We start from the raw sequence: 56,395 nt of genomic DNA, 5'->3' as shown, positions 1-56,395 counted from the left end.
GCGCCGCCGTCGCCGATTTGGAGGGAGCGGAGCACTGCTGGCTGACCCCGTCGGGCCTGTCGGCTGTCACCGTGCCGATCCTCGCCCTGACCCGGCCGGGCGACGAGGTGATCGCCACCGACGCCATATACGGCCCCGTGCGGCGGTTCCTGACCCGGCACCTGGCCTCGCGAGGCGTGACGACCCGGTTCCACACGCCGGAGGCGTCGGTCGAGCAGATCATGGCGACGGCCGGTGAGCGGACGCGTCTGATCCTGATCGAGTCGCCCGCCTCCCTGACCTTCGAGATGATGGACGTGCCGGCGCTGGCCGCCGCCGCGCGCGACCGGGGCGTCCTGACCGTCATGGACAACACCTGGGCGGTCGGACTGGCGTTCAAGCCGCTCGCCCACGGCGTGGACGTCAGCGTCCAGGCCCTGACCAAATACGCCGCAGGCCATTCCGACGTGCTGCTGGGTTCCATCTGCGCCAGAGAACCGGCCGTGGTGAAGGCCGTCGCGAACACAGTCGAGGACCTCGGCCTGTGCGTTTCGCCCGACGACGCCTGGCTGGCGCTGCGGGGCCTGCGGACCCTGCCCGTCCGCTATGCCGAGCAGGCTCGATCGGCGTTGAGGGTCGCCGAGTGGTTGTCCGCCCGCCCGGAGGTCGCCCGCGTTCTCCACCCCGCCCTGCCCGGCGATCCGGGCCATTCGATCTGGCGCCGCGATTTCACTGGTGCGGCCTCGATCCTCGGTGTGGTTCTTAACAGCGGCGATGCGCGCGCCGCCGAGGCCTTCCTCGAAGTCCTGACCCTGTTCGGCCTCGGCTATTCCTGGGGCGGGTTCGAAAGCCTGGCGACCCATGAGACGCCCCAGCTCGCGTTTCGCGATGTCCCGCAGAAGCTGGAGGGGCCGCTGCTGCGCCTACACATCGGGCTCGAGGACCCCGCCGACCTGATCGCCGACCTTGAGCAGGCATTCGTCGCCTTGCGCGGCTAACCCTCAATTTCCGGCATCATGCCGGTGACGAAGCCGCGCATGCCGGACTGACGCCCCAGCATGCCACGCAAGAAGTGGACGGTGTTGGCCGCCGGACCCTCGAAGGCGAAGCGGCTGCGCGTGAAGCGACAGTTCGAGAAGCCGGGCTGCTGGACGCCCCTGAAGACAAGCATGGCGTCACGGAATTCGCAGGCGTAGCAGGTGTTTCCGTCGAGTTCCTGCCGACCCTCGAGAACCTGATTTCGGATTTCGACCATGATGTCGTCCTCGAAGGATTGGCGCGCCCTGCAGGATTCGAACCTGCGACCGTCCGCTTAGAAGGCGGGTGCTCTATCCAGCTGAGCTAAGGGCGCCGATGGGACCGTGGGGTTAGCCCCAAAACAGCACGCGGCTCAAGCCACGCGGCTCCGCGAGCCGAGCGTTAGCCGCAGAAACCTGCGGCTCAAGGAGCGAGCCGCCGCGCGGCGAGCGTTAGCCGCACCAATTAGTGCGTCCAGGGCTGCTTTCTGCCCGTGGCGAAGTTGTCAGCGTAGGCCTTGAGAATCACCGGCGGTTCCTGCGGCTCGTGCAGGCGGAAGGGGATGCCGTGGCGCTCGGCGTAGGCGATAGCCTCCTCCTTCGTCTCGAACGACAGACGGACCTGGCCGTTCATGTCGGTAGAGCTGGTCCAGCCCATCAGGGGATCGATCGTGCGCGCCGAGGCCGGCTCGAATTCCAGGCGCCAGTCCTTGGTCTTGGCTTTTCCGGACTGCATGGCGGTCTTGGCCGGGCGATAGATGCGGGCGAGCATGGGCGGTCTCGGGTCGGCTGAACTGGGGCGGACTTACAGGGCTTTGGCCCCCGGCGTCGAGGGCTGCGGCGCCTACTGACGCATCATCTCCCGCGCCGTGATCACCCGCATGATCTCATTGGTGCCCTCGAGGATGCGGTGCACACGCAGGTCGCGCACGATCCGCTCCAGCGGATAGTCCTTCAGATAGCCGTAGCCGCCGTGCAGCTGCAGCGCCTCGTCGGCGATCTGGAAGCAGGCGTCGGTGGCCAGCCTTTTGGCCATGGCGCACCACTTGGTCTTTTCCGGGTGGCTCGTGTCGATGGCCCAGGCGCCGCGCAGCACCATCAGCCGCGCCGCCTCCAGCTGGGTCGCCATGTCGGCCAGCTTGAACTGGACGTTCTGAAACTCGTTCAGTGGCTTGCCGAACTGCTTTCGCGTGGCGACGTAGGCCTGCGCCGTCTCCAGCGCCAGCCGCGCGCCGCCCAGCGAACAGGCCGCGATGTTCAGCCGACCCCCGTCCAGCCCCATCATGGCGTAACGGAAGCCGTCGCTTTCTTTGCCCAGCAGGTTGCCGACCGGCACGCGGCAGTCGTCGAACGACACGACCGCCGTGGGCTGGCTGTTCCAGCCCATCTTCTTTTCCTGAGCTCCGAAGCTCAGGCCCGGCGTGTCCTTCTCCACCACGAAGGTCGAGATGCCCTTCGGCCCCGCCTCCCCCGTCCGGGCCATGACGACGTAGACGTCGCTGGTCCCCGCGCCCGAGATGAAGGCCTTGGAGCCATTCAGGACGAAGTGGTCGCCGTCCCGCGTCGCCGTGGTCCGCATGGCCGCTGCGTCCGACCCCGAGCCAGGCTCGGTCAGGCAGTAGCTCGCGATCAGCTCCATCGTGGCCAGGCGTGGCACATACCGCCCCCGCAGGTCGTCCGAGCCGAAGCTGTCGATCATCCAGGTCGCCATATTGTGGATCGAGATGAAGGCCGCCGTCGACACGTCGCCGCGCGACAGCTCCTCGAAGATCACCGCCGCCTCGACCCGACCCAACGCCATGCCGCCATGTTCCTCGCCCGCATAGATGGCGGCGAAGCCCATCTCGGCCGCCCGGCGCATGACATCGACCGGGAAGTGCTTGGTCTCGTCCCATTCGGCCGAATGGGGGGCCAGCTCGGCCTCGGCGAAGGCGCGCGCGGCGTCCTGAATGGCGCGCTGGTCGTCGGTGAGGGCGAAATCCATGGGGTCTCCCGAAAGGTTTGGGGCCTTCTATCCGCTTCCCCAGTCGCAGAGAAGAACGCTAAACCCGCGTCATGATCGCGCCCTTCGCCCCTGCCTCCTACCCCTTCGCCCGCCCGCGCCGCCTGAGATCCAGTCCCTGGGTCCGGCGCATGGTGGCCGAGACTACGCTGACGCCGTCCGACCTGATCTGGCCGCTGATCGTGCATGACGGAGCCGAGGACCGGGTGCCGGTGCCGTCGATGCCGGGCGTCTTCCGCCTGTCGCCCAGGGCCGCCGCCGAGGCCGCCAAGGAAGCGCAAAGCCTCGGCATTCCGATGGTCGGTCTGTTCCCCAATGTCGATCCGTCAATCAAGGACACCGTCGGCGCCGCAGCGACCGATCCCGACGGCCTGGTCCCCGCCTGCATCCGCGCGATCAAGGACGCCGCGCCCGACATCGGCGTCATGACCGACGTCGCGCTGGATTGCTACACCGACCACGGCCACGACGGCGTGCTGGAGGACGGCCGGATCGTCAACGATCCGACGCTGGAGCGGTTGGCAGAGCAGGCCTTCATCCATGCCCATGCCGGCGCCGACGTCGTGGCCCCCTCCGACATGATGGACGGCCGGGTCCAGGCGATCCGCGAGGCGCTGGAGGCCAATGGATTCCCCGAAACGCTGATCCTGTCCTATGCGGCCAAGTACGCCTCGGCCTTCTATGGCCCCTACCGCGACGCCGTAGGGTCGGCGAAGCAGCTGACGGGCGACAAGAAGACCTATCAGATGGACTACGCCAACACCGACGAGGCCCTGCGCGAAGTCGCCATGGATATCGCCGAGGGCGCCGACATGGTCATGGTCAAGCCCGGCATGCCGTATCTCGATATCGTGCGCCGCGTGTCGGAGACCTTCCGCGTTCCGACGTTCGCCTATCAGGTCAGCGGCGAGTACGCGATGATGAAGGCCTCCATCGCCAACGGCTGGCTGGACGAGGACCGGGCGATCCTGGAGACGCTGCACGGCTTCAAGCGCGCGGGCTGCGCGGGCGTGCTCACCTATTTCGCGCCCCAGGCCGCGCGCCTGCTCGGCAGCTGAGCATGACCGAACCGCTGGATTTCGGCCGGATCGATCCGATCTATCGCGGCTGGGCCGAGGACTATCTTCGGATGTCCGGATTCGACCCGGCCGCCTTCCTCGCCGCGCCCCAGCCGGCCGAAGACGAAATGTTCTTCAAGGCGCTGCTGCCAAACTTCAAGGGCGACCGCGGCATTGGCGCCTTCAAGTTCGTCGAGGCGACGGTTCGCCACTACCAGGCGCTGGATCAGATCGTGCAGCAGGCGTTCGGCGGCTTCGACGGAGTGTCCAGCCTGCTGGATTTCGCCTCGGGCTATGGCCGCCTGACCCGCGCCCTGCTCCAGCGCCTGCCCGCCGAGCGCATCTGGGTCTCGGACATCTATGCCGAGGCCATCGACTGGCAGGTCCGGACGTTCGGCGTCAACGGCTTCGCCTCCGTGCCCGATCCAGCCGCCCTGGCGCACGACCGCAAGCATGACGTGATCTTCGTAGGTTCGCTGTTTTCCCACCTGCCCGCCGATCTTTTCCGGGCCTGGCTGCGGCGTCTGCACGGCCTGCTGACCCCTGAGGGCGTCCTAGCCTTCAGCGTCCACGACGAAAGCATCCTCCCGTCCGACCAGAGCATGGACGGAAGCGGGATCCGCTTCTTCCCGTGGAGCGAAAGCGGCAGCCTGGACCCGGCGATCTACGGCATGACCTATGTCACCGAGGCTTTCGTCGCCGATGCGATCGCCCGCATCGCCCCGGACCGGCCGCTGTCCTGGCGCGTTTTCCACAAGGGCCTCTACGAGAACCAGGCCCTCTACGTCGTCGGCGGAGCCGACCGCGACCTGTCCGGCCTAACGGTCGCCAGTCCGCCGATGGGCGGCTTCGAGCGGGCCACGCTCCTGACCGACGGCTCGGTGGAGTTCTCGGGTTGGGCGATCGAGCGGACGCCGGGAGCGTCTCTGGACATGCTTGTCCATGTCGACGGCGAGCCGGTTCTCAGCGCGACCCCGACCGGCGACCGACCCGACATACAGGCTACCTTCCCCGCCTCTCCCGCGCCGCCGTTGGGCTGGAGCTTTCGCCTCTCCCGCGCGCAGGCCGCCGAGGACAAGCCCATCCGCCTGACGATGCGCAGCACGTCGGGCCTTGAGACCCACGCCTATGCTCGCATGCCGTCGGACCCGGCCCTCACCTATTCAGGCTGGTCGCGTCGGGCGCTGCGCAGGGGCTGAGGGTGGTAGGCGGCGACGGGTTCGAACCGCCGACCCTCTCGGTGTAAACGAGATGCTCTGACCAGCTGAGCTAGCCGCCCATCCACGCACGGTATCTGCCGCGCCCTTCGTTCCGGATCAAGAAAAAGCCTCCCCGGCGGACCGGGGAGGCTTTCGCATTTAGTGGCTGACCACCGTCGTGCCGTCGCCGGCCAGCGGCGGCGGGGTGGGGTTCAGCGGCTCGGCCGCCTCGTCCCACTCCACGGGCGTGAGCGCGCCCGTCAGGGCCCACTTTAGCGCCTCGTCGGCCGTTGAGATCGGGACGATCTCCAGCGCGCCCTTCACATTGTCGGGCACGTCGGCGAGGTCCTTCTCGTTCTCCTGCGGGATCAGGACGGTCTTTACGCCGGACCGCAATGCGGCCAGCAGCTTCTCCTTCAACCCGCCGATGGCCGTGACCCGGCCGCGCAGGGTGATCTCGCCGGTCATGGCGATGTCCTTGCGGATCGGGATGCCGGTCAGGACCGAGACCATGGCCACCGTCATGGCGACGCCGGCGGACGGGCCGTCCTTGGGCGTGGCGCCGTCCGGCACGTGAACGTGGATGTCGGTCTTCTCGAAGACCGGCGGCTTGACGCCAAAGGCCAGCGACCGGGCGCGGACGTAGGACGCCGCCGCCGAGATCGATTCCTTCATCACGTCCTTCAGGTTGCCCGTCACGGTCATGCGGCCGCGGCCCGGCATCTTGATCGCCTCGATGGTCAGGATGTCGCCGCCGAACTGGGTCCAGGCCAGGCCGGTGACGATGCCGACCTGGTCGTTCTCCTCGGTCTCGCCGTAGCGGAACTTCCGGACGCCGGCGTAGTCGGCCAGCTTGGCGCTATCGACCGTGATCGACAGCGTCTTCTCCTTGGCCATCTCGCGCACGGCCTTGCGCGCCAGTCCACCCAGGGCACGCTCCAGCGAACGCACCCCGGCCTCGCGGGTGTAATAGCGGATCAGCTCGCGGATCGACTCATCGGGCACCACGAACTCGGCGGGCTTCAGGCCATTGTCGGTCGTGACCTTGGGCAGGACGTGACGCTTGGCGATCTCGACCTTTTCGTCCTCGGTGTAGCCGGAGACGCGGATGATCTCCATGCGGTCCATCAGGGGCTGGGGCATGTCCAGGCTGTTGGCCGTGGTCACGAACATCACGTTCGACAGGTCGTAGTCGACCTCAAGATAGTGGTCGCCGAAGGTGTTGTTCTGGGCCGGGTCCAGCACCTCGAGCAGGGCCGAGGACGGGTCGCCGCGCCAGTCGGCGCCCAGCTTGTCGATCTCGTCCAGCAGGATGAAGGCGTTGGTCGTCTTCGCCTTCTTCATCGACTGGATGATCTTGCCCGGCATGGAGCCGATATAGGTCCGGCGGTGGCCGCGGATCTCGGCCTCGTCACGCACCCCGCCCAGCGACATGCGGACGTACTCACGCCCCGTCGCCTTGGCGATCGACTTGGCCAGCGACGTCTTGCCGACGCCCGGAGGGCCGACCAGGCACAGGATCGGGCCCTTCAGCGAGTTGGTGCGGGCCTGGACGGCCAGATACTCGATGATCCGCTCCTTGACCTTCTCCAAGCCGTAGTGGTCCTCCTCGAGGATGTCCTCGGCCTTGGCCAGGTCGATGGGCTTGGTCTTGGCCTTGCCCCACGGAATTGACAGCAGCCAGTCGAGATAGTTCCGCACGACGGTGGATTCCGCCGACATCGGGCTCATGTTGCGCAGCTTCTTGACCTCGGCGTCGGCCTTGGCGCGCGCTTCCTTGGACAGCTTGGTCTTCCGGATGCGCTTTTCCAGCTCCATGATCTCGTCACGCGCATCGTCGGTCTCGCCCAGCTCGCGCTGGATCGCCTTCATTTGCTCGTTCAGATAATATTCCCGCTGGGTCTTCTCCATCTGGCGCTTGACGCGCGAGCGGATCTTCTTCTCGACCTGAAGGACGCTGATTTCGCCCTCCATCAGGCCATAGACCTTCTCCAGCCGTTGGGGCACGGCGATGGTTTCCAGCAGGGCCTGCTTGTCGGCGATCTTGACCGAAAGATGGGCGGCGACGCTGTCGGCCAGCTTCGACGCGTCGGTGATCTGGGGGATGGAGCTGAGGGCCTCGGGCGGCACCTTCTTGTTCAGCTTCACATAGTTCTCGAACTGCTCGACGACAGCGCGCAGCATGGCTTCGGCCTGCGACGGCTCGCCCAGGTCGTCCTCGATCTCGACGGCCTCGGCCTCAAAATACTCCTCGCGGTCGGTGAAGCGGGTCAGGCGGGCGCGGCCCTTGCCTTCGACCAGCACCTTGACCGTCCCGTCGGGCAGTTTCAGCAGCTGAAGCACGGTGGCGATGACGCCGATGGGATAGATGGCGTCGGGCGTCGGGTCGTCATCGACGCTGTTCTTCTGCGTGGCCAGCAGGATCTGCTTTTCACCCTTCATGATCTCGTCGAGCGCCCGCACAGACTTCTCGCGCCCCACGAAGAGCGGCACGACCATGTGGGGAAACACGACGATGTCCCGCAGCGGCAGGACGGGGAGGACTCTACTCTCGGACATTGATGCGGCTCCTGGGCCTTTGACGATCTCCGGCCCGCCGGCCGGAACGCCCCGCGAAATGCGGCGCTGCCCTCGACCGGCCCGTCGATTCCGACGGCGTTCGAGGGAGTATGTGGCCTCTCGAATGACAGGTTCAAGCGTTGCCGACCGGCCTCCCGGCATCGTGCCCTGGGCGGGTCATCAGAGCCCCAGCCGGATGGCGTCCAGCGACACCGGACCGTCCGCCTGCGAAGTATTCACGGTGTAGCTCAGCCGCGTCTCCCGCGAGCCGCATTGGCAACGAAACCGTTCCGACCGTCCCGCCACCGGCCAGTTCCGCCGCTCCCCGAACAGCGGGTGGGGGTCCAGCAACACGGCGCGCTCGCAGTCGCGCGCCAGACAGGCGACGACCAACCGCGCGCCATGGCGAGGCTGGCGAATGTCGCGGGGCACATAAAAGTCGGTTCGAATGTCACGCATGCCGGTTCTCCGCCCGCAGGAAACGCGGCCGTGAGACGGATCGCAAGAGAAAGTTCTTGCTTTGTTCTTGTTTTTGGGGAGCGTTCCTCTGACCGAACCATCGAACTCTCCTCCATCAAAATTCGCGACCTGCGTGAGGCTGCGTCCAGATTCGACGCATGGGCGGTGTAAGGTGCGGTCGTAGCGGTCTTTGACAATCGAACCCGTCCACTGCGCGATGTGGAGCCAGCGGACTCAACGGACTCTATTTTTCGTCCGCCGCGGCTCAGCCCTTGTCGCGCATCAGCCGAGCCTTGTCCCTCTGCCAGTCGCGTTCGGCGGTTGCCTCGCGCTTGTCATGCAGCTTCTTGCCCTTGGCGAGCGCGATCTCCAGTTTCGCCTTGCCGTCGGCGTTCAGGTACAGCTTCACCGGGATGATGGTCTGGCCGTCCTTCTGGACCGCGCCGATCAGCCGGTCGATCTGCTTCCTGTGCAGCAGCAGCTTCCGCGGCCGGCGAGGCTCGTGGTTGAAACGGTTGGCCTGTTTGTAGGGCGGGATGTCGGCGTTGATCAGGACGATCTCGCGTCCCTCCACCGCCGCATAGCTCTCGGCGATGTTGGCCCGGCCGTCGCGCAGGGCCTTGATCTCGGTGCCCAGCAACTGGATCCCGGCCTCGAGGTTGTCCTCCAGGAAGTAGTCGAAGCGCGCGCGCCGGTTCTCGGCGATCACCTTGGCCGTGGTGATGGGGGCCTTTTCCTTCTGCGGCGCCATTACAGCCCCGCCGCCGCCATCGCCGCATCAATCAAGGGCTTGACCTCATCGCGGGTTGGAACGAGCGGCAGGCGGACCTCCTCCCCGCACAGGCCCAGCTTCGACAGAGCATACTTGGCCGGCGACGGCGACGAATCCGCGAACAGCCCGCGGTGCAGCCCGATCAAGCGATCCTGCCACGACCGGGCCAAGGCCAGGTCACCCGCCTGCATGGCGTTCCACAGGGCCACCATCGCCTCGGGGGCGACGTTGGACGTCACCGAGATCACGCCGACGCCACCGTGGGCGACATAGCCCAGGAAGCTCGCGTCATCGCCCGAGATCAGGTCGAACTGACCGCTGATGTTGGCCCGCATCCAGCTGACGCGGGCGAGGTCGCCCGTCGCGTCCTTGATGCCCACGACATTTGGATGGGCCGCCAGCTCGGCCACGGTTTGATCGGCCAGATCGACGCCCGTCCGCCCCGGCACGTTGTAGAGCAGGACGGGCAGCTGCACGGCCTCGGCGATCGCCTCGAAATGCGCCTTCAGCCCCGCCTGCGAAGGCCGGTTGTAGTAGGGCGTCACCACCAGCGCCCCATCGGCCCCGACGGTCTTGGCATGGCGCACCAGATCGATGGCCTTGTCGGTGGCCGAAGCGCCGCAGCCCGCGATGACCCGCACCCGACCTGCTGCGACACGGACGCACAGTTCGACCACGCGGCGATGCTCGTCGGGCGTCAGGGAAGCGCTCTCTCCGGTCGTCCCCATGGGCACGACGCCGTGAACCCCGGCCGCGATCTGGCGTTCCAGCAAGGCTTCGAACGCGGCCTCGTCCACGTTTCCGTCACGAAGAGGTGTGATCAGGGCGGTGATCACGCCCTTGAACAAGGGGGCGGTCATTGGAACAGTCAGGCCTTGCGTGGGGGATGGGCGGCAGTCGCCGCTTGAAGAGCGCGAGAGGGTAGGTTGCCGGGGTCGAACCCGCAACCGTCACGAATGGGGATCGGACACTTCATGCTAGCCACCAGCCTTGCGGCCCTGATTGCCGCGCTCTCGCCGTTTCCCCAAACGACGGCGGACCTGAACCGTCAGGGCATGCCGTATCAGCAGTCCGCGACGGTGGCCCCGACGGCCGGCTACCAGCCCCGCGTCCTGAATGACGCCGACACCGCCCTGTTCCGCGAAGGTCTGGCCGCCGCCCGCGCCCGCGACGTTGTCGGCACGAGGAACGCCGTCGCCTCCATCGGCGACCCGACGGCGCGCAAGCTCGTTGAATGGGCCCTGATCGATACATCGGCGGAGCAGCTCTCCTACGCCGAGCTGTCCGAGGATATCCGCACCATGTCCGGCTGGCCGCGCGAGGAGGCTCGCCTGTCCGCCGGTGAAAGAGCGCTGGACCGCGCTGCCGTAGGTCCGGACGCGGCCCTCGCCTTCTTCGGCGAACGCCGGCCCGCGACAGTCGAGGGCGCCATCGCGCTCGCAGACGCCTTCGAGCAGCGGGGCCGCTCCGCCGAGGCCCGCGCCCTGATCGGCGAGTGGTGGCGCACCCGCAGCTTCGACGCCGCCGCCCAGACCCGCATCCTCGGCCGCTGGGGCGCCTGGCTGACGCAGGCCGATCACGACGCCCGGCTGAACATGCTGCTACTGGGGCCCCACGGCCCCGCCACGCGCGCAATGCTCGCCTATGCCTCGCCCGAGCGACAGGCCATCGCTAACGCCGCGATGTCGTTGCGGACCGCGTACAGCACCGAAGGCGTGATCGCCAATCTCTCGCCGTCCCAGGCGGCCGACCCCGTCATCGCGTTTGAACGCGCCCGCATCCTGCGGGCCGCCGATCGCCAGTCAGAGGGCTTCGCCGTCCTGGCAAACCTTCCTGCCGCCCCCTCGCATCAGGAAGGCCAGGACAGCCTGTGGTCGGAGCGCCGCAACTACTTCCTCGACGCCCTGGAACGTCGCGAGTGGCGCGCCGCCTACGATGCCATGGCCGGCCACGGCTTCCCCGGCGGCGAACGCAAGGTCGACGCCGAGTTCTTCGCCGGCTGGGTTGCCCTGACCAAGCTGAACGACCCCGCCCGCGCCGCCCAGCACTTTGAGACGCTGCGCCAGTCCTCCCAGACCCCGATCACCCAGGGGCGCGCCCTCTACTGGCTCGGCCGCGCCGCCGAGGCACAGGGCGATCGTGCCTCGTCCCAGAGCTACTATTCGGCGGGCGGCCGCCACATACAGACCTTCTACGGCCAGCTCGCCGCGGAGAAGGCCGGGATCACCACCCTGACGCTCCCGGCCGACCCGGTGATCACCGACGCCGATCGGGTCCGCTTCGAGGCTAACGAGTTGGTCCGCGCGGCCCGTATCCTCGGCGAGACGGGTGAGATGAGCCTGTATCGCGTCTTCGCCTATCAGGCCGACGACGTCCTGCCGGGCGCAACCGATCTCGCGCTGCTGATGGACATGACGCGAGGGTATGGCGACGGCTTCGCGGCCATGATGGTCGGACGCGCCGCCAGCCAGCGCGGCTTCCTGATGCCCGAGCGTCAGTACCCGATCCGCATCCCGCCGGAGGTGCCGGGTGCGGCACCCCTGCCCTTCACCCTGGCCATCACCCGCCAGGAGTCCAGCTTCGATCCCCGCGCCCGATCGTCAGCCGACGCGCGCGGCATGATGCAGTTCCTGACATCGACGGCCTCGGGTGTGGCTCGTCGTCTGAGCATGCCCTATTCGGCCGAGCGACTGTGGGACCCGGACTACAACATGACTCTGGGCAGCTATCATCTGGGCGAACTGATGAATCAGTTCTCGGGCTCGATGCTCCTGACCACCGTTGGCTACAACGCAGGCCCGGCACGTCCGCCTCAATGGACGGCGCGGTGTGGCGACCCGCGCGGCGGTGTCGCCGGCGGCGGGGTCGATCCTGTCGACTTCATCGAGTGCGCGCCCTTCACCGAGACACGCAACTACATGATGCGGGTCATGGAAAACATGGCGGTCTACAAGGCCCGCCTGAACGGCGGCTCCGCGCCCCTGACGACCTCCCAGGACATCGCTCGCGGGTACAACGGCCCGCGGCCGTACGCTCCCTGAACGGTGCTCAGGGCCTGAGCAGGCCGGCGAACAGGGCATCGAACTGCGTGCGGACCAGGCGTTCGCGATCGACCCAATCGAAGTAGGGTTTGGTGATCATCAGCGACACCATGCCGTGAGCAGCCGCCCACAGGGCCTGTGAAACGGCGCGAACCTCTCCGTTGAGGCGTCCTTGGGCATCGACCGAAGCGACGATCGCTTCGAAGGAGCGGTAGAGCTCCGCTCCTAGGGACTGGGCCGCCGTCTCGGCCCCTTCACGGGCCTCCACCGGACGAGTGAGGTAGATCAGGCGGTAGGCGTTCGGATTGGCGAAGCCGAAGTCGACGTAGGCTTCCAGCAGACGCCTGAGCCTCACTTCCGGCGCGGCGTCAGCCGCGATCACTGCGGCGTTTGCGTCCTTGAGCTTCTGAAAGGCTCCGCGGCAGATCTCGTGGAGGATTTCGCTCTTCTCGGAGAAGTGCATGTAGAGGGCGGTCGAAGAGAGGCCCACCTCGTCGGCGATCTTGCGGATCGTCGCGCCCTCGTACCCGACCTCCACGAAGATGCGTTCTGCCGCGGCAAGGATTTCAGCCCGCCGGGCATGGCCCTCGCCCTTGGGCTTGCGCGCGGATCGCATCGACAGGTCACGAACGCTCGAAATCTCGGACAAGCCGTCGCCCTTGTAAGAATAAGCGCAGAAGCGCCTGGAAAGCGGTGCATAGCGCCCTTGAACCTCCGAAGCCACGCTCTTGCCGGGCGGACAAGAGGGCGTTAGCCAAGCGCGGTGGAGGGGCAAGATCAAGCGCAACCGAGCGCACCCGTGGTGTTTGGGGAATACGCCGCGCGGCAGACCCCGTCGTGGGCTCAGGCTCTTCTGATCTCGGTTCTCGCGCTCGCGCTGGGCAGCGCTGTCCTTGCGGATGGGGAACTCACGCTCATTCTGTTGATCGTGGCGGTCCAGGCCGGCTTTCTGGCCGCTGCGGGCTGGCGCGCCCTGCTGCTGGTCTCAAGCCTGCCACCCTCGCCACTTCACAAGCCGTCTGACGCGCTGCCGCGCTACACGATCCTGGTCGCCCTCTTCCAGGAAGCGGAAGTCGCGGGCCAACTGGTCGAGCGACTTTCGAGGATCGACTATCCTCGGGACCAACTCGAAGGCTTTCTGCTGCTTGAAGCCGATGACCATGAGACCCGCGCTCAGATCGACGCTCTCCAGCTCCCCCCTTGGCTCAGCGTGACCGTCGCGCCCGATGGGGTGCCTCGAACCAAGCCTCGAGCCCTGAACCTCGGACTAGCCGCAGCGACAGGCGAGCTCGTGACCGTTTATGACGCCGAAGACGATCCCGACCCACTGCAGCTCCGTGAGGCGGCGGCCGCCTTCGCGGCCGAAGGGTCGGCGGATCTCTGGGCGCTGCAGGCACCGCTGCGCATCCGAGCTCCACGGGTTACAGGTAGCGCTTTCCTCGATCGCCAGTTCGCCATCGAATACGCCTCGCTTTTCGAGGTGACACTGCCTGGCCTCGCTCGCCTCGGACTTCCATTTCCGCTTGGGGGCACCAGCAATCATTTTCGGGTCGCGGCGCTACGCGCCATCGGCGGGTGGGACAGCCACAATGTCACCGAGGACGCCGACATCGGCTTTCGCATCTGGCGCGGCGGTGGGCGCCTCGATGTTCTGAGCCGGCCGACATACGAGCCGCCGCCGGGCGATCTCGAGCATTGGCTGCCCCAGCGCACACGGTGGCTGAAAGGCTTCATGCAGACATGGGGCGTGCATACGCGTGACGTTCGGGGCCTGGGTTGGCGCGGCGGGATCGCATTGACCATGACGCTAGGAGCCGCCATCGCATCGGCAGCAGTCCATGCCCTGTCGCTGGCCTGGCTGCTGGCCACGGTGCTGATCGCCATGGCGGCGGATCTGCCACCCGAAACGCCGACATTTGCGATGGGCGTGCTCGCCATCGGCACCTTGGCAGCGTGGGTCAACGCTGCGATCGGGTGCCGACGGGCCGGTATGAGCTACACCCTGAGCGATATGATCTCCGCCCCGGCGTATTGGTCGTTGCTTAGCCTGGCCTTCGTCCACGCGGTCTGGCGGCTGATCAGCGAGCCCTTCGCCTGGGACAAGACCGCCCATTTCGCAGAGCCGGCGTCGCGGAATGAGGCGGCGGCTGGACGGGAGGCCGCCTGACGGCCTATGGGCTCGCCGATGCCGCCCATCCTGTCCAAAGTGCCCGAGACGCTGCTGACCCGAGCGTGGCCGGACTATGCGCTTCTGGACAGCGGTGGCGGGCGCAAGCTGGAACGCTACGGACGCCACACGGTCGTCCGCCCTGAGCCGCAGTGCTGGTGGGTGCCGCACGATGCGGAAGCCTTCGAGGCAGCCGACGCGGTCTTCGATCCGGACGACGAGGACGAGGCTGGACGCTGGAGGTTCGCTGGCCGCGCGCTGGAGACCTTCCCTCTGGCCTGGCGCGACGTACGGTTCACCGGGCGGTTCACGCCGTTCCGGCATCTGGCGTTCTTCCCGGAGCAGGCGGCCAACTGGGACTGGCTGGGCGGACGCATCCGGCGCCTGAGCCGGCCGAAGATTCTGAACCTGTTCGGCTACACCGGCGTGGCGTCGCTGGCCTGCGCCGCCGCCGGAGCCGAAGTGACCCATGTCGATGCGTCAAAGAAGTCGGTGGCCTGGGCGCGCGAGAACGCCGAACTGTCTGGCCTGTCCGACCACCCCATCCGCTGGATCGTCGAGGACGCGCGCAAGTACGTCGCGCGCGAGGTCCGGCGTGGGTCGAAGTATCAGGGGATCATCCTCGATCCGCCCAAATATGGCCGGGGTCCGACGGGCGAGGTCTGGCGACTGTTCGAGGACCTACCCGGTCTGCTCAAGGACTGCGCCGCGTTGCTCGCCGAGGATGCCGACTTCCTGCTACTGAACGCATACGCTGCCCGTATCTCTGGGCTTTCGCTGGCCCATCTGATGGCCGAGGCGACGCAGAACCGCGCCGGCCGCATCGACTGGGGCGAACTGGCCTTGTCGGAGGACGGCCCCGACGCCCGAGCCATCGGGCTCAGCTTCTTCGCGCGCTGGACGGCATGAGTGAGCCCCGGCTGATCACCTCCCTGACCAACGACACGGTCAAGGCCGTGCGCGCGCTACACATGCGCAAGGAGCGCGAGGCGACCGGCCAGTTTCTGGCCGAGGGGCTGAAGTTCATCGGCGAGGCGCTGGATCAGGGTCGGGCCCCAAAGATGCTGCTGGTCGGTCTGGAGGCGCGCGCTCACCCTCTGCTGGAGCGGGCGAAGGCGGAGACAGTCCGCGCGGGCGGTGAGGTCCTCACGGTCACCCACCCGATCCTGGAGAAGATCAGCCGCAAGGAGAACCCGCAGACGGTTCTGGGCGTGTTCGAGCAGACCTTTGCGCCGCTAGACAGCCTGAAGCCCGAGGCCGCTCCTTGCTGGATCGCCCTGGAGCAGGTGCGCGATCCCGGCAACCTTGGCACCATCATCCGTACGGCTGACAGCGCGGGCTGCGGCGGCGTGATCCTGATTGGCGACTGCGTCGATCCCTTCTCGGTCGAGGCCGTGCGGGCGACGATGGGGTCGGTTTTCGCCGTATCAGTCACGCGGACAACGCCGGACACATTCCTCGCCTGGCGCGAAGGCTGGCCCGGCTCGGTCGTGGGAACCCGCCTGGACGCGACGGTCGGCTATCGCGAGGCCGCCTATGCCAACCCCAGCCTCATCCTCATGGGCAATGAGCAGGCGGGTCTGACGGATCAGCTCGCTCAGGCTTGCGACGTCGCCGTGAAGATCCCCATGCGAGGTCGCGCCGACAGCCTGAACCTGGCGGTCGCCACAGGCATCATGGCCTATGCGGTGACGGACAGTCTCTAGGTTCCGCGCGGCTTGGCCCGACTGGTGGGCTCGGCTTCGGCGGGATTTTCCGGCCAGGGGTGGCGGGGATAGCGGCCGCGCATCTCGGAGCGGACGGCGGCCCACGAACCCTTCCAGAAGCCCGGGAGGTCTGCGGTGACCTGGATTGGCCGTCGCGCCGGCGATAGCAGCGCCAGCGTCAGGGGCGTGCGTCCACCGCCAACGGTCGGATGTTTGGTCACGCCGAACAGTTCCTGGACGCGGATTTCGACGCGAGGTCCGCCCTCGGCCGCATAGTCGATCGCCGCCGACCCGAGCGGGGTCGTCAGCCGGGCGGGGGCCAGGTCGTCGAGATCCCGCTGGCGATCCCAAGGGATGAGCGACTTCAGGCCGGTCTCCAGCGCCGTATCTGACACGGCGTCCAGCGACTGGACCGTATCGAGCAGCGGCCATAGCCAAGCCTCTGCGTTTGTTGCCAGCGCCGTATCGGACACATCGGGCCAGTCGGGATCCAGCCTGTGAAGAAAGCCGAGCCGGGCTCGCAAAGCTGCCGACCGATCGCCCCAGCGCAAGGCGGCAAGGCCGTCGCGTTCGATCTCCGCTCGCAGGGCGGCCGTGATTGCGGGGCGGTCGGGGGCACCCACGGTCCGCTCGTCGACCACTATGGCTCCCAGACGTCGAATGCGCCGGATCGCCATCCGCCCGGAAGGCTGCCGGACGAGTCGATCCTCGCACACCAACCGATCCTCCAGACTTGTCGGATCGAGAGGGGCCGCCAGACGGATGCGGTCCCTCGTCTCTCCGCCGCCAAGATCGGCGACCGCCAGCCAGGCCTCACCGGCCAAGAGCTCATGCGGGTCAAGAAAGGCGCCTCGCCCGGATGCCAGTTGCACCTCGCCCGGCTTACCTCTGGCCTTGGCCACCCGTTCCGGAAACGCAGCAGCGATCAGCGCACCCGGATCGACCTGGGCATCGAGGTCATGGCGACCACCGGCCGTGCGCGCCCAACGCTCGGCAAGCTTGCGCACGTCGTTCGCGCGAGGCGAGCGATCACAGTCGAACGCTCGCAGTCGATCGCGCAAATCGACATCGCGACCACCCAGCCCCGGCTCGCTTAGTATCGCGGCAATCCGCGCGCCCAGGCCGGGGTCGCCTGCATCAGCCGCTTTCGCCAGAAGATGAGCCAGCCGTGGCGCGAGCGGCAGACCGGAAAGGCGGCGACCGTGCGTCGTCAGCGTCCCCTCGCCGTCCAGCGCGCCCAGGCGGGTCAAGACTGCGCGCGCCTCGGCGAAAGCCCCGGCAGGTGGCGGGTCGAGCAAGGCCAGACCGTCGGCCGACCGCGCGCCCCAGCGGGCAAGGTCCAGCGCCAGTCCGGTAAGGTCGGCCTCCAGAATCTCCGGGCGCTGATGCGCCACCAGGCCTCGCGTGGTCTCCTCGTCCCACAGCCGATAGCAGACGCCCGGCTCCGTCCGGCCCGCGCGACCGCGTCGCTGCTCGGCCGACGACCGGCTGACGCGGACAGTGGCCAACCGGGTCAGGCCGCTGGACGGCTCAAACCGGGGCACGCGCGATAGTCCGGAATCGATCACTACCCGCACGCCCTCGATGGTCAGACTGGTTTCCGCGACCGAGGTCGCCAGCACAAGCTTGCGGCGTCCGGGCGACGAGGGCTGGATCGCGCGGTCCTGTTCCGCCTTGTCCAGCGCGCCATAAAGGGGGACCACGTCGACATCCGGCAGCCTCAGCCGATCGCGCACCAGACCCGCCACGCGGTGAATTTCGCCTTGGCCCGGCAGGAAGGCGAGGATCGAGCCCGACTGTTCGCCGAGCGCCATCAGGCAAGCGCGGGCCGTGGCGTCCTCAATGCGCTCGGATGGATCACGGCCGAGATAAAGCGTCTCGACCGGATGAACCCGGCCTTGCGCCTCTATCGCCGGGGCACCGCCCAAAAGGCGCGACACGTCCGCTATGTCGAGCGTCGCCGACATGACGACTAGCCTCAGGTCCTCCCTCAGCACCGCCTGACTGTCTCGCGCGAGCGCAAGTCCGAGGTCGGCATCCAGACTGCGCTCGTGAAACTCGTCGAACAGAACGGCAGCGACACCATCCAGCGCAGCATCGTCCAGGATCATTCGGGTGAAGACGCCCTCCGTGATGACCTCGACGCGCGTCCTCGGCCCGATGCAGCTCTGCAGCCGGGTCCGATAGCCCACCGTCTCGCCGGGAACCTGACCCAGCGTCGCCGCCATGCGCTCGGCCGCCGCGCGCGCCGCGAGCCGCCGAGGCTCAAGCACCACGATGCGGCCGTCGCCGCGCCAGTCGGCGTCCAGCAGTGCCAACGGGACGACTGTCGTCTTTCCGGCTCCGGGCGGCGCAGCCAGCACCACCGCCGGATGGTCGGCGACGGCGGCCTTAAGATCGTCCAGCACGGCGTGGATGGGCAGCATAGCTGCGCTCTAGCCGCAACGGACGCATTCACGAAAGCGTCGTGGGGTGTTCACGGATCGGAAACCGCGTTGCCAGTGGGAGCGTGTCTCGCTAGCGTCCGCGCCGGAAGGCCATCCGGGGAGGATGCGCCGTTTAGTAGGGGGCGAGACGCTTCATGTCCGCAGATGGCCTTAGGCCCAAGGGGAACAGACTGTTCCTCCGGAAATCCGTAGCCCAGATCCAGAAGGAAGCCGCCAAGAGCGAGCTGAAGCGGACGCTGGGCCCCATCAACCTGATGAGCCTGGGCATCGGCGCCATCATCGGCGCCGGCATCTTCGTTCTGACGGGTCAGGTGGCCTCGGCCAACGCCGGTCCGGCGATCATGCTGTCGTTCGTGGTGGCGAGTATCGCATGTGCGCTGGCTGGCCTCTGCTATGCCGAACTGGCCTCGACAATGCCGGTGTCGGGTTCGGCCTATACCTATGCTTACGGTACTCTGGGTGAAGTGTTCGCCTGGATCATGGGCTGGCTGCTAGTGCTGGAATACGGGGTCGCCGCCTCGACCGTCGCAGTCGGCTGGTCCGGCTACGTTGTCTCGATCCTGTCGGACTTCGGCATAAGTCAGCAGATATTCCCGGCCATACAGTACGCCGGTGGTGAGGGTCCGCAGTGGGCCACACCTCTGGTTCAACTTGTCCAGGAAGCCGGCGCGACCAGCTTCCCGATGACCGGCACCTTCAATCTGGTCGCCGCCATCGGCATCGCGGCGGTCTGCGGCCTTCTGGTCCTTGGCGTGTCGGAATCGGCGAACATCAACAACGCGATCGTGGTCATCAAGATCATCGTGCTGCTGACGTTCATCGCCGTCGGGGTGGCTTATGTGAACCCCGCCAACTGGCAGCCGTTCATTCCGGAGAACCAGGGCCCCGGCCAGTTCGGCGTGGAAGGCATCTTCCGCGGCGCGGCGATCATCTTCTTCGCCTACGTCGGCTTCGAGGCGGTCTCGACCGCCGCGGCCGAGGCGAAGAACCCGTCCAAGGATGTGCCGATTGGCATCCTGGGGGCCCTGTTCGTCTGTACCCTGATCTACATGGCAGTCGCCGCCGTGATGACCGGCGTGGTGCCCTACCTGGAATTGGCATCACCGGCCCCGATCGCCGTGGCCATCGACCGCATGGGTCTGGAATGGGCGGACCTGCCGATCACCCTGGCAGACGGCAGCCCGATGAACCTGATCAGCTTCCTGATCAAGATCGGCGCCATCACCGGCCTGTCCTCGGTCATGCTGGTCCTGTGCTATGGCCAGACGCGGGTGTTCTACACCATGGCGCGCGACGGCCTGCTGCCCAAGGCGTTCGCGGTGATCCATCCGAAGTACCGCACGCCCTGGATCGGCACGATCCTGCTCGGCATCCTGATCGCCATCGCGGCGGCCTTCCTGCCGATCTCGATCCTGGGCGATCTCGTTTCGCTGGGCACGGCCACGGCCTTCTCGATCGTCTGCCTCAGCGTGATCGTGCTGCGCATCCGTCATCCGGAAATGCCGCGTCCGTTCCGCGTTCCGGGCGGCATCCCTACGGCCGTCGCGGGTATCGCAGCGTGCCTGTTCCTCGCCTACAACAACTTGGTTCCGATGTTCCAGCACGCGGCCGAGGACAACCCGCTGCCTCTCATGCTGCTGGGCGGTTACGCCGCCATAGGTGCGGTTCTTTATGCCGCTTACGGCTTCTGGAACTCCAAGTTGGCCAAGGGCATCGACATCACTGAGGAGACCACGATCTCCTCGCCGGCCGAAGCCATGGGCCGGGGCGTCGACAATCAGAAGGATTGATCTTCGGATCACTCCCAAATCGGCAAGGCCCGGGAGCGATCCCGGGCCTTTTTATTTTGGTGCGGGCGAGAGGACTCGAACCTCCACACCTCTCGGCGCCAGAACCTAAATCTGGTGCGTCTACCAGTTTCGCCACGCCCGCATCGGCGGCGGGTTTAGGGGTTGGCGCGGCAGGTCGCAACTGGCCCGGCTGAAAGGTCGCCTTAACCCTGTTGACGCAAAGGTCAGGCGTCCGCGTCCGGGGTGCCGTCCATGTCGTCGCTGAGCGATCGTCCGATCCTCATCAAGAAGGTCAAGAAGGTGGTCGGCGGCGGCCATCACGGCGGCGCATGGAAGGTGGCCTACGCCGACTTCGTCACGGCCATGATGGCCTTCTTCCTGCTCATGTGGCTGATCAACACCACCGACCCGGAACAGAAGCGCGGCATCGCCGAATACTTCGCCCCCGCCAGCGTCAGCCAGACCACGTCGGGCTCGGGCGGCATCCTGGGCGGAACGTCCCTCGGCGAAGACGGATCCAAGAGCTCGGGTTCCATGTCCGTCCTTGAGCAGCAGGCCCCCGAGGCGCCACAAGACGCACCGGAAGAGGCTGGCACCAACGCCAACCTCGCGGCCGCATCCGAAGAAGAACTGCGCGAGGAGATCGCCGCGCGCGAAGCAGCCGAGTTCGCATCGGCAGCCGAGTCGTTGCGTCAGGCCATGCAGAGGATGCCCGAACTGGCCGAGCTGTCTCGCCAGCTGATTGTCGATCAGACGCCCGAGGGCCTGCGCATCCAGCTGGTCGACCAGGAAGGCCGCTCGATGTTCGAGCAGAACTCGGCTCGGCCCAATGCCCGCGCTCAGGTCCTGCTGCGCGCCATCTCGACCGTGATCAACCGGCTGCCCAACCGCATCTCGATCACCGGCCACACCTCGGCCGTGCCGGGATCGGGCCGGGCCTCCAGCCCTGGCGACTGGCCCCTGTCGGCCCAGCGCGCAGATGCCTCGCGCCAGATCCTGCAAGGGGCAGGTGTCGATCCTGACCGGGTCTACTCCGTCGCAGGCAAGGCGGGCTCTGACCCTCTCTATCCGGACGATCCGTCGTTGGCGGGCAATCGCCGGATCGCCATCGTCCTGCTGCGCGAGGCCCCGGTCCTGCCAACGGATACGAGCCTGTGAGGATGATGCGCGGCGACCACAGTCTTGCAGCGCAACGCGGATTGACGCCAAATCGGCGCATGGGAACCCGACGGCCATACTGGCGACGAGATCGGATGCGGACGTTCTGACGTGACGCAACATGTACCGACACGCCAGCTTCGCTTCTTCATGACGGCGGTCGCCCCCTGCCCCTATCTGTCCGGCATGACCGAGCGGAAGGTGTTCGCCAACCTGCCCTTTTCCAACGGGGCTCACGTCAACGACGAGCTGACTCACGCCGGTTTCCGCCGCAGCCAGAACATCGCCTATCGCCCGGCCTGCGAGGGCTGTGATGCCTGCGTTTCGGTACGGCTGCCGGTCGAGGACGTGCGGCTGTCCCGCACACAGAAGAAGATGCTGGCGAGAAACGCCGACCTGTCGCGCGACTTGGTCGAGGCCGAAGCCACGCAGGAGCAGTTCGCCCTGCTGAAACGCTATCTGTCCGCGCGACATCCGGGCGGCGGCATGACCGACATGACCTGGCTTGACTACATCGCCATGGTTGAGGACACGGCGGTCCGGACCCATCTGATTGAGTACCGCCTTCCGTCGCTGGACGGGGGCCCCGGCGACCTGGTGGCGGTGACCCTGACCGACCTTCTGTCGGATGGGCTGTCGATGGTCTATTCCTTCTTCGATCCGGACGTCGAGCGGCGCTCGCTGGGCGTCTTCGCCATTCTGGACCATGTGCGCCAGGCTCAGGCTGTGCGCCTGCCCTACGTCTACCTGGGCTATTGGGTCGAGGGCTCGCCGAAGATGGACTACAAGGCTCAGTTCAGGCCGATGGAAGTGCTCCGTCCCTTGGGTTGGACGCGCGTCGACTAGCCCGCGATCTGGAACAGCGACCTCGGCAGGTCCTCGTTAAGCGCATAGGCTGTCCAAAAAATCTCATTCTGCTTGACACCGTCGTAGTACAGCCGGACCCGTCCCGGCTGGGTGAAGCTAGCACCCGGATTGCGATAGAAGTCCGAATAGCGCCGCTCGTGCCAACCGCGCGGGGTCTCGAACCCGAGCCACAGGATGGCGTAGTCGTCCGTGGCGATGCCGAAGAGGGTCCTTCCGCCCCCAGGGTCGTTGACCCGCACCACATGCATGGGCCGCCCGTCGGCGGCGTCGTCAGGCAGTCGGTCTAGCGTGAAGCCATCGTCCAGTGCGAAACGGATGATGCCGAAGCCGAAGTTCTCCGACCATTCGCGCGAGGCCTGTGCGCCCGGGATCGGGCCGTTCTGGTTGTAGGAGGTCTCGCCGTCGTAGGCGGCCTGGAAGTAGGTCGAGCCGTCGGCCAGCTTCGCATCGATACGGACCCAGCCGTTCGCTGCGTGGGCCTCGGTGCTGACGGCCGGATAGACCCGCCACATGCAGTAGTCGGGAACGTCGATACGGCCCGCCTCGGTTCCCTGCGGCCAGAACGTCCCTCGGCCCGTCAGGGTCAGGCTTCGGGGCCGCATCCAGTCCGGGCCACCCGCCGCCGCATGAGCCCGACGCACGATCTCGGCGGCGGTCAAAGGTTCGTCCTGCGCCGCAGCGCCGGACGCTGCCACAAGCGGCGTCGCCGCGAGGCCAACGAGCACGCTGCGCCGTCCCATCATGAAACCCATGTCCCGCTCCTCGCCAATCGTTGGTCCAGGCCCTCGCGGACGCGGGGCCAATCCGCGTCGGTGATGGCGAACATCACCGTATTGCGGACGCGGCCCGTGTGCGTGGTCTTGTGCCGCCGCAGCACACCCTCCCGTACAGCGCCCAGCTTGGCGATAGCGGCCTGACTTCGGGCGTTGACGCCGTCGGTGATGACCTCCACACGAACGACGCCGGATGCGAAGGCATGCTCCAGCAACAGCCGCTTGCTGGCCGGGTTCACGACGCCGCCCCGTGCATCCGGGTGGATGAAGGTCGAGCCCAGTTCCACGCGCCGATGCTCCGGCACAAGGTCGTGCAGACTGCTGGTTCCGACGACGCGGCCGTCCGAACGACGCCGCACGGCGTAGCAGGGGCCGCCGCCGCTCTGCATGTGGGCCAGTCGTTTCGACCACCATTGGTCGAAGGCGGGGCCGTAGGCCGTGCTGACCATGATCGCCCAAGCGTCCGGATCGACATTCAGGGCGTCGCGGACCTCCTCGGGATTGACCGTGTCGCCGGGCTCGAGCCGCACCCAGTCATTCTCCAGCACGACCGCCTCGATCCTCACGCCGCGCCCTCCTCTTTCAGGAAGGCGAGAGCGTTTTCGGGCGTCTCCGTTTTCGATACGAAGGCCTGACCCACGCCGCGCGCGAGGATCAGCGTCAGGCCGCCGCCCTCGGCCTTCTTGTCTCCCGCCATCCGCGCGAGCATTGCCTCGGCCGAGAAAGCCCCGGCCTGTCCCAGCCGCGTCGGCAGCCCGGCGGCGCCGAAGACCGATTCCACGCGCCGTGAGTCTTCAATGGGGCACAGCCGCTGCCGCGCCGAGTAGCGGAAGGCCATGCAGCAACCGAGCGCCACCGCCTCACCGTGAGCCAGCGCCGCCTCTTCGAACCCCAGCTCCGCCTCGATGGCGTGGCCGAAGGTGTGGCCGAGGTTCAAGAGCGCCCGCCGCCCCGCCTCCTTCTCGTCCTCCCCGACGATGGCGGACTTGATCTGGACCGAGCGCACCACGGCCCGCTGGAGGGCGACGGGATCCCCGCCCGCACCGCTCGCGCCCTCCCCGGCCAACCAGTCGAAGAAGGCCTCATCGCAGATCAGCCCGTGCTTCAGCACCTCGGCCCAACCCGATCGCACCTGCCGCTCCGGCAAAGTCGCCAGAACGTCGATGTCGGCAAGCACGAGCCTCGGCTGGTGAAAAGCCCCGACCAGGTTCTTGCCGCGCGGCGTGTCGATCGCCGTCTTGCCGCCAACAGAGGAGTCTACCTGCGCCAGCAGCGTCGTCGGAACCTGCACGAAGTCGATGCCGCGCATGTAGAGCGCAGCCGCCAAACCGGCGAGATCGCCCACCACGCCGCCGCCCAAGGCGACGATGACGTCCTTGCGGTCGAGACCCAGCCCCAGCAGCCGGTCCATCAGCCGCTCCAGCTCGGTAAAGGACTTGGACGCCTCGCCGGGCGGCACGGCGATGATCTCGACGCGCACCCCCGTCGCCTCCAGCGACGCCCGCAGAGCGGCCCCGTGCAGCCCCGCCACGGTCTCGTCGGTGACAATGACCGTCCGGCTCCGGGCGAAGGGCGCGATCCGCCCGCCGGCCTCCGCCAGCAAGCCTCGACCGACCACGACGTCGTAGGGCGCAAACCTGCCGCCCAAGACCGGAATGACCGTCATGCCGAGCCCTCGCCTGACCAGTGCGCCAAAAGGGCCTTCAAGATGGCCTCGACCGCATGGGCGTGCGCGCCCGATCCCACGTCGACGGTGACATCAGCAGCATCGGCGTAAAGGGGGTAGCGAACCTCAGCCATGGCGCTGAGCGCCTCCAGCGGGTCCTTGCCGCGCAGCAGGGGACGGGTGTCGCGTCGCTGCACCCTCGCGGCGACGACCGGCAGTTCCGCCCTCAGCCACACGGTCGTCGCCCGCTCCTTCATCAGGGCGCGCGTGCCGGGGTTCAGCACCGCGCCGCCGCCGGTCGCCAGCACGATCGGCGGACCGTCCAGCAGGCGGCGCATGACCCGCGCTTCGCCGGCTCGGAACTCCGCCTCGCCCAGTTGGCCGAAGATATCCGACACGGTCATCCGCGCCGCGGTCTCGATCGCCTCGTCGCCGTCAATGAAGGGAAGATCGACACGCTGGGCCAGCCGCCGCCCTACCGTCGATTTCCCCACGCCCATCAGGCCCACGAGCGCTATGGTGCGGGGCGGCCGGGGAATCGCGGGCGCGGTCGACTGTGCGGCCTGGCCGCTCATCGGCGGCCTCGCGGAGAGGAAAGAACGGGCGACATGTCGGCTTCAGTCTCTACACCAAGCGTCGCTTCAGGCCAGCGCCGAGGACCATGCCCGGCATGACCACACCCCAGGTCGAAGCCTTTCTGGAGATGATGGCGGTCGAGCGCGACGCCTCGCCCCATACGCTGTCGGCCTATGCCCGCGATCTCGCCGACGCCGAGGCGGGATTGTCTCAAGGTCTGATGGCCGCAGACGAGGAAGCGGTGGAGGCCTGGTTCGCGGGACTTTCGACCCGAGGCCTGTCGGCCGCCACAGCCGCGCGGCGTCGCTCCGCCGTTCGGCAGTTCTATCGCTTCTGCCTCGGCGAGGGATGGCGGTTAGATGATCCCTCCCGCCGGCTTGACGCGCCCAAGCAAGGTCGCCCCCTGCCAAAGACCCTGACACGCGACGAGGTTGAGCGCCTGCTGACGGCCGCCGCCGCGCGGGACGGAGCGGCTGGCCTGCGCCTCATCGCGTTGGTCGAGCTGGCCTACGCCTCGGGCCTTCGCGTGTCCGAGCTTCTGGCGCTCCGCGTCGAGGCGGTACGGCGCGATCCTGCCTATCTCATCGTGCGCGGCAAGGGCGGGAAGGAACGGCTGGCGCCCCTGAACGCCTCGGCGCGGGAGGCGATCAAGGGCTGGCTGACTGCCCGCGACGCCGCGCGGCCTGAAAAGGCGCCCGACAGCCCCTGGCTATTCCCGTCCAGCGGCGCCTCTGGCCACCTGACGCCCCGCCGCTTCGCCCAGTTGCTGGATCAGGCGGCGATCGACGCCGACATCGACCCGTCGCGCGTCAGTCCGCACGTCCTACGCCACGCCTTCGCGACCCACCTGCTGGAGGGCGGGGCCGATCTGCGCGTCGTCCAAACCCTGCTCGGCCACGCCGATATCGCCACGACCCAAATCTACACCCACGTCGCCACTGACCGCCTCAGTCAGGTGGTCGCCGCCCATCACCCCCTGGCGAAGGACGACTGACACGAGAGTGTCGCCGACAAGGCCCAAGGTCGCCGAAGTTCAGCGTTCCCGGACCCGTCCACGGAGCCGCCGCATGACCCACTTCCTCGACGACGACATCATCGATGTCCGCATCAATGGCGAGACCAAACCCTTCCAGCTCTACTGGGGCGACGCGGTGGAGCCGCTGGAGCCCGCGGGCGGAACGACGCGAAAGATCCGCTTCACCCGGAACGGCGCGCCCGCCGAAGGCCGCATCAAGGGCGAGGCGAAACTGCGCGACACGCCGATCCTGCGCCTGTCGATGGTCGATGTGCAGCAGGGCGACGGCCTGGTGCTGGAAACGCCGGCCGGCAAGCGGGTCCTGATCGACGGCGGCGACAACCAGCTGTTCGCCCGCCACGTCGCCGCCCGCTTCCGGGGCTCCAGCCCGGCCCAGCCGCTGATCTTCGACGCCATCCTGGTCACCCACGGCGACGCCGACCACTTCGACGGCCTGAACGAGATTCTCAAGTCCGAGACCCATTCCGAGACCCGAAAGCGCCTGTTCGCCACCACCCGCCGCGTCCTCCACAACGGCTTGGTCAAGCGCGGGTCGTCGGCGCCGGAGAAGGATCGCCTTGGCCCCACCGTCAAGGCCAACGGACGAACTTGGTGCGTCGATCTGCACGACGATCTGCTGGCCGTGCCCGACGGCCAGATGAACGCGCCCTTCCTGCGCTGGAAACGCACCCTCGAGGCCTGGAATGCTCGGCTCGCCGCCGTCCAGCCGGGCGCGTCCATCCAGATGACCCGCGTAGACCAGCACACGACGACCGCCTTCGACTTCCTGGCCGAACCCAATCTCGACGTCGAAGTCCTCGGGCCGATCACCAGGAACGTGGGCGGCCAGCCCGCCCTGCTCGGCCTCGGCTCCCCGCCGAACGACGCCAACATCGAGCTGGGAGAGCCTGACCGGCCGCCATCAACCTCCATGTCGGTGTCCCACACCATCAACGGCCATTCGATCGCGTTCCGCCTGCGTTACGGCCACGTCCGCTTCCTGTTCACCGGCGACCTGAACCAGGAGTCGATGCAGATGCTGCGCGAGGCCCTGCCCAACGCCTCCTTGCGCGCCGAGATCTTCAAGACGCCGCATCACGGCTCGCACGATTTCGACCTGGCCTTCCTCCACGAAGTCGGGCCGGTGGTGTCGATGATCTCGTCCGGCGACGAAAACGAGACCAAGGAGCACATCCACCCTCGCGCGACGCTGATGGCGGCGCTCGGCAAGGCGTCGCGGTCGTCGCCGTCGGTGATCTTCTGCACGGAGCTGGTCGCCTTCTTCAAGGCGCGCGGGAACGCCACCCAGGGTGGCCGCACCTTCTTCGCCTTCGAGCGCACCAACTTCGGCATCGTCCATGTCCGCACGGATGGCGAGCGCGTTCTGGCCTTCACCCACTCGGGCAAGGCAGGCGTCAACGAGGCCTACCGTTTCACCGTCTCGGCGACCGGCGCGGTGACGTTCGCGCCCCGGGTGTCGAAGATGAGCGCGCCGAAGGCCGTCTAGCAGGGCGCTTGCTCCCCGCCGCCCCCGCGACTAGGTTCCGCCGCCTTGTGACCGGGCCGCTTCGCCCGCCCCATCCGGACGCCTCATGGCCACCCATTACCTCGACTTCGAAAAGCCGATCGCCGATCTGGAAGCCAAGATCGAGGAGCTGGGCCTGCTGTCGGCCACCTCCGGCTCGTTCGAGGCCGAGATCGACGGTCTGAAGAAGAAGGCCGACCAGCTCCGCAAGAAGACCTACGCCGAGCTCGACCCGTGGAAGAAGACCCAGGTCGCTCGTCACCCGCAGCGCCCGCACTTCGTCGACTATCTGGACGGCCTGTTCACCGACTTCACCGAGCTGCGCGGCGACCGCCAGTTCGGGGACGACCAGGCGATTCTCGGTGGCCTCGCCCGGTTCCGGGGCCAGGCCGTCGTGGTCATGGGCCACGAGAAAGGCCACGACACCGCGACCCGCCTGACCCACAACTTCGGCATGGCCCGGCCCGAGGGCTATCGCAAGGCGGTGCGCCTGATGCACATGGCCGACCGCTTCGGCCTGCCGGTCCTGACCTTCGTCGACACCGCCGGCGCCTATCCGGGCCTGGGCGCCGAGGAGCGCGGACAGGCCGAAGCCATCGCCCGCTCGACCGAGCGTGGCCTGGTGCTGGGCACGCCGATGATCGCCACGGTGACGGGCGAAGGCGGATCGGGCGGCGCGATCGCGCTCGCCGCCGCAAACCGCGTGCTGATGCTGGAGCACTCCATCTATTCGGTCATCTCGCCCGAGGGCGCGGCTGGCATCCTGTGGCGCGACGGCGCGCGGGCGAAGGACGCCGCCATGGCCATGAAGATCACCGGGCCCGACCTCATGGCCATGAAGATCGTCGACCGGGTCGTCCCTGAGCCCGTCGGAGGCGCCCACGCCGACCGCGACGCCGCCATCGCGGCTGTCGGCGACGCGGTGTGGGAAGAGCTGCAGGCCCTGCTGCCGCTTTCGCCCGCCGAGCTGAGGGCGCAGCGGTCCGAGCGGTTCTACGCCATCGGCCGATCGACCTGATCCTTTTCCGGGTTCGGAGCCGATTGTAACCTCGGCAGTTCGCGAAGCGTCTCCCGAACGGGGGATCGACGCTTGCTGTATGACGGCAATACAACCGGAATGCCGAAGCGGTGGGGTCGCGCCCGCGCCGAGCACCCATCGTACACCGACTTCTACCGCCGATCCGGCTATTCCGGTTTCCAGCACGAGGCGCGGTCTGCCGGCTCGCTCGGCGTCCAGTTGCTGAATGTGCGCCAGGACGGCCACGGACTGACCGACCGCGCCACGCCTGACCTCTTGATCGGCATCCGCCGCCGGGTGGCCCGCGCGCCGGCGCGCTACAACCTCGGCGACGGCTGGATCGACATCCCGACCGACCGCCCGCACACCGTGGCGGCCCCGCCTCTGACCGACATCGACTACCAGATCGATGGCCCGAGCGAGCTCATCATCGTCGCTGCGCCCGCCCAGCGACTGGCCACGGCCGTCGAGAGCCCTGCGCTGGTGGAGCGGCTGGCTCCGGTCTACGAACGCCCGTTCGAGGATCCGATGTTCCCGCTGCTGGCGGGCCGCGCCTGGACGGAGGCTGAGCGGGCCGACGGCCTGTTCGTCGACAGTGTGGCCCTGGCCCTGCTGTCGGCTCTGTTGTCGGCGGCCGACGCCCACCGCTCCGAAGGACCTGCGCCCGCCCCTCCGACGGACCTGCGCTTTACTCGGGTCATCGACTTCATCGAGGCCCATCTGCATCAGGAGATCACTCTGACCGATCTTGCGGCAGTGGCCTGCCTGTCGCCGTTCCATTTCACCCGCGCTTTCCGGGCCCGGCACGGTGTCTCCCCCCTTCGCTTCGTTCAGCGCCGCCGCGTTGAGCGGTCCATGCGGCTCCTGCTCCAGCCCCACTCGCGCATCGCCGACGTGGCCTACGCCTGCGGTTTCGCGGATCAGGCCCACTTCACCACCGTCTTCCGCAGACAGACGGGCAGCCCGCCAGGCGTCTGGCGGGCTGCGCGGCTCAGATAAAGAGGGGCGACCCGCGCTCCCGTGCGGGAAGGAGGCGGATCGCCCGGAACGTCAGCCCTCGGGGGGAGGAGTGGGTCTGACGTTCAGTTCACCCGGTAGACGACGGGGCAGTTGATCAGGAAACCGACAGCGCGAACCGGGCCACCGTCCAGAGAGGTGATCCAGCCCTTGGCGGCCGTATCCTCGATATGGATGGCGTCAGTCAGTCGAGTCCGGTAGCCGCGGGCGATGGCCTCGTCGGTCCAGCGCACCGGGAAGAGCCGCCACATCGGGCTGTAGTCCAGATTGATGGTCGGCACGCCTCCCAGGACGTTCAGCGGCCCGCGTCCGTCCGACAATGCGCTGTTCACGCCTTGGCGGAACGGATGGTCGAGCCCTGTTGGACCGTTGGCGAAGGCGTAGATCCGCTCTGCGGATTCGCCCGGAGACGCGTCTTCCAGAGCGAAAGGCAAATCACTGAGGGCCGGCGCATGGATAGCCCCCTCCAGCGTGGCGATTAGCGGATCGTTGGCGTCCGTCGACAGATAGAAGATCGGCCGACCGAAGGTGTAGCCCAGCGTCAGACGGATTACGACCGTGTTGGTCCGGGGGCAGATGCTGACCACCTTGTCGTGGACCAGGTTATAGTCCACGTCGCCGTCGCACATGGCGTTGAGGCGCTCTTCGCTGACGTTGAAGGCCATCATCGGCATGTTGAACACCGCGCTCTTGGCGTTATCCAGCTGGACGAACGGGGAATAGTAGGCGTCGCCGACAGCGCCTGGCTGGGCCGAGCGAGGCGGGAAGAAGTTGGGGGCCTGGCCTGGGGTCACAGCGTGATCCGGCGAGAAGTCCACCCGGCCGGACTGGAACAGGAAGCTGCCGTCGTTGCGGAAGTTCCCGCGGCGGGCGCCGTTGCCAGTTATGCCGTAGGCCATCTTGGCCGAGTAGTTCACACCGTGCAGTGCAGCCAGGTTCTCGTCGGAGACATCGGTCAGGATGGACCAGACCGTCTCGCCCGACGCCAGGTTTCCGCGGAACAGCGGCATGGTAACCGTGCCGGCCTGCAGATCGACCCGGGCGGAGCGCAGGAGATGAACCGGCCCCAGGAAGGACGGATTGACCTCCGACGGCGAGGGCTGGGCGACGACGATCTGGTGATCTGGGCGGATCGAATCCGGGGCCGGCCGAGCCTCGTGGAAGGGCGGGGCCTCCTCTCCGCGGTTGACGACCTGAGCCGAGGCCGCCGATGCGGCCAGACCCCCGGCCAGAACCGACAGAAGGGCCACGACCGATCGCAGCGGTCGTTGTGGTTCCCGTTTGATGCACATGGTGTTTTTGCTCCCCTGTCGCTCGCGGACGCGAGCCGTTGCAAAGGCGACGACCTCGATTGTCGACGCGCTCAGGAGAGGACGTTCCGGACGGTGCGTCTTTCGCGCCCTTGCGGCTGGATTGTCAGGAATTGCGGATTGGCCCCCGCATCCGCCTCAGGCCGCGGCCGGCGAAGCCTCCGGCCGACCCGGTTCCGCCGCGCGGGCGCCACGCGTCTGCTTACGCCACAGGGCGGCGTATTCGCCGCCGACCCGGGCGACCAGCTCGTAGTGGGCGCCGCGCTCGATGATCCGCCCGGCCTTGAGCACCAGGATCTGGTCGGCGTCGGCGATGGTCGACAGGCGGTGGGCGACGACCAGGGTGGTTCGGCCCGCCCGCGCTTTCCTGAGCGTCTTCTGGATGGCGGCCTCGGTGCGGCTGTCGAGCGCGCTGGTGGCCTCGTCCAGGATCAGGATGGACGGATCGGCCAGCAAGGCGCGAGCGATGCCGACCCTCTGGCGCTCACCGCCGGACAGCTTCAGGCCGCGCTCGCCGACCTTGGTGTTCATGCCGTCAGGCAGGCCCCGGATGAAGTCCGCCAGCTCCGCCGCCTCAGCCGCGGCCCACACCGCCGCCTCGTCCGCGTCCGGCCGCGCGAAGGCGATGTTGACCCGGATCGAGTCGTTGAACAGGGCCACGTCCTGCGGAACCAGCGCCACGGCCTGACGCAGCGAGGCCTGGGTCACGTCGCGGGCGTCGACGCCCTCGATCAGCACCCGGCCGTTCTGAGGGTCGAGCAGACGCAGCGCCAGCTTGACGATGGTCGACTTGCCCGAGCCCGAAGGACCGACCAGCGCCGTCGTCGTGCCCGGCGGGACGACAAAGGAGACGTCCTCCAGTCCGCTGGACCGCGCGTCATGACGGTACGACACATCCTCGAATGCCAGCGAGGCCCCGCCGCGTTCCGGCGACCGGGGCAGAGGCGGGGCATCCGGCGCATCGGCGACCAGGGGCTGCTGGCGCGTGACCTTCAGCATCTCCTCCATGTCGATGAAGGACTGGCGGATTTCCCGATAGGCGAAGCCGAGGATGTTCAGCGGCGCATAGAGCGAGATCAGGATCAGCACGGCCGCCGTCACATCGCCGGGCCCCATGCGCCCCGCCGCAGCCTCGAACCCCGCCATGACCGCCATCACGCCCAGGCCGACGTTCATGATCAGAGCCTGCACCGCGTTCAGCAGGGCGAGCGAGTTGTTGGCCTTGAGCGCCGCCGCGCCGTACACGCCCAACGCGCGATCGTAGCTTTCGGCGGCGCGACCTTCAGCGCCGAAGGACTTGACGGTCTCGTAGTTCAGAAGGGCGTCGACCGCCTGGCCCGCCGCCTCGGTGTCGGCGGTGTTCATCGTGCGCCGGTGCTCGATCCGCCAGTTCGAGATGGCGAAGGTGAAGACGGCGTAGACCACCACCACCACGACCGCGACGGCGGCAAAGCGCCAATCGTAGGCCCCGCCCAGCACGCCAGCGGCCAGGATCAACTCAAGGCCGGTAGGGACGAGATTGAAGGCAAGGATGCGCAGCAGGAAATCCACCGCCCGGGATCCCCGGTCGACGGTACGCGAGAGCGCGCCCGACCGCTTGGTCTGGTGGAAGTCCAGCGACAAGCTCAGCGCATGGGCGAAGGTCTCCGCCGCCGCCCGTCGTTGCGCGGCCTGACGCACCGGCGCGAAGACGACGTCCGACAGCTGCGGCGCTGCCGTCGACAGGAACCGCACGATCGCCCAGCCGACCGCAAACCCCGCAAAGCCCAGCCCGACTGCGACGCCCGCCGGCTGGTCGGCCGCCAGATGATTGACCGCGGCGCCCAGCACCAGCGGCGCCAGCACGCCCAGCGCCTTGCCCGCGATGGTAAGCAGCACGGCGATCGTCAGGCGGAGTTTGAGCTGCGGCGCCTGCGACCGGCCCACCAGTCGCGCCAGGTCCATGAGCGCCGGGAGGGTCTTGGGATCAACGGGGGGTTCGGCAACGGCGCCCGCCGCCTGCGCCTTCGCCTCCATCGAACCGCTTCGCCTGCCCGCCCGTTCGCCTCTCGCCATGTCTCGCATATGGGCCGTGCCGCGCCGCTGCGAAAGGCGTCAGTTGAGACCGGAGATCGCGTCCAGCAGCTCGTCCACCGCCGATACCTCGGTCGCCCATGAGCAGACGAAGCGTACCGAGCCGTCGTCGAAGCGATAGCAGGCCCAGCCCGCCGCGTTCAGCGCCTGGTGCGCCTTGGCCGGCATGCGGACGAAGACGGCGTTGGCCTCAATCGGATGGGCCAGGGCGAAGGGCGTGCGCATGGCGACGCCTTCCGCCAGCCGCTGGGCCATCAGATTGGCGTGGGCGGCCCCGCCCTCCCAGTCGCCGCTTTCCAGCATGCCGAGCAGCGGCGCGGCCAGGTAGCGGGCCTTGGACGCCTGCTGCCCCGCCTGCTTCAGGCGGTTGTCGATGCGCCGGGCCAGCGACTTGTCGAACATCACGATCGCCTCGGTGCAAAGGCCGCCCGCCTTTGCACCGCCAAACACCAGGACGTCGACGCCCAGCCGCGCGATCTGGTTCAGGTCGAAGCCCGCCGCCGCCGCATTGGCCAGCCGCGCTCCGTCCAGGTGCACGCCGTATCCCCTGGCCTTCACCGGCTCTATCAGGTGGCGTAGCTCCTCCTCGGTGTAGACCGTGCCGTATTCCGTCGACTGGGTCAGGCTGAGCGCGGCCGGCGGCTGGCGGTGGCCGACCTCGGGCTCTTCCAGCGCCGCCAGCAGGGCCTTCTGGTCGATCTTGCCGGAGAAGCCGGGCAGGCCGATCAGGCCGACGCCCTGGCCGAAGAACCCCGGCGCACCCGTCTCATCGGTGCAGACGTGGGCGGCGTGGTGGGCCAACACCGCCTCGTGCGGCCAGGCCAGCATGGACAGGGCGATGGCGTTGGCCGCCGTGCCGGAGAAGACGAAGCGGATCTCGGCGTCCGCATCCAGCCGCTGGCGGATCTGGTCGGCGGCGCGGGCCGTGATCTCGTCAGCGCCATAGGCCCGCGCGTAACCGGCGTTGGCGTCGATCAGGCCCTTGAGCGCGGCGGGCGCCATGCCGGCGGTGTTGTCGGAACCGAAGTCATAGCGCATGTCAGGCCTCACTCTCGTCGGGGTCGCGTCCAGGTCCGAAGCCTGCGCTGCGCGGATCGTCGCGACCGCGCCTAAGGCCCACGCCCTCAGCAGAGATCGGCATGACCAGGTCGTCGTCGCCATAGGGAACGGCCACCTGGTGCGGGAATGGGATTTCAATGTCGGCCGCGTCCAGGGCTTCCTTAGCCGCCTGGAAGACGTCAGCGCGGGTCTGCCAATAGGCATCCGAGCTGACCCAGGCTGTCAGGGTGATCTCGATGGCGCTGTCCAGCATGCCGGTGACGCCGGCCCAGGGCGCAGGATCGGCGATTACGTGAGGATCGGCCGCTGCGGCCGACACCAGCACCTCTCGCGCCCGCGTCAGGTCCGAGCCATAGCCCACGCCGATCTTGAGTTCGATGCGGCGGGTCCCCTGGCCCGACAGATTTAGGATGAAGTCGCCGAACACCTTGCCGTTCGGGCACATGATCTTGACGTTGTTTACATCGGCCAACTGGGTGAAGAACAGGTCCAGACGCTGCACCCTGCCGACATTGCCGCCGATGTTCACCAAGTCGCCGACCCGATAGGGCCGCAGGATCAGCAGCATCACCCCCGCCGCCACGTTCGACAATGTGCCCTGCAAGGCCAGGCCCACCGCGAGGGAAGCCGCGCCCAGAACCGCGATGATGGACGTGGTCTGTACGCCCAGGCGCTGCAGCACAGCAATCAGGCCGATCAGATAGACAAGGACCCGCACGACCTGGACGGCGAAGCTCAGGACCGTGGGATCGTGGCGAAAGCCCCTGACACGGCCCAATCCCTTGCGTGTGGCGCGGGCCGCCCACTTCGCAGCGAAGATCGTCGCCGCCAAGATGATCAGGGCCAAAGCCAGGTTGACGGCGAAGTCGCCCGCGATCTGCGTCAGCTTGGCGATCATGGCCGTATCGACGGCGACAGCCTGCTCCCCGGACGCGACGAGCGAGGCCAAGGCGGTTTCTGATGCGGTCATACGGGTGGGTCTAACGCCGCGAGTCCGGAATGGAACCCTCCTGCGCTAATTTCCGCAGCTCAGACCGGGACGGCGATCCGCCCGCCGCCGCCCTCGATGGCGTCCAGCAGGTCCATGACCTCGTCGATCGTGGCGGCTTCGCGCGCAGGCTTGTCCCAGCGGATGCGGCTGACGCGCGGAAAGCGCATGGCGACGCCCGACTTGTGTCGGGGCGAACGCTGCAGACCCTCGAACGCGACCTCCAGCACGAGGCCAAAGTCTCGCTCGGCTCGGACCGACCGCACCGGGCCGAACCGGTCGACGGTATGATCCCGAACGAACTTGTCCAGCTGCTTCAGCTCCTCGTCGGTGAAGCCGAAATAGGCCTTGCCGACGGGCGTCAGCGTGCCTTCGGGTGTCCAGACGCCGAAGGTGTAGTCGGAATAGAAGCTGGACCGCTTCCCATGCCCGCGCTGGGCGTACATCAGCACGGCGTCGATCGTGTGCGGATCGCGCTTCCACTTGAACCACGGCCCCTTCGGCCGCCCCGCCAGGTAGGGGCTGTCCCATCGCTTCAGCATCAGCCCTTCCGCCGCCGCCCCGACCGGCGGATCGGCGCGCAGCCGCCCGAGCTCGGTCCAGTCGGCGTAGGTGACGACCGGCGACAAGATCAGCCGCTCGCCGCCATGCGCCCCGACCATGGCCTCCAGCCGCGCCCGACGCTGCCGCAAGGACAGGGGTCGCATGTCCTCGCCGTCCAGCGCCAGGGCGTCATAAGCCACGATGGCGGCCGGGAAGGCGGCCATGGCCTTGGCGTCGACGGTCTTGCGGTTCAGTCGCTGCTGCAGGTCGCCGAAGGGCGCGATCTGCCCATCGCGCATGACGACCAGTTCTCCGTCGATCGCTCCCTCGAACGTCAGGGCCGACACCACCTCGGGGAAGGCGGCGGCGATCTCGTCGCCGGTTCGGGAGTAGAGCCGCTTCACCCCGCCCTCATTGACCGCCTGAACGCGGATGCCGTCCCACTTCCATTCGGCGGCGTAGTCGGCGGGGTCCAGCTTCTGGAAATCGACCGCCTCATCGATGGCGACCGCTAGCATCACGGGGCGGAAGCGGCCGGGGCTATCGGGGCTGGGCCGCTCCACCCGTCCCTCCAGCCAGGCGAACAGGTCGGCGTAGGGCGGATCGACCGCATGCCAGACCTCCTCGATCTCCGAAACGTCGACGGGCACAAGAGGCGTCGCCCCCTCCCCGCCTTCCGGATCCGGCGCCTCCAGGATCACCTCCGGCCGGATCATGGCGGCCGCGGTCTTCGCCAGCCGGGCCGAGAGGCCGACACGCAAAGCTCCGGTCACAAGCTTCAGCAAGGCCCAGCGGCCCTTGGGCTGGAGCGCGTCCAGCCATCCTTCGATCAGACTCTGCACCTCTGAGCGCTTGGCGGTGCGGAGCGCCTCGACCACCTCGCCCAACTCGGGTTCGCGATTGGGTCGGTACTCCGGATCGGCCGGCCAGATCAGGGCCACCGTTTCGGCCAGATCGCCCACATAGTCGTAAGACCAGCCGAACAGGACCGCATCGACCCGGGCCTCCACGGCCTTGCGGATCATCGCCGGCTTGGCGGAGTCGAAGGTCAGGTCTCCGGTCAGGGCCGCCAGCGCCCAGCCCCGGTCCGGATCGGGCGTCGCCCGCAGGTAGTCGCGCAGCAGGACGAGCTTGGCGTTCCTCGATCCCGTCAGGGCCAGGCGGTCCAGCAATTCGGCGAAAGCGCGCATCGGCCCTCATCTAGGCATGGACAGGTCCAAACGCGAAAACGCCCCGGAGGTCTCCCTCCAGGGCGTCGCTTTCGGGCGCGAGTCTTAGTTGAACAGGCCCGCGATCACGGCGGTGATCAGGCCACCGGCGACGGCAGCGAGGACCACGTCATTGCCGCTGCGGACATAGTGATAGCCCTGGGGCGGCTGGCGCAGACCATAGCGGTTGTAGTCACGGATCACGTAGCCGTTCACATAGGCGCTGGGGATTCGCTGGCCATAGCTCCATTGGCGATACTGATAGCCGCGCGGAGCATAGTAGCGGCCAGCGTTGTAGCGGCGCTCTGCCCGCTGCCACCGCTCGTAGGCCCGGGCCTGCTGGCGGTAGTCGCGACGATCCTCGCGCTGCTCCTGACGCCATTCACGACGGTCCTCGCGCCATTCACGGCGGTCCTGACGATCGTCACGACGGTCCTGGCGCTGTTCCTGGCGGTCGTTGCGGTCATAGCGCGACTGTGCGTCGGCGGCGGAGGCGGTGGCCATTGAGCCTGCCGCGACGAGGGCGGCCAGGCTGGCGATGATGAGTTTCTTCACGGCGGATACTCCTGGGGCGTGTCGGGAACTACCGACCTGCGCTCACCTTAGGAGCCCGCGTTTGAGCCCGGTCTGAACGGGGAACGTCAGGCGCGGTTCAGGCCGCCGCCCGGTTCTCGTCGCATTCCGCCATCTCGCGCACGGCGTCGCGGCCCGATCCGACCGTCTGGATCAGTCGGGCCAAGGCGGAGAAATCGATGGGTTTGTTCAGATAGGCGTCGGCCCCGGCCTGCAGACCCGCTTCGTGATCCTCGTGCCGGGCGGACGCTGACAGAACGGCAACCGGCGTGTTCTGGTTGGCCCCGGCCTGACGAATCAGGCGGGTCGCGCTGAGACCGTCCATCACGGGCATGTTCACGTCCATGATGATAAGATCGAAGCCCTGATCGGCGGCCAGATCGACGGCGATCTGGCCGTTCTCGGCCGCGGTTGTGGTGTGCCCAGCCGACGTCAGCCAAGCCTCCAAAATCATACGGTTGACTGGGTGGTCCTCGACGACCAGCACAGACAGGCTCTCGCCATCTTCACCGTCGGCATCGACGGCCTCGATCGCCTGGATGGACTTCCATTCCACCACCTCGGCCTCGACCGACAGGGTAAATGTCGAACCGACGCCTACCGTGGACGTCACGGTGATGTCCCCACCCATGATGTTGGCCATCCGCCGAGCGATAGTCAGGCCCAGCCCCGTGCCGCCAAACTTGCGGGTCGAGGACACGTCGGCCTGGGTAAAGGGCTGGAACAGCCGCTCCAGATCATCGGGCGCGATCCCGGCGCCGCTGTCGGTTACGGCGAATTCGAAGACGCACCGCCGATCGCTGATGCGGCGCGTGCGCACCACGTATTCGACGGCACCAGTCTCCGTGAACTTCACGGCGTTCGACAGCAGGTTCTGTATCACCTGACAGACGCGCAGGGGATCACCGCGAACCACAGCGGGCGGTTCGCCGTCGAACGTCGAGCGGAACTCGAGCCCCTTGGCCTCGGCCTGGGCGACGAACGGGCCAGTCACACGGCGATGCAGGTCCTCGATATTGATGTCGATGACCTCGAAGGTCATCTTACCCGCCTCGATCTTGGTCATGTCGAGAATGTCGTTCAGCAGGCTTAGCAGGTTGTCGCCCGAGTTGCGGATGATCGAAAGATACTCGCGCTGGGTGGCCTCCAGCCGGGTGGCGCTCAGCAGCTGGGCCGCGCCCAGCACACCGTTCATGGGCGTGCGCAGCTCGTGCGAGATAACGCCCAGAAAGCTGGACTTGGCCTGGTTGGCGGCGTCGGCCTTGTCGCGGGCGGCCTGAAGCTCCTCGATCAGATGGGCCTGATGCTCCTGGAAAGCCTTGATGCGCTCCTCCCGCAGCATGGTCATGGTGACCAGCACAAACAGGCCGGCTGCCGTGAACGGCATGATGGCCAGGAACGGCCAGAACTCCGGCGTGCCCCAACTGCTGGCCAGAATGACGACAGCGGCCAGCGAATAGGGCGAGGAGATGACGATGGCCTGCCTCGGCGAGCTTCTCAGCTGCGAGAAGACCAGCACATAGCCGCCGATCAAGAGGGCGACAGCCAGGGAATGGCCGAACTCATGGCCGGAGAACCAGGCCAGCAGCGGGGCGGACGCCCAGGCGGCCGTTGTGACCGTCGCGATGGCGGGAAACACCAGTCCCCAGCCGGCCGCTACCTTGTCCGCCATCCGCCGTTCGAAGGCGCCGCGGACGGCCCCCGCCGCGACCGTGCCGCAGAACCAGACCCCCGCTTCAAGCCAGCCGACGGTCGCGAGCAAACCCAGCGCCCAGCTGGCGATAATGAGATAACGCAGATACTGCGTCTGCAGGATGGCCGTCAGGGCCTGGGCGGCGTCGCCCGCAGCGCCTTGCCCGGCGCCGAGGCTCTTGCCGATCTCCTCGGACCCAACCATCCCTACCCCGTCGTGCAAACAGTCCCGAATGCCACGCTAGGGCGAACCTTCTAAGAGGGGGTGAACGACGTTTTCGTCAGTCCACGGCCTCAGCCGGCGTCAGGGCGCGGATCGACAAGGCGTGCACAGGACCGGCCAGTTCCTCGGCCAGTAGGGCGTTGATCGTCCGCTGGCGCGCCACCCGATTTTGCCCTTCGAACGCGGCGGACACGACGTTCAGATTGAAGTGGCTCTCACCGCCCGGTTTCGCGTCCATGCCGCCTTCGTGGTGGTGTCCGGCGTGGCGGGCGCTGTCGTCTTCGATCTCGAGCCGCGTCGGAGCGAGCGCCGCCGTCAGCTTCTTGCGGATAATCGTCGCAATCGGGCCTTCGGCCATGCGGTGTTCCTTGATGGTGACCAAATCGCCCCTACACTGGAGACGATGCCTGCTTCGTTCCAGTACAAACCCCGCTTCAAGGACATGCGGATCAAGCCGCCGTGCCCCGAGGAGGAGGAAGCGGAGGCCGATGTCCTGCGCCTGAAGCCGGGCGAGAAGCCCTGCCAGTGGCCCGACTGCAACCGCGCCGCGACCGCCAGGGCGCCCAAGTCCCGCGAGCGGCTGAACGAATTCTACGACTTCTGCCAGCCGCACGCGGGCGAGTACAACAAGGGCTGGAACTTCTACGCCGGCATGACCGAGGGCCAGATCCGCGCCGCCCAGGAACGCGAGGCCATGACCGGCGGCCGTCCGACCTGGGAGATGAAGGCGGGCAAGTTTTCCCGCGAGGCCGCGGCCTTCGCGGCCAAGATGGGCACAGCCAATACCGGAGGCACCGGGGGCTGGCACGACAGCTTCGGCCTGTTCGGCCGCCGCGTGCGCGAACAGGCGGCGGCAGAAGAAGAAGGGCTGCGGCTGGGCAAGCTGGAGCGACAGGCGCTGGCCGACCTCGATCTGGACGCCCGAACCGACAAGGCGGCGGTCAAGGCGCGCTATCATGAGCTGCTGAAACGCTTCCACCCCGACCTGAACCAGGGCGACCGGGGCGCGGAGGCCAAGCTGCAGCGCGTCATCAAGGCTTACAAGACGCTGAAGAAGGCCGGGATGGCCAACTGATCCCTCTCCCGCTGGGCGAGGGACACACTACATCAGGCTCCTCTTCCCAACAGGAGCCACACATGGACGTTCTCTACAAGGCCCACGCCGTCGCCTCGGGCGGAGGCCGCGCGGGCGGGCGGTCGCACACCGACGACGGCAAGATCGACGTCGCTCTGTCCGTGCCCAAGGCGATGGGCGGCGACGACGGCCCGGGCACCAATCCGGAGCAGCTGTTCGCCGTGGGCTACGCCGCCTGCTACCTCGGGGCGCTGCGTCTGGTCAGCCAGCAGGCAGGCACGCCGGTCGGGCCGGACACCAAGGTCCACTCCGGAATCGGCTTCGGCAAGAACGACCGCGGCGAGGGCTACAATATCTCCGTGGACCTGAAGGTCACCGACCACGGCCTGGACAAGGCCGCCATCGACGCCCTGATCGCCAAGGCTCATCAGGTCTGCCCCTACTCCAACGCCACGCGCGGCAACGTCGACGTCGACCTGTCGGCGGAATAACCGCACCCAAAGAGGCCGCGCGCGTGTTGAGCCGCGCGCGCGGCGCCTCTAGAGGAGCGACATGGCTCCCTCTCCGCTCGACGCTTCGCCCGATCCGCTCCTGACGTTCGAACCCCACCGCAAGGTCTCGGTGCGCGAGGCCTTCGGCGTCGATTCCGACATGACCTTGCCCTGCTTCGATCCGGGCGACAGCCATGTGCCCGAGGTCGATCCGGCCTATCGCTTCGATCCGCAGACGACGCTGGCCATCTGCGCCGGCTTCGCTCATGACCGCCGCGTGATGGTCCAGGGCTATCACGGCACCGGCAAGTCCACGCACATCGAGCAGGTGGCGGCGCGACTGAACTGGCCGCTGGTGCGGGTGAACCTGGACAGCCACGTCAGCAGGATCGACCTGGTCGGCAAGGACGCCATCGTCCTGAAGGACGGCAAGCAGGTCACCGAGTTCCGCGAGGGGATGCTGCCCTGGGCCATCCAGCGCCCGATCGCCCTGGTGTTCGATGAATACGACGCCGGTCGCCCCGACGTGATGTTCGTCATCCAGCGCGTGCTGGAGGCGCAGGGCCGTCTGACCCTGCTGGACCAGAACCGGGTGATCCGGCCCAACAAATGGTTCCGCCTGTTCGCCACCACCAACACCATCGGTCTGGGCGACACCTCGGGCCTGTATCACGGCACCCAGCAGATCAATCAGGGCCAGATGGACCGCTGGTCGATCGTGACGACGCTCAACTATCTCGACCATGACGTGGAGGCCGAGATCGTCGCCGCCAAGGTGCCGGAGTGGGCCGACGCGGAGGGCCGCAGGAAGATCGCCGCCATGGTCCGCGTCGCCGACATGACCCGCAACGCCTTCATGAATGGCGACATCTCGACGGTCATGAGCCCCCGCACTGTGATCACCTGGGCCCAGAACGCCCAGATCTTCGGCGGCGACCTGGGGCTGAGCTTCCGCCTGACGTTCCTGAACAAGTGCGACGAGCTGGAGCGTCCGACCATCGCGGAGTTCTATCAGCGGGCGTTCGGCGAGGACCTCCCCGAGGCGGCGGTGCGGGTGAAGGTGGGCTAGTCCCGCGGCTGCCGATCGTCCGGGATCGCCGATCCTGCAACCCAGCTGACCAGCCCCGTCACGACGGCCGCGCCGATGCCGGCCCACAGGCCGTCGACCTCGAAGCCGCCGAGGAAGCTGGCAACCAAGCCGATGGTGGCGGCGTTCACGACCAGGAGGAACAGGCCGAAGGTGATGACCGTCAGCGGGAAGGTCAGAACCACCAGGATCGGCCTCACCACGGCGTTGACGATGCCGAGCAGAACGGCCGCGGCGATCAGTGACCCCGTCTGGGTGAAGGCCACCCCCGGTACGACATAGGCCGCCAGCCAAAGGCCGAGCGCCGTCACCACGGCCTGCAGGATGAACCGGATCATCGTCGTTTCGCTCCGCTTTTCGCTACCTTCGGCTCGCCTGATATCGCCACGCCGCGACCCGCCCGCAACCACGTTTGTTGGCGGAACCGTAGCGGTTGCCATGCGCTTTCTCCCGCAAGCCTCCCCGGCGTCACTCCTAGAAGGATCACCCCCATGACCGACGAACGCATCGAAGGCGCCGTGACCGGCGCGAACGGCACGCTCAAGAGCGGCTTCGGCCGTCTGACCGGCGACACCAAGCTTCAGCTCGAAGGCAAGTTCGACGAGGTGAAGGGCAAGGCGCTGGACGCCTATGGCCGCGCCATCGACAAGCTGGAGACGCTGTCGGAGCGGGCTCCGGCGGACCTGCGCGAGCCGGTGCGGACGGGGCTGGACTTCGCGCGGAGGAAGCCGCTGCTGACCACCGGCATCATCGCGGGGCTGGCCTTCATCCTGGCTGGTTCGGGCCGCCGTCGCCGCTGACCCAAGCCCTATAAACGAACGAAAGGCCCGGAATCGCTCCCGGGCCTTTTGCTTTGGTGATCAGGCGGATCACACCGCCTCGCCGTCGACCGTCTCCTTGGCGGGAGCGCCTGACGCCGCGGTGATGTCGAAGGCGATCTTGCCGTCCTTCAGCTCCACCCGGACGTGGCCGCCGCGCGTGAGCCTGCCGAACAGGATGTCGTCGGCGAGCGGCTTCTTGATGTGCTCCTGGATGGTCCGGGCCAGGGGCCGGGCGCCGTAGAGCTCGTCGAAGCCGTTCTTGGCCAGCCAGTCGGTGGCGTCGTCGGTCAGTTCGATGGTGATGTTGCGGTCCGCCAGTTGGGCTTCCAGCTGCAGCACGAACTTGGTCACCACCTGGCGGATGGTCTCGGAATCCAGGGCCTTGAAGGCGACGATGGCGTCCAGACGGTTCCTGAACTCGGGCGCGAACAGGCGCTGGATGGCCTTGTCGTCCTCGCCCTCGACCTTGCCGCGGCCAAAGCCGATGGAGGCGCGGGCGTTGTCGGCGGCGCCGGCGTTGGTGGTCATGATCAGGACGGTGTTCCTGAAATCAACCTTCTTGCCGACGGCGTCGGTCAGCATCCCGTTGTCCATGACCTGGAGCAGGATGTTGTAGACGTCCGGGTGGGCCTTCTCGATCTCGTCCAGCAGGACCACGGCGTGCGGATGCTGATCGACCGCATCGGTCAGCAAGCCACCCTGGTCATGGCCGACGTAGCCCGGAGGGGCGCCGATCAGGCGGCTGACGGTGTGCCGCTCCATGTACTCCGACATGTCGAAGCGGAGCATCTCGATGCCGAGCGTCGCCGCCAGCTGCTTGGCCACCTCGGTCTTGCCGACGCCGGTGGGGCCGGAGAACAGGAAGGCGCCGATGGGCTTCTGCGGATCGCGCAGACCGGCGCGGGCCAGCTTCATGGCCGAGGAGACCTGCTCGATCGCCGCGTCCTGACCGAAGACGGCCCGGTTCAGGTCGTCCTTCAGCGCCTTCAGGCTCTCGGTGTCGGACTTCGACACCGACTTCGGCGGGATGCGGGCCATCTTGGCGATGACGGCCTCGACCTCCTTCTGGCCGATGACCTTCTTCCTCTTGGACTCGGCCAGCAGCATCTGCGAGGCGCCCGCCTCGTCGATGACGTCGATCGCCTTGTCCGGCAGCTTGCGGTCGGTCATGTAGCGCGCCGACAGCTCGACCGCCGAGCGGATCGCCGCGTCGGTGTAACGCAGCTTGTGGTGGGTCTCATACGAGCTCTTGAGCCCGCGCAGGATCTTGACCGTGTCCTCGACCGTCGGCTCGTTGACGTCGATCTTCTGGAAGCGACGGACGAGCGCCCGGTCCTTCTCGAAGTGCTGGCGGTATTCCTTGTAGGTCGTCGAGCCCATGCAGCGCAGGCTGCCGGACGCGAGCGCGGGCTTGAGCAAATTGGACGCATCCATCGCCCCGCCGGAGGTGGCGCCGGCCCCGATCACCGTGTGGATCTCGTCGATGAAAAGGATGGCGTCGTCGTGGTTCTCGAGCTCCTTGACGACCTGCTTCAGCCGCTCCTCGAAGTCGCCGCGGTAGCGGGTGCCGGCCAGAAGCGCGCCCATGTCGAGCGAATAGATGGTCGCGCCCTTGAGCACGTCCGGCACCTCGCCATTGACGATCTTGCGGGCCAGGCCTTCCGCGATCGCGGTCTTGCCGACCCCGGGTTCGCCGACCAGCAGCGGGTTGTTCTTGGTGCGGCGGCACAGGATCTGGATCGAGCGCTCGACCTCGGCCAGGCGGCCGATCAGGGGGTCGACCTTGCCGTTCCTCGACTTCTCGTTGAGGTCGACGCAGTAGGCCTCCAGCGCCTCGCCGCCTGACTTGACGGCGGCGGCGTCCTCGGCCTCTTCCGGCGACTGGCCGGCGGCCTTGGCGGGACGGGTCTCGCCCTGCCCGGCCTTCTTGGCGATGCCGTGGGCGATGAAGTTGACCGCGTCGTAGCGGGTCATGTCCTGCTCCTGCAGGAAGTAGGCGGCGTGGCTCTCGCGCTCCGAGAAGATGGCGACGAGCACGTTTGCGCCCGAGACCTCTTCCCGGCCGGAGCTTTGAACGTGGATGACCGCGCGCTGGATCACGCGCTGGAAGCCGGCGGTCGGCTTGGCGTCCTCGCCGTCCGAGGTCGCGAGCGCGGCCAGGTCGGTGTCGACATAGAGGGTCAGGGCCGTCTTCAACGCCGTCAGGTCGACGTTGCAGGCCTTCATCACAGCCGAGGCGTCCGGGTCGTCGACCAGGGCCAGCAGCAGGTGTTCGAGCGTGGCGTACTCATGACGGCGCTCGTTGGCATAGGCCACGGCGCGGTGCAGGGTCTCTTCGAGAGGACGCGAAAACGAGGGCATTGGGAGGTTCCTCTCAGTCCTTTTCCATCGTGCATTGCAGGGGGTGCTGGTGGCGCCGCGCCGTCTCGACCACCTGGGCGACCTTGGTTTCGGCCACTTCATAGGTGTAGACGCCGCACACCCCGACGCCATGCTGGTGCACATGCAGCATGATGCGGGTCGCGTCCTCGCGGCTCTTCTGGAAGAACCGCTCCAGCACATAGACGACGAATTCCATGGGGGTGTAGTCGTCGTTGAGGATCAGCACCCGATAGAGCGAGGGCTTCTGAAGCTTGGGCTTCGTTTCGGTGACGGTGGCGGCGCCGATGCCGCCTCCGCCCTGTTCGCCTGGTCTTCTGGTCGCCATTCTCGGTCCGTCGGGGGAGTCGATGGATCAGATAGGGAATGATGGCCGGATTTGAAGCGGCGTCCAGTCACTTGGTGGTGCGAAGCTCATGCGACGGCGCCCTCGCCGGGTCGCGGCGAGGTGGGAAGGGCGGGCGGAGCAGCCGGGCCTTCGCCCGGTGACCGTCCCGGATCAAGTCCGGGATGACAATGTTTCGGCGAAAGACGACTGCTCCGCGCGATTGGTCTGATCGGAAGCGGACGGCCCCGCGTCGTTCGGACGCGACTGACCGGGGACCAACGGCCCTGTTAGAGCCTTGCCGCTACTGACGCCTCCGGCGGGAAGGTCGGCGTGCTTGCGAAAGCCGATCCCCTGAACGCGGCGAGTCTTCTGCTCGCCGCCTTGTTGGTGGGCTACCGCTCGGGACGCGGTCCCTCGCTGCTTGAGCCCGGGACCCTCGTTCTGAACGGCGTAGTCTGCCCACGCCACCCCCTTGATCCGGACGCCGGATGACCGCTCTTCACGGCCTCCGGTCGTGGGACCTCGGGAGCTCCCGCTCCAACCGCTTCCGCCGCAGCAAGCTCGCAAGGCCTTGCGCCCTTCCCAAGCGACGGAACCGGGGTCGATTGTAAGGGGGTTTTCAATGCGGGCGCGTTCGCGGCGTCTCAAACGCCACGGGTGCTGTTTTTCTTCACGGAATCCGGGCGTCATTGGATGATTGGGAAAAACAGCATGCGTCTCACCCTCTCCCAAAGGGAGAGGGGTCTATCCCCTCGCCCGCTCGACCTGGGCCCGGATCGCATCCAGCACGTCCGGTAGCCGGGCCATCACCTCCGCGTTCGGGAAACGCATCACGGACCAGCCGAGGGTCTCGATGTCCCGCTGGCGGTATTGGTCCTTCAGGTCGCGGTCGTCGTCGTCATGCACGCCGCCGTCCAGTTCGATGACCAGCATCAGGGCGTCGCAGGCGAAGTCCGCGAAATAGGGTCCGATGGAGTGCTGGCGACGAAACTTCAGCCCGTCGAGACGGCCGTTGCGCAGGGCCTGCCAGAGCCTGGCCTCGGCGGGTGTTTGAGCGCGACGGAGTGCGCGGGCGAAGGGGGTTTTCGGATCGCGGGCCATTTAACGTTCCCTTCCCTCTCCCAGAGGGAGAGGGCTTGAGCGCCCGAGAGCCGTCAGGCGATCGGACTTCGCGCGAAAGGGTGAGGGGTTAGGGTGCCAACCGGCAAGAGGGAAACCCCTCACCCTTTCGGTTTGCGGATCGCTGCGCTCTCCGAACCTCAAGCCCTCTCCCTCTGGGAGAGGGAAAGCCCCGCCGACGCCGTCTCCACCCCCGGCCAGTCGGCGAACACCTGCTCAGCCGTCGGCGAGCGGAGGCGGTTGCGGGAGCAAAGGAAGAGGAGGTTGGTCAGTTCATCAGCCCAAACTGATCCGTCCGAACAGCCAGTCTTCCATCTGAGCGAATTCGGCTGCGCTGAGCCGATGCTTCCGCTGTTCTACATACTCGAGCGCCCCTTTCGTCAGGAGCCCCGTGGTCGCCAAAATCCCCTTAGTCCCGCGATTGTCTTCGACGCTCGCCGCTAGTTCCCGGATCTTAGAGACACCAACCTTGTGATCGTTTGGGTGATAGCGCTTTGCCTCCCAAATCGTTCGCACGAGACCCAGAAGCGGATCGCGCCGTTCAGCAATCACATCGACCCCTCCGTCGCGGGATTGAGGCGTCAAGATCACCTTCCACCCGTCGCGATCTAGAAGATCAGCAATTAGCTCTTCGAACTGTCGGGGCTCCAGATTGTAAAGGGAATGACCGTTGTCGATGAGTTGCCTACCCAAGGCGATCATCGATGGAGAGGCGGAAAAGTGGCCCGAATAGCCCGCCGGTGGTCGGATGATCGAATGCCGGTCCGGTTCGGAAAACTCGAATAGGCCTCGGTTTAGCATCACATGGATGCCCCCGATTGAGTCATCGCCTGCATACCAATCCTGAACTTCAGCCCAGCTCAGAGCACCCTCGAACTCATCGAGCCCTTCTTCCGAGAGGGTGGCTCGCTTGTGCCTGAATCCGATCAAGCCCGGGTCAAGGAGCTCTTCCACAACCCACGGCTCGAAAAGCGGGTTGACCTCAATGAACTCATCGATCTCCGCCTCGGTGACGGGACCAGAAGGCACTTCGGCATCATCGTCATCCGAAAGCTTCCCGGACCGACGCATTTGAATGGTCGGCTCCAGAGCTTCGCCGATCATGCGCCTGAGGTCGGCAAGCGAGTAGGTCTCGTCCAATCCAGCCATCTACAGCGGAATATTATCGTGCTTCTTCCACGGGTTCGTCTGCACCTTCCCCTTCAGCGTCCGTAGCGCCTTGATCAGGCGGCGCCGCGTGCCGTGCGGCATGATCACGTCGTCGATGTAGCCCAGGCCTGCCGCGACGAACGGATTGGCGAAGCGTTCCTTGTATTCGGCCTCGCGCGCCGCGAGGGCCTCGGGGTCTGAGGCATCCTTGCGGAAGATGATCTCGACCGCGCCCTTGGCGCCCATGACGGCGATCTCGGCACTGGGCCAGGCGTAGTTGACGTCGCCGCGCAGGTGTTTGGAGCTCATGACGTCGTAGGCGCCGCCATAGGCCTTGCGCGTGATGACGGTCAGCTTGGGCACCGTGGCCTCGGCATAGGCGAACAGCAGCTTGGCGCCGTGCTTGATCAGGCCGCCGTACTCCTGGCGCGTGCCGGGCATGAAGCCGGGCACGTCGACGAAGGTCACCAGCGGAATGCCGAAGGCGTCGCAGAAGCGGACGAAGCGGGCGGCCTTGCGGCTCGAGTCGATGTCGAGCACGCCCGCCAGGACCTGGGGCTGGTTGGCGACGACGCCGACGGGCTGGCCGTCCAGGCGGCCGAAGCCGCAGACGATGTTCTTCGCAAAGTCGGCGCCGATCTCGAAGAAGTCGGCCTCGTCGACCGTCTTCAGGATCAGCTCCTTGATGTCATAGGGCTGGTTCGGATTGGCCGGGACGAGGGTGTCCAGGCTGTCCTCGTCGCGCTCGGGGTCGTCGTAGCTGTCGCGGACCGGGGGCTTTTCGCGGTTGGACAGGGGCAGGAAGCCGATCAGGCGGCGCACCTCCATCAGGGCCTCGATGTCGTTCTCGAAGGCCCCGTCGGCGACGCCGGACTTGCCCGCATGGACGCGCGCGCCGCCCAGGTCCTCGTGGCTGACGACCTCGTTGGTGACCGTCTTCACCACGTCCGGGCCGGTCACGTACATGTAGGAGGTGTCCTTCACCATGAAGATGAAGTCGGTGATGGCCGGGGAATAGACGTCGCCGCCCGCGCAGGGGCCCATGATCACGCTGATCTGGGGGATGACGCCGCTGGCGAGCGTGTTCTGGAGGAAGATGTCGGCGTAGCCGGCAAGGCTCTCGACCCCCTCCTGAATGCGGGCGCCGCCGGCGTCATACAGGCCGATGATGGGAGCGCCGTTCGTCAGCGCCATGCCCATCAGCTTGACGATCTTGGCCGCGTGCGCGCCCGAAAGAGAGCCGCCGAAGACCGTGAAATCCTTGGAGAAGACATAGACCAGACGCCCGCCGATGGTGCCGCGGCCCGTGACCACGCCGTCGCCGGGGACGCGCTGTTTCTCCATGCCGAACTGATGCGACCGATGCTCCACGAACATGTCGGTCTCTTCGAAGGAGCCCTCGTCCAGCAGGACCTCGATGCGTTCGCGCGCGGTCAGCTTGCCCTTGGCGTGCTGGGCGGCGATGCGGGCGTCGCCTCCCCCCAGGCGGGCGGCGGCGCGGCGGGCTTCGAGCTGTTCGAGAATGGCTTGCATGGGTCTCTCCTCTAGCCCGCCCAGCTGGGATCGCGCTTGTCGAGGAAGGCGCGGACGCCCTCCTGGCCCTCGGCGGAGACACGGGCGCGGGCGATCCGGCGGGCGGTGTCCTCCATCAGGCTGCGATCGATCTTCTGGCCCGCGACGTCGTGGACCAGGCGCTTGGCGTCGCCCATGGCGCCCGGCGCATTGCGGGTCAGGCTGTCGGTCAGCATGGAGACGAACTCGTCCATCGACCCGTCGGGCAGGACCATGTCGATGATCCCGGCGTGGGCCGCATAGTCGGCGTCGAAGATGTTGGCGGTCAGGAACAGCTGACGCGCCCGGCGCGCGCCGACGGCCTCGACGACGTAGGGGGCGATGGTCGCGGGGATGAGGCCCAGCTTGACCTCGGAGAAGGCGAAGCGCGTCCCCTCGACCGCCACGGCCATGTCGCAGGCGCAGACGATGCCGGCCCCGCCGCCCATCGCCGCGCCCTCGACCAGCGCCACCGTAAGCGCCGGAATGTCGTGCAGCGCCTTCAGCATCTTCGCCAGGCCCATGGCGTCGTCGCGGTTGTCGCTCTCGGACCAGTCGACGGCGTCGCGCATCCAGCCCAGGTCGGCGCCCGCGCTGAACGTCCCGCCCGCCCCGCGCAGGAAGACGACCCGCACATGGTCGGCCCCGTGCAGGGTCTCGAACGCCTCATGCAGGGCGGCGATGGTGGCGGCGTCGAAGGCGTTCTTCTTCTGGGGCCGGTTGATGGTGATGAAGACCACGCCGTCGGCCGTGGAATCGATCTGCACCAGGTCGTCGTTGGCGTCCGGCGCCGGATCGGGGACCAGGGGCTGGGCGATGGCGTTGATCTCGGCCGCCTCGGCATCGGTGATGTCGAGGGCGTTCAGGTCGGATGTCTTGGGGTCGGTCATAGGGAAGTCTCCAATCACATCCTGAACACGCCAAAGGTCGTGTCGGCTATGGGCGCATTGAGCGAGGCGCTGATCGCCAGGCCCAGCACATCCCGGGTCTGGGCCGGGTCGATGACGCCGTCGTCCCACAGGCGGGCGGTGGCATAGTAGGGGTTGCCCTCGTCCTCATACTTCTGGCGGACGGGGGCCTTGAAGGCTTCGGCCTCCTCCGGCGTCCATTTGTCGGCGTCGCGGTGCACGGTGGCCAGCACCGCCGCCGCCTGCTCCCCGCCCATGACGCTGATGCGGCTGTTCGGCCAGGTGAACAGGAAGCGCGGCGAATAGGCCCGGCCGCACATGCCGTAGTTGCCGGCCCCGAAGCTGCCGCCGATTAGGACGGTGAACTTGGGCACATTGGCCGAGGCGACGGCGGTGACCAGCTTGGCGCCGTCCTTGGCGATGCCGCCGGCCTCGTACTTGCCGCCGACCATGAAGCCCGAGATGTTCTGCAGGAAGACCAGCGGGATCTTCCGCCTGCAGGCCAGTTCGATGAAGTGGGCCCCCTTCAGCGCGCTCTCGGAGAACAGCACGCCGTTGTTGGCCAGGATGGCGACCGGATAGCCCCAGATGCGGGCGAAGCCGCACACCAGGCTTGAGCCATACAGCGGCTTGAACTCCTCGAAGTCGGACCCGTCGACGATGCGGGCGATGACCTCGCGTACATCGTAGGGCGCGCGGACATCGTCGGGGATAATGCCGTACAGCTCCTCGGCGGGCAGCATCGGTTCGCGCGGCTCGCGCACGTCCAGCTCGACCGATTTGACGCTGTTCAGGTGGCCGACGATGTCGCGGACGATCTCCAGCGCGTGCTCGTCGTTCTCGGCGACGTAGTCGACGACGCCGGACTTGCGGCCATGGGTCTCGGCCCCGCCCAGGTCCTCGGCCGAGATGACCTCGCCGGTCGCGGCCTTCACCAGCGGCGGGCCCGCCAGGAAGATGGTGCCCTGGTTCCGGACGATCACCGTCTCGTCCGACATGGCCGGGACATAGGCGCCGCCGGCGGTGCACGACCCCATGACGCAGGCGATCTGGGGGATGTTCCGCGCGCTCATCCGCGCCTGATTGAAGAAGATGCGGCCGAAGTGGTCGCGGTCGGGAAAGACCTCGGCCTGGTGCGGCAGGTTCGCCCCGCCGGAATCGACCAGATAGACGCAGGGCAGGTTGTTCTGCTCGGCGATCTCCTGGGCGCGGAGGTGCTTCTTCACGGTCATGGGGAAGTAGGCGCCGCCCTTCACCGTCGGGTCGTTGGCGACGATCATGACCTCGCGGCCCGAGACGCGGCCGATGCCGCAGATCATGCCCGCGCCGGGGGCCTCGTCGCCGTACATGCCGTTGGCGGCGAGCTGGCCGATCTCGAGAAACGGCGAGCCGGGGTCCAGCAGGCGCTCGACCCGGTCGCGGGGGAGCAGCTTGCCTCGGGCGACGTGGCGGTCGCGGGAAGCGTCCGACCCGCCTCGCGCCGCCTTGGCCACCTTCTCGCGCAGTTCGGCGACGAGGGCGGCGTTGTGGGCGTGGAGCGCCTTGAACGCGGGGCTACTGGGATCGACGGCGGAGGTCAGCTTCGGCATGGCGTGGGTTTAGGGGGGAATTGCGCGTTCCGGAACCCTCTCCCAGAGGGAGAGGGCTTGAGCGCCCGAGAGCCGTCAGGCGATCGGCCTTGCGCGAAAGGGTGAGGGGTTATCGTGCGAACCGGTGAGGTCTGATCCCCTCACCCTTTCGGCTGGCGGATCGCTGCGCTCTCCGAGCCTCAAGCCCTCTCCCTCTGGGAGAGGGTCACTTTTTGAGCAACCGGTCCTTCGCCGCGTTCAGCTTCGCCGCCAGACCCTCGGTTCCGCCTTGGTCCGGATGGGCGCGCGCCATGAGGCGGCGCCAGGCGGCGGTGATGTCCTGGGCCGTCGCGTCGGCGGAAACGCCGAGGATGGAGCGGGCCTCGGCGTCGGACAGGCCCTCGGCGCGCGGCGGGACAGAGCGGATGCGCGACGCGAGCGTCAGCCACAGGGCGGCGCCGCACAGGCCGACGCCGGTGATCCAGGCGCCACGCGACAGGGCCAGCGCCCCGCCCCCCAGCAAGGCAGCGGCGATCAGGGTGGCGGCGACGCGCCACTGGCCCCGGCGCGGGCCCTCGGTCTGGCGGCCGAGGCGAACCAGGGCCCAGACGACGATGCCCGCCAGCACGAGCCAGATCAGGCCCATGCGTTCATCCGATCAGGCGGCGGCGTCGAGCGCGGGCAGGCTGACGTCCTCCAGCCCGAGGGCTTGCATCAAATTACGCATCTCCTGACGCGCGGCGACATGGGCCAGGGACACGGCGACCGGCCGAACCTCGTTGGACAGATCCGCCACCGTCAGGCCGAAGGGGAAGAGCTCGCGATAGATGACCCGGTCGCGCAGGCCGGGGCCGACGCGGAAGCCTACGCGCTTGGCCAGCTTCAGCATCCGCTCTTCCAGCCGCTTGCGGTTCCGGGCCTCGGCGACGGCGAGGCGGTTGGTGACGACGACCCAGTCGATGGCGGCGTGGCGGCCTTCCTTGATGGCGCGGTGCTTGCGCGCCTCCCAGACGCTCTCGGAATAGGTCGAGGGCTTGAGCAGCTCCAGCGTCACCGGATCGACCGAGCCCAGCATGTCGAAGTCGACGAAGCTGTCGTTCATCGGCGTGACGATCTGGTCGGCGCGGGCGTGGGCGGCGCGCGACAGCGGCGTGTCGCCGCCCGGCGTGTCGATCAGGATGACCTCGGCGCCCGATGCGGTGGCCTCTGCATACGCCGCATCGAAGCGGGCGATCTGCTCGGCTTCCTCGGCGCGGGCCAGGACCTTGCCGTCGCCAAGGTCGGGCTCGGACGGCATGGGCAGGACGACGCCGTTCGCCGCCGTCCAGGCGGCGCGGTGGGCGAAGAAGTGGCTCATCGACCGCTGGCGCAGGTCGAGATCCAGGATCGCCACGCGATGGCCCGCGTGCAGCAGGCCGCAGACGATGTGGATGGCGAGCGTGGATTTGCCCGCTCCGCCCTTTTCATTGCCGACGACGATGACCCGAGGCTGCGCCATGTTCCGTTCCGTTGAGGGCGGCCGACTCAGCACGCGCCGCCTGATCCCGACAGACTCGCGGGGCGCGGGCCGGACGTCAACGAAAGGTTAAGCGAAGACTGTGGGTGGCGCTAACGCTTGGCTCGCGGAGCCTCGCTGCTTTAGCGCGGATCACCCCCGACGCAGGCAGCCCAGGTTGGCGGCATCAGCGGCGCGGCAGACGGCGCGAGCCGCGTCGGCCGGGGCGGCGACCTTCAGCCGGGTCAGGGTGTGACCGTCGACGGTGACCGCCTCGAACGCGGGGGTCAGGGTCGAGATGGCGTCGCCCGCCTCGGCGATGCGGGTCCAGGCCGCGCGGGCGGCGTCCGGGCTTGAAAAGGCCCCCAGTTGGAGCGTTTCCAGCACGGTTTGCGGTCGGAGTTCCTCAGTGGCGCGGGTAGCCTCCTGGACCACCGCACGCGTCACGGCGGGCGCGGCGTCCTCAACAATAGCCGGAGCAACGCTTTCCACGGCCCCACGCAAACCGTTGTCGCGCGCGTCCCACAGCGCGTGAGGGTCCATCACCTCGACGCGAAGCGCGCCGGGCTGGGCCACCTGCTGGGCCGTGACGAAGGCGGGACGCAGGCCCGCCTCGGCCGCGGTGGCGGGAGCCTCGCCGTCGAGCGGAATCTCCGCGATCGAACGGGCCAGGTTCTCGAACCGGTTGGGATCGCTCTCGACGAAGCCGCACGAGCCTGTCGAGAGGCCAAGAAGGCCGATCAGCACTGGACGGAGCATTCTGCTGGGCGTCATAAGCCCATCCCTAGCCGACGACCTTTCAAGACCCGGCGAACGAATACGCTTAAATGGCAAGGTTAATCCGGTAAGCATGAGCGAACACCCTCCCCTGCCTATCGCGCGAAGCGTCGCCGCGTTGCGCCAGACCGTGCGCGGATGGCGGCGTCAGGGGCTGAGCGTGGCCTTCGTGCCGACGATGGGGGCGCTTCATGAGGGGCACCTGACGCTGGTGCGCGAGGCGGATCAGCGGGCCGATCGCGTGGTCGCCAGCGTCTTCGTCAACCCGACCCAGTTCGCCGCGCACGAGGACCTGGGCACCTATCCGAGGCGGGAAGCGCAGGACGCCGAGCTGCTGGCGGGCGCGGGGTGTCACCTGCTGTTCGCGCCCAGCGTCGACGAAATGTATCCCGAGGGCTTTTCGACCAGCGTCAACGTCGCCGGGCCATCGCAAGGTCTGGAGACGGACTTCCGCCCGCACTTCTTCGGCGGGGTGGCGGTGGTCGTGGCCAAGCTGTTGAACCAGGTCCAGGCGGACGTCGCCGTCTTCGGGGAGAAGGACTATCAGCAGCTGCTGGTCGTGCGACGAATGGCCCGCGACCTGGACATTCCGACCGAGATCGTAGGGGCGCCGACGGAGCGGGACAGGCATGGTTTGGCCCTGTCCTCACGCAACGCCTACCTGTCCGAGGCCGAGCTGGCCGTCGCGCGGCGGCTGAACGGCGTGCTGGCCGAGGCCGCGATCAAGGCGGCGGACTGGCGGCCGCTGGCGGCGGTGGAGCGCGAGGCCTACGCCGAACTGCTCAAGATCGGGTTCGAGCGGGTCGACTACGTCGCCGTGCGTCGGGCTGAGGATCTGGCGGCGTTCGCCAACGGCGTTGTGGATGCGCCCGCCCGCATCCTGGCCGCTGCCTGGCTGGGCAAGACGCGGCTCATCGACAACATGGCGGTCTAGGACGCCGTCAGCCGCGCCAACCTCGGCTTGACCATCGGAATGGTCAGCATGGTCGAGCCCACGGCCATCAGCAAAAGCGCCGTGAAGGCCGCATTCGTGATGATCGCCTTGTCCAGCAGGATGTTGGCGAAGATGATCATGATCAGCGCCTTGGTCTGCAGCAGCCATCCGATCACGGCCGCCTCCCCCTTTGGCCACTTCAGGACGCGCCCGGCGAGGTGAACGCCCGCCAGCTTACCCGCCACCGCCGCGACCAGCAGCAAAGCCGCCGCGCCGAAGACCATCAGGCCCCCCACGTCCCACTGGGTGCGCAGGCCCGTCGACAGGAAGAAGACCGGCATGATGGTCATCAGGACGATGTGGCGGAAGCTGTCCATCTGGCGCTCCTCGAACAGGTCCTTGTCCAGCACCACGCCCGCCAGGAAGGCGCCGACCATGTAGTGCAGCCCCGCCCAGTCGCCGACGAAGCCCATGGCCGCCAGCCAGATCAGGCCGACGTACCAGCGGTCCGTCTGGGGAATGCGCCGCATCAGGGCGCGGACGGCGATCGAGGCGATGGGGAAGCCGACCAGAAAGGCCGCCTGCCGCCCCAGCCGGTCCCAGTCCAGGATGATGAGCGCCAGGACGCCCCAAATGGCGATGTCGTCCAGGCTGGCGTAGCGCAGCACCCGTTGACCGAGGTCGCTCCTCAGCACGCCCAGCTTGTCGAGGAACAGGACAAGGATCGGCAGCGCCGTGACCGCGCAAGCCATGCCCATGCCCGCCAGAACCTGCCAGGTCTGGCCCCGCTCGCCGACCCAACCTGGAAACTGGAGCAACACGGCGGCCGCCGCACAGCCGAACAGCAGGGGCATGACGAGGGCGAGCCCCGCCGTCACGCCCGTCTCGGTGCGGTTGGCCCAGGCGGCCTTGAGGTCGAGCTCTATGCCCGCCAGCCAGACGAAGATCATCACCGCCCACCAGGCGACGCCGTTCAGGGACTGGATGACTTGGGGCCGGAAGACGAAGGCGTAGTAGTCGGGAAACACCGCGCCCAGCACGCCGGGTCCCAGAAGGATGCCGCCGATGATCTGGACGACCACGAGGGGCGCGTAATGGTCCGTGCGGAACAGCCGCCACACTAGATAGGGGACGCTGAAGATGATCAGCATCGCGATCAGGAAGATCTCGGTGGTGTTCATGCCGGCCCCGGACAGGTCGCCGTCAGCATAGGCGATTCCGGTCGAGCTTGACC

General features: G+C 67.4%; 52 protein-coding genes and 3 tRNA genes (1 of these 55 cut by a window edge). 19 read left to right on the top strand and 36 right to left on the bottom strand.

The features are described 5' to 3' along the window. On the top strand, positions 1–977 hold the 3' portion of the coding sequence (gene metC, locus Q333_RS0104440; protein ID WP_029415539.1) for a cystathionine beta-lyase. It extends 187 nt beyond the left edge of the window; only the last 977 of its 1,164 coding nucleotides appear in the window; its start codon lies off the left edge, out of view; its stop codon occupies positions 975–977. Here metC and Q333_RS17250 read toward each other — a convergent pair. The 4 genes from Q333_RS17250 to Q333_RS0104420 form a co-directional block, all read right to left on the bottom strand. Next, positions 974–1,234, bottom strand: coding sequence for a hypothetical protein (locus Q333_RS17250; protein ID WP_029415538.1), 261 nt, complete (start codon positions 1,232–1,234; stop codon positions 974–976). The genes metC and Q333_RS17250 overlap by 4 nt on opposite strands. Before the next feature lie 19 nt (positions 1,235–1,253). Beyond that, positions 1,254–1,330 (bottom strand) — tRNA-Arg (locus Q333_RS0104430). A gap of 131 nt (positions 1,331–1,461) precedes the next feature. Further along, the gene (locus tag Q333_RS0104425) at positions 1,462–1,767 is read right to left on the bottom strand and encodes an ETC complex I subunit (protein ID WP_029415537.1); all 306 of its coding nucleotides are present in this window, start codon (positions 1,765–1,767) and stop codon (positions 1,462–1,464) included. A 72-nt stretch (positions 1,768–1,839) separates the two neighbouring features. Continuing rightward, a complete protein-coding gene (locus Q333_RS0104420) occupies positions 1,840–2,979 on the bottom strand; it encodes an isobutyryl-CoA dehydrogenase (RefSeq protein WP_029415536.1) in 1,140 nt (379 codons plus the stop codon). A gap of 71 nt (positions 2,980–3,050) precedes the next feature. Between Q333_RS0104420 and hemB the strand changes: the two genes are divergently transcribed. Further along, the gene (gene hemB, locus Q333_RS0104415; RefSeq protein ID WP_029415535.1) at positions 3,051–4,055 is read left to right on the top strand and encodes a porphobilinogen synthase; all 1,005 of its coding nucleotides are present in this window, start codon (positions 3,051–3,053) and stop codon (positions 4,053–4,055) included. 2 nt (positions 4,056–4,057) lie between these two features. Next, positions 4,058–5,254 carry a class I SAM-dependent methyltransferase gene (locus Q333_RS0104410; protein ID WP_051651111.1) on the top strand — a complete coding sequence of 399 codons (1,197 nt, stop codon included), beginning with the start codon at positions 4,058–4,060 and terminating at the stop codon, positions 5,252–5,254. Between the two features lie 3 nt (positions 5,255–5,257). Here the strand turns inward: Q333_RS0104410 and Q333_RS0104405 are convergent. From Q333_RS0104405 to dapA, 5 genes are all read right to left on the bottom strand, one after another. Continuing rightward, positions 5,258–5,334, bottom strand: a tRNA-Val gene (locus tag Q333_RS0104405). A 79-nt stretch (positions 5,335–5,413) separates the two neighbouring features. After that, a complete protein-coding gene (gene lon / locus Q333_RS0104400) occupies positions 5,414–7,813 on the bottom strand; it encodes an endopeptidase La (protein WP_029415533.1) in 2,400 nt (799 codons plus the stop codon). 180 nt (positions 7,814–7,993) lie between these two features. Continuing rightward, positions 7,994–8,272, bottom strand: a complete 279-nt coding sequence (locus Q333_RS0104395; protein ID WP_029415532.1) for a hypothetical protein — start codon at positions 8,270–8,272, stop codon at positions 7,994–7,996. A gap of 265 nt (positions 8,273–8,537) precedes the next feature. Beyond that, the gene (gene smpB / locus Q333_RS0104390) at positions 8,538–9,023 is read right to left on the bottom strand and encodes an SsrA-binding protein SmpB (RefSeq protein WP_051651110.1); all 486 of its coding nucleotides are present in this window, start codon (positions 9,021–9,023) and stop codon (positions 8,538–8,540) included. Next, complete coding sequence (dapA, locus tag Q333_RS0104385) at positions 9,023–9,904, bottom strand: 4-hydroxy-tetrahydrodipicolinate synthase (RefSeq protein ID WP_029415530.1); 882 nt, start codon at positions 9,902–9,904, stop codon at positions 9,023–9,025. The genes smpB and dapA overlap by 1 nt, the downstream gene beginning before the upstream one ends. Positions 9,905–10,018: 114 nt before the next feature. Here dapA and Q333_RS0104380 point away from each other — a divergent pair, with 114 nt between their 5' ends. Next, positions 10,019–12,085: a lytic transglycosylase domain-containing protein gene (locus Q333_RS0104380; RefSeq protein ID WP_211249690.1), complete on the top strand. Its 2,067-nt coding sequence runs from the start codon at positions 10,019–10,021 to the stop codon at positions 12,083–12,085. Between the two features lie 7 nt (positions 12,086–12,092). Here the strand turns inward: Q333_RS0104380 and Q333_RS0104375 are convergent, their stop codons facing one another. After that, a complete protein-coding gene (locus Q333_RS0104375; RefSeq protein ID WP_245591477.1) occupies positions 12,093–12,734 on the bottom strand; it encodes a TetR/AcrR family transcriptional regulator in 642 nt (213 codons plus the stop codon). 150 nt (positions 12,735–12,884) lie between these two features. Between Q333_RS0104375 and Q333_RS0104370 the strand changes: the two genes are divergently transcribed. From Q333_RS0104370 to Q333_RS0104360, 3 genes are read left to right on the top strand one after another with little or no spacing between them, the layout of a single operon-like run. Then, positions 12,885–14,252 (top strand): glycosyltransferase family 2 protein, encoded by a 1,368-nt coding sequence (locus tag Q333_RS0104370; protein ID WP_029415527.1) that lies wholly within the window; start codon positions 12,885–12,887, stop codon positions 14,250–14,252. 18 nt (positions 14,253–14,270) lie between these two features. Continuing rightward, entirely contained in the window at positions 14,271–15,161 is an 891-nt protein-coding gene (locus tag Q333_RS0104365; RefSeq protein ID WP_029415526.1) for a class I SAM-dependent methyltransferase, read from the top strand. Continuing rightward, the gene (locus Q333_RS0104360; protein ID WP_029415525.1) at positions 15,158–15,958 is read left to right on the top strand and encodes a TrmH family RNA methyltransferase; all 801 of its coding nucleotides are present in this window, start codon (positions 15,158–15,160) and stop codon (positions 15,956–15,958) included. The genes Q333_RS0104365 and Q333_RS0104360 overlap by 4 nt, the downstream gene beginning before the upstream one ends. Here Q333_RS0104360 and hrpB read toward each other — a convergent pair. After that, positions 15,955–18,384: an ATP-dependent helicase HrpB gene (gene hrpB / locus Q333_RS0104355; RefSeq protein ID WP_029415524.1), complete on the bottom strand. Its 2,430-nt coding sequence runs from the start codon at positions 18,382–18,384 to the stop codon at positions 15,955–15,957. The genes Q333_RS0104360 and hrpB overlap by 4 nt on opposite strands. Positions 18,385–18,539: 155 nt before the next feature. On the opposite strand from hrpB, the gene Q333_RS0104350 reads away from it, so the two are divergent. Further along, positions 18,540–20,195 carry an amino acid permease gene (locus tag Q333_RS0104350; protein WP_029415523.1) on the top strand — a complete coding sequence of 552 codons (1,656 nt, stop codon included), beginning with the start codon at positions 18,540–18,542 and terminating at the stop codon, positions 20,193–20,195. A 57-nt stretch (positions 20,196–20,252) separates the two neighbouring features. Here the strand turns inward: Q333_RS0104350 and Q333_RS0104345 are convergent. Further along, positions 20,253–20,337: transfer RNA gene (locus Q333_RS0104345), tRNA-Leu, on the bottom strand. A 110-nt stretch (positions 20,338–20,447) separates the two neighbouring features. Here Q333_RS0104345 and Q333_RS0104340 point away from each other — a divergent pair. Continuing rightward, a complete protein-coding gene (locus Q333_RS0104340; RefSeq protein WP_029415522.1) occupies positions 20,448–21,353 on the top strand; it encodes a flagellar motor protein MotB in 906 nt (301 codons plus the stop codon). A 111-nt stretch (positions 21,354–21,464) separates the two neighbouring features. Further along, positions 21,465–22,199, top strand: a complete 735-nt coding sequence (locus Q333_RS0104335) for an arginyltransferase (RefSeq protein WP_029415521.1) — start codon at positions 21,465–21,467, stop codon at positions 22,197–22,199. Here Q333_RS0104335 and Q333_RS0104330 read toward each other — a convergent pair. From Q333_RS0104330 to Q333_RS0104315, 4 genes are read right to left on the bottom strand one after another with little or no spacing between them, the layout of a single operon-like run. Further along, positions 22,196–22,972 carry a hypothetical protein gene (locus Q333_RS0104330; RefSeq protein ID WP_051651109.1) on the bottom strand — a complete coding sequence of 259 codons (777 nt, stop codon included), beginning with the start codon at positions 22,970–22,972 and terminating at the stop codon, positions 22,196–22,198. The genes Q333_RS0104335 and Q333_RS0104330 overlap by 4 nt on opposite strands. Continuing rightward, positions 22,960–23,559 (bottom strand): GNAT family N-acetyltransferase, encoded by a 600-nt coding sequence (locus tag Q333_RS0104325; protein ID WP_029415519.1) that lies wholly within the window; start codon positions 23,557–23,559, stop codon positions 22,960–22,962. Before Q333_RS0104325 ends, Q333_RS0104330 begins: the two co-directional genes overlap by 13 nt. Beyond that, a complete protein-coding gene (aroB, locus tag Q333_RS0104320) occupies positions 23,556–24,659 on the bottom strand; it encodes a 3-dehydroquinate synthase (protein WP_029415518.1) in 1,104 nt (367 codons plus the stop codon). Before aroB ends, Q333_RS0104325 begins: the two co-directional genes overlap by 4 nt. Further along, positions 24,656–25,234, bottom strand: coding sequence for a shikimate kinase (locus Q333_RS0104315; protein ID WP_029415517.1), 579 nt, complete (start codon positions 25,232–25,234; stop codon positions 24,656–24,658). The genes aroB and Q333_RS0104315 overlap by 4 nt, the downstream gene beginning before the upstream one ends. A gap of 95 nt (positions 25,235–25,329) precedes the next feature. On the opposite strand from Q333_RS0104315, the gene Q333_RS0104310 reads away from it, so the two are divergent. The 4 genes from Q333_RS0104310 (at position 25,330) to Q333_RS16850 (ending at position 29,792) form a co-directional block, all read left to right on the top strand. Next, a complete protein-coding gene (locus Q333_RS0104310; RefSeq protein WP_035293780.1) occupies positions 25,330–26,229 on the top strand; it encodes a tyrosine recombinase in 900 nt (299 codons plus the stop codon). Between the two features lie 73 nt (positions 26,230–26,302). Continuing rightward, positions 26,303–27,757: a ComEC/Rec2 family competence protein gene (locus Q333_RS0104305; RefSeq protein ID WP_051651108.1), complete on the top strand. Its 1,455-nt coding sequence runs from the start codon at positions 26,303–26,305 to the stop codon at positions 27,755–27,757. Positions 27,758–27,842: 85 nt separating this feature from the next. Further along, complete coding sequence (locus Q333_RS0104300) at positions 27,843–28,793, top strand: acetyl-CoA carboxylase carboxyltransferase subunit alpha (RefSeq protein ID WP_029415514.1); 951 nt, start codon at positions 27,843–27,845, stop codon at positions 28,791–28,793. 99 nt (positions 28,794–28,892) lie between these two features. Beyond that, positions 28,893–29,792, top strand: a complete 900-nt coding sequence (locus Q333_RS16850; protein ID WP_051651107.1) for an AraC family transcriptional regulator — start codon at positions 28,893–28,895, stop codon at positions 29,790–29,792. Between the two features lie 83 nt (positions 29,793–29,875). Here Q333_RS16850 and Q333_RS0104290 read toward each other — a convergent pair whose 3' ends face one another. The 8 genes from Q333_RS0104290 to Q333_RS0104255 form a co-directional block, all read right to left on the bottom strand. After that, positions 29,876–31,060 (bottom strand): hypothetical protein, encoded by a 1,185-nt coding sequence (locus tag Q333_RS0104290; protein ID WP_051651106.1) that lies wholly within the window; start codon positions 31,058–31,060, stop codon positions 29,876–29,878. Between the two features lie 198 nt (positions 31,061–31,258). Further along, the gene (locus tag Q333_RS0104285; RefSeq protein ID WP_035293698.1) at positions 31,259–33,136 is read right to left on the bottom strand and encodes an ABCB family ABC transporter ATP-binding protein/permease; all 1,878 of its coding nucleotides are present in this window, start codon (positions 33,134–33,136) and stop codon (positions 31,259–31,261) included. Positions 33,137–33,214: 78 nt separating this feature from the next. Further along, on the bottom strand, positions 33,215–34,231 hold the full coding sequence (locus tag Q333_RS0104280) for a threonine aldolase family protein (protein ID WP_029415510.1): 1,017 nt from the start codon (positions 34,229–34,231) through the stop codon (positions 33,215–33,217). A gap of 1 nt (position 34,232) precedes the next feature. Continuing rightward, positions 34,233–35,222, bottom strand: a complete 990-nt coding sequence (locus Q333_RS0104275; RefSeq protein ID WP_051651105.1) for a mechanosensitive ion channel family protein — start codon at positions 35,220–35,222, stop codon at positions 34,233–34,235. Positions 35,223–35,281: 59 nt separating this feature from the next. Next, a complete protein-coding gene (locus Q333_RS0104270; protein WP_029415508.1) occupies positions 35,282–36,973 on the bottom strand; it encodes a cisplatin damage response ATP-dependent DNA ligase in 1,692 nt (563 codons plus the stop codon). 84 nt (positions 36,974–37,057) lie between these two features. Then, the gene (locus Q333_RS0104265; RefSeq protein WP_029415507.1) at positions 37,058–37,546 is read right to left on the bottom strand and encodes an RcnB family protein; all 489 of its coding nucleotides are present in this window, start codon (positions 37,544–37,546) and stop codon (positions 37,058–37,060) included. Positions 37,547–37,643: 97 nt separating this feature from the next. Next, positions 37,644–39,461 (bottom strand): response regulator, encoded by a 1,818-nt coding sequence (locus tag Q333_RS0104260; protein WP_029415506.1) that lies wholly within the window; start codon positions 39,459–39,461, stop codon positions 37,644–37,646. A gap of 76 nt (positions 39,462–39,537) precedes the next feature. Continuing rightward, complete coding sequence (locus Q333_RS0104255; protein WP_029415505.1) at positions 39,538–39,837, bottom strand: BolA family protein; 300 nt, start codon at positions 39,835–39,837, stop codon at positions 39,538–39,540. A 45-nt stretch (positions 39,838–39,882) separates the two neighbouring features. Between Q333_RS0104255 and Q333_RS0104250 the strand changes: the two genes are divergently transcribed. The 3 genes from Q333_RS0104250 (at position 39,883) to cobS (ending at position 42,114) form a co-directional block, all read left to right on the top strand. Next, positions 39,883–40,554 carry a J domain-containing protein gene (locus Q333_RS0104250; protein WP_029415504.1) on the top strand — a complete coding sequence of 224 codons (672 nt, stop codon included), beginning with the start codon at positions 39,883–39,885 and terminating at the stop codon, positions 40,552–40,554. A 62-nt stretch (positions 40,555–40,616) separates the two neighbouring features. Next, positions 40,617–41,045 (top strand): organic hydroperoxide resistance protein, encoded by a 429-nt coding sequence (locus Q333_RS0104245; RefSeq protein WP_029415503.1) that lies wholly within the window; start codon positions 40,617–40,619, stop codon positions 41,043–41,045. A 61-nt stretch (positions 41,046–41,106) separates the two neighbouring features. After that, positions 41,107–42,114, top strand: coding sequence for a cobaltochelatase subunit CobS (cobS, locus tag Q333_RS0104240; protein WP_029415502.1), 1,008 nt, complete (start codon positions 41,107–41,109; stop codon positions 42,112–42,114). Here the strand turns inward: cobS and Q333_RS0104235 are convergent. Then, complete coding sequence (locus tag Q333_RS0104235; protein ID WP_029415501.1) at positions 42,111–42,470, bottom strand: phage holin family protein; 360 nt, start codon at positions 42,468–42,470, stop codon at positions 42,111–42,113. The genes cobS and Q333_RS0104235 overlap by 4 nt on opposite strands. Before the next feature lie 153 nt (positions 42,471–42,623). On the opposite strand from Q333_RS0104235, the gene Q333_RS0104230 reads away from it, so the two are divergent. After that, the gene (locus Q333_RS0104230; RefSeq protein WP_029415500.1) at positions 42,624–42,932 is read left to right on the top strand and encodes a CsbD family protein; all 309 of its coding nucleotides are present in this window, start codon (positions 42,624–42,626) and stop codon (positions 42,930–42,932) included. A 69-nt stretch (positions 42,933–43,001) separates the two neighbouring features. On the opposite strand, the gene clpA is transcribed toward Q333_RS0104230, so the two are convergent. The 10 genes from clpA to Q333_RS0104180 all read right to left on the bottom strand — a co-directional run bounded on the left by clpA (position 43,002) and on the right by Q333_RS0104180 (position 54,224). Further along, a complete protein-coding gene (clpA, locus tag Q333_RS0104225; RefSeq protein WP_029415499.1) occupies positions 43,002–45,314 on the bottom strand; it encodes an ATP-dependent Clp protease ATP-binding subunit ClpA in 2,313 nt (770 codons plus the stop codon). A gap of 13 nt (positions 45,315–45,327) precedes the next feature. Next, the gene (gene clpS / locus Q333_RS0104220; protein WP_029415498.1) at positions 45,328–45,660 is read right to left on the bottom strand and encodes an ATP-dependent Clp protease adapter ClpS; all 333 of its coding nucleotides are present in this window, start codon (positions 45,658–45,660) and stop codon (positions 45,328–45,330) included. Between the two features lie 744 nt (positions 45,661–46,404). Continuing rightward, positions 46,405–46,761, bottom strand: coding sequence for an endonuclease domain-containing protein (locus Q333_RS0104215; RefSeq protein ID WP_035293697.1), 357 nt, complete (start codon positions 46,759–46,761; stop codon positions 46,405–46,407). Positions 46,762–47,055: 294 nt separating this feature from the next. Then, complete coding sequence (locus Q333_RS16845; protein ID WP_162175573.1) at positions 47,056–47,919, bottom strand: restriction endonuclease; 864 nt, start codon at positions 47,917–47,919, stop codon at positions 47,056–47,058. A gap of 9 nt (positions 47,920–47,928) precedes the next feature. Further along, the gene (locus tag Q333_RS0104205) at positions 47,929–49,461 is read right to left on the bottom strand and encodes an acyl-CoA carboxylase subunit beta (RefSeq protein WP_029415495.1); all 1,533 of its coding nucleotides are present in this window, start codon (positions 49,459–49,461) and stop codon (positions 47,929–47,931) included. A gap of 11 nt (positions 49,462–49,472) precedes the next feature. Next, positions 49,473–50,369: an enoyl-CoA hydratase-related protein gene (locus tag Q333_RS0104200; protein ID WP_029415494.1), complete on the bottom strand. Its 897-nt coding sequence runs from the start codon at positions 50,367–50,369 to the stop codon at positions 49,473–49,475. 14 nt (positions 50,370–50,383) lie between these two features. After that, a complete protein-coding gene (locus Q333_RS0104195) occupies positions 50,384–51,976 on the bottom strand; it encodes a carboxyl transferase domain-containing protein (RefSeq protein WP_029415493.1) in 1,593 nt (530 codons plus the stop codon). Positions 51,977–52,181: 205 nt separating this feature from the next. Continuing rightward, positions 52,182–52,601, bottom strand: a complete 420-nt coding sequence (locus Q333_RS0104190; RefSeq protein WP_029415492.1) for a J domain-containing protein — start codon at positions 52,599–52,601, stop codon at positions 52,182–52,184. A gap of 12 nt (positions 52,602–52,613) precedes the next feature. Further along, positions 52,614–53,453: a division plane positioning ATPase MipZ gene (locus Q333_RS0104185; protein WP_029415491.1), complete on the bottom strand. Its 840-nt coding sequence runs from the start codon at positions 53,451–53,453 to the stop codon at positions 52,614–52,616. Between the two features lie 150 nt (positions 53,454–53,603). Continuing rightward, the gene (locus tag Q333_RS0104180) at positions 53,604–54,224 is read right to left on the bottom strand and encodes an SPOR domain-containing protein (RefSeq protein ID WP_035293695.1); all 621 of its coding nucleotides are present in this window, start codon (positions 54,222–54,224) and stop codon (positions 53,604–53,606) included. A 76-nt stretch (positions 54,225–54,300) separates the two neighbouring features. Here Q333_RS0104180 and panC point away from each other — a divergent pair, with 76 nt between their 5' ends. Continuing rightward, entirely contained in the window at positions 54,301–55,161 is an 861-nt protein-coding gene (panC, locus tag Q333_RS0104175; protein WP_029415489.1) for a pantoate--beta-alanine ligase, read from the top strand. Here panC and Q333_RS0104170 read toward each other — a convergent pair. Continuing rightward, complete coding sequence (locus Q333_RS0104170) at positions 55,158–56,342, bottom strand: cation:proton antiporter (protein ID WP_029415488.1); 1,185 nt, start codon at positions 56,340–56,342, stop codon at positions 55,158–55,160. The genes panC and Q333_RS0104170 overlap by 4 nt on opposite strands. Between the last annotated feature and the right edge of the window lie 53 nt (positions 56,343–56,395).

The sequence above is a fragment of the Brevundimonas bacteroides DSM 4726 genome, assembly GCF_000701445.1.
Lineage (GTDB): Bacteria > Pseudomonadota > Alphaproteobacteria > Caulobacterales > Caulobacteraceae > Brevundimonas > Brevundimonas bacteroides.
Note: the sequence above shows the minus strand (reverse complement) of the source record. Positions and strands in the feature narration are given on the sequence as shown.

Bases quoted from the DNA above. Each gene is read 5' to 3' on its own strand.
- Q333_RS17250 (WP_029415538.1), bottom strand. From the start codon at position 1,234: ATGGTCGAAATCCGAAATCAGGTTCTCGAGGGTCGGCAGGAACTCGAC.
- Q333_RS0104425 (WP_029415537.1), bottom strand. From the start codon at position 1,767: ATGCTCGCCCGCATCTATCGCCCGGCCAAGACCGCCATGCAGTCCGGA.
- Q333_RS0104420 (WP_029415536.1), bottom strand. From the start codon at position 2,979: ATGGATTTCGCCCTCACCGACGACCAGCGCGCCATTCAGGACGCCGCG.
- hemB (WP_029415535.1), top strand. From the start codon at position 3,051: ATGATCGCGCCCTTCGCCCCTGCCTCCTACCCCTTCGCCCGCCCGCGC.
- Q333_RS0104410 (WP_051651111.1), top strand. From the start codon at position 4,058: ATGACCGAACCGCTGGATTTCGGCCGGATCGATCCGATCTATCGCGGC.
- lon (WP_029415533.1), bottom strand. From the start codon at position 7,813: ATGTCCGAGAGTAGAGTCCTCCCCGTCCTGCCGCTGCGGGACATCGTC.
- Q333_RS0104395 (WP_029415532.1), bottom strand. From the start codon at position 8,272: ATGCGTGACATTCGAACCGACTTTTATGTGCCCCGCGACATTCGCCAG.
- smpB (WP_051651110.1), bottom strand. From the start codon at position 9,023: ATGGCGCCGCAGAAGGAAAAGGCCCCCATCACCACGGCCAAGGTGATC.
- dapA (WP_029415530.1), bottom strand. From the start codon at position 9,904: ATGACCGCCCCCTTGTTCAAGGGCGTGATCACCGCCCTGATCACACCT.
- Q333_RS0104380 (WP_211249690.1), top strand. From the start codon at position 10,019: ATGCTAGCCACCAGCCTTGCGGCCCTGATTGCCGCGCTCTCGCCGTTT.
- Q333_RS0104365 (WP_029415526.1), top strand. From the start codon at position 14,271: ATGCCGCCCATCCTGTCCAAAGTGCCCGAGACGCTGCTGACCCGAGCG.
- Q333_RS0104360 (WP_029415525.1), top strand. From the start codon at position 15,158: ATGAGTGAGCCCCGGCTGATCACCTCCCTGACCAACGACACGGTCAAG.
- hrpB (WP_029415524.1), bottom strand. From the start codon at position 18,384: ATGCTGCCCATCCACGCCGTGCTGGACGATCTTAAGGCCGCCGTCGCC.
- Q333_RS0104350 (WP_029415523.1), top strand. From the start codon at position 18,540: ATGTCCGCAGATGGCCTTAGGCCCAAGGGGAACAGACTGTTCCTCCGG.
- Q333_RS0104340 (WP_029415522.1), top strand. From the start codon at position 20,448: ATGTCGTCGCTGAGCGATCGTCCGATCCTCATCAAGAAGGTCAAGAAG.
- Q333_RS0104330 (WP_051651109.1), bottom strand. From the start codon at position 22,972: ATGGGTTTCATGATGGGACGGCGCAGCGTGCTCGTTGGCCTCGCGGCG.
- aroB (WP_029415518.1), bottom strand. From the start codon at position 24,659: ATGACGGTCATTCCGGTCTTGGGCGGCAGGTTTGCGCCCTACGACGTC.
- Q333_RS0104315 (WP_029415517.1), bottom strand. From the start codon at position 25,234: ATGAGCGGCCAGGCCGCACAGTCGACCGCGCCCGCGATTCCCCGGCCG.
- Q333_RS0104310 (WP_035293780.1), top strand. From the start codon at position 25,330: ATGACCACACCCCAGGTCGAAGCCTTTCTGGAGATGATGGCGGTCGAG.
- Q333_RS0104305 (WP_051651108.1), top strand. From the start codon at position 26,303: ATGACCCACTTCCTCGACGACGACATCATCGATGTCCGCATCAATGGC.
- Q333_RS0104300 (WP_029415514.1), top strand. From the start codon at position 27,843: ATGGCCACCCATTACCTCGACTTCGAAAAGCCGATCGCCGATCTGGAA.
- Q333_RS16850 (WP_051651107.1), top strand. From the start codon at position 28,893: ATGCCGAAGCGGTGGGGTCGCGCCCGCGCCGAGCACCCATCGTACACC.
- Q333_RS0104285 (WP_035293698.1), bottom strand. From the start codon at position 33,136: ATGGAGGCGAAGGCGCAGGCGGCGGGCGCCGTTGCCGAACCCCCCGTT.
- Q333_RS0104280 (WP_029415510.1), bottom strand. From the start codon at position 34,231: ATGCGCTATGACTTCGGTTCCGACAACACCGCCGGCATGGCGCCCGCC.
- Q333_RS0104275 (WP_051651105.1), bottom strand. From the start codon at position 35,222: ATGACCGCATCAGAAACCGCCTTGGCCTCGCTCGTCGCGTCCGGGGAG.
- Q333_RS0104270 (WP_029415508.1), bottom strand. From the start codon at position 36,973: ATGCGCGCTTTCGCCGAATTGCTGGACCGCCTGGCCCTGACGGGATCG.
- Q333_RS0104260 (WP_029415506.1), bottom strand. From the start codon at position 39,461: ATGGTTGGGTCCGAGGAGATCGGCAAGAGCCTCGGCGCCGGGCAAGGC.
- Q333_RS0104255 (WP_029415505.1), bottom strand. From the start codon at position 39,837: ATGGCCGAAGGCCCGATTGCGACGATTATCCGCAAGAAGCTGACGGCG.
- Q333_RS0104250 (WP_029415504.1), top strand. From the start codon at position 39,883: ATGCCTGCTTCGTTCCAGTACAAACCCCGCTTCAAGGACATGCGGATC.
- Q333_RS0104245 (WP_029415503.1), top strand. From the start codon at position 40,617: ATGGACGTTCTCTACAAGGCCCACGCCGTCGCCTCGGGCGGAGGCCGC.
- cobS (WP_029415502.1), top strand. From the start codon at position 41,107: ATGGCTCCCTCTCCGCTCGACGCTTCGCCCGATCCGCTCCTGACGTTC.
- Q333_RS0104235 (WP_029415501.1), bottom strand. From the start codon at position 42,470: ATGATCCGGTTCATCCTGCAGGCCGTGGTGACGGCGCTCGGCCTTTGG.
- Q333_RS0104230 (WP_029415500.1), top strand. From the start codon at position 42,624: ATGACCGACGAACGCATCGAAGGCGCCGTGACCGGCGCGAACGGCACG.
- clpA (WP_029415499.1), bottom strand. From the start codon at position 45,314: ATGCCCTCGTTTTCGCGTCCTCTCGAAGAGACCCTGCACCGCGCCGTG.
- clpS (WP_029415498.1), bottom strand. From the start codon at position 45,660: ATGGCGACCAGAAGACCAGGCGAACAGGGCGGAGGCGGCATCGGCGCC.
- Q333_RS0104215 (WP_035293697.1), bottom strand. From the start codon at position 46,761: ATGGCCCGCGATCCGAAAACCCCCTTCGCCCGCGCACTCCGTCGCGCT.
- Q333_RS0104205 (WP_029415495.1), bottom strand. From the start codon at position 49,461: ATGCAAGCCATTCTCGAACAGCTCGAAGCCCGCCGCGCCGCCGCCCGC.
- Q333_RS0104200 (WP_029415494.1), bottom strand. From the start codon at position 50,369: ATGACCGACCCCAAGACATCCGACCTGAACGCCCTCGACATCACCGAT.
- Q333_RS0104195 (WP_029415493.1), bottom strand. From the start codon at position 51,976: ATGCCGAAGCTGACCTCCGCCGTCGATCCCAGTAGCCCCGCGTTCAAG.
- Q333_RS0104190 (WP_029415492.1), bottom strand. From the start codon at position 52,601: ATGGGCCTGATCTGGCTCGTGCTGGCGGGCATCGTCGTCTGGGCCCTG.
- Q333_RS0104185 (WP_029415491.1), bottom strand. From the start codon at position 53,453: ATGGCGCAGCCTCGGGTCATCGTCGTCGGCAATGAAAAGGGCGGAGCG.
- Q333_RS0104180 (WP_035293695.1), bottom strand. From the start codon at position 54,224: ATGACGCCCAGCAGAATGCTCCGTCCAGTGCTGATCGGCCTTCTTGGC.
- panC (WP_029415489.1), top strand. From the start codon at position 54,301: ATGAGCGAACACCCTCCCCTGCCTATCGCGCGAAGCGTCGCCGCGTTG.
- Q333_RS0104170 (WP_029415488.1), bottom strand. From the start codon at position 56,342: ATGAACACCACCGAGATCTTCCTGATCGCGATGCTGATCATCTTCAGC.